Consider the following 54,826-nt stretch of genomic DNA (forward strand, 5'->3'; position numbering starts at 1 on the left):
GGCCAGAGGCCAGCAGGTCCAGCGAGGCGATCAGGCGCGCCCGCTGGCGCCAGGCCCTGAAACAGAGGCCGACCTCGGCGGTGAAGCGCCGGGTAAAGCTGCGCTCCGACATCGCCGCCGCCGCGGCCAGCGCGTGCAGGGGCAACTGCCATTGGTGGTGCGTTAGCAGCGGTGCCAATGCGGTTCGCAAAGCCTCGCTGGCCGGCATGGGCAGGTGGGTGGGCAGGCAGGGCGTGTTCTGCAGGGTGCGCAGCAGCAAGCTCACCATCAGGTGCCGCGTCGTGTGGTCAAAGTGCTGCTCGAACAAGCCCAGCACCAGTTGCCGGATCAGCGGCGACGCCACCACCGCATGCACCTCGTCCCGCCGCGTGAACGACTCGCACTCAGCGATCAGAACCGGCTGGCAATACACCGTGCGCATGTCGGCGGTGGACAGCACTTCGATGGCGTGCGGGTGCTGCGGTGGCACCCACAGTGCGCGCTGCGGGGGCACGGTCCAGCGCGCCTGCGGCGTCTCCACCAGCATCACCCCGCGCGTGGCAAACACCAGCTGGCCGCGCTGGTGCTGGTGGCGTGGCAGCACCGTGCCAGCCTGGTGGGTCTTGGCGAGCGTGGCCCACAGGCCGGCATCCTGGCGGCTCGGCGATGGAGATTGGCGTTCTGGGTCTGACATGCCAACCTATTATGAATTCCGACCCACCACCGCCCCTCGCCCCATGCAGATCCACACCTTTCTCGCCCACTCCGGCCGACACACCGCCCGTGCCGCCCAGGCCATCAACCCGCCCCTGGTGCGCGCCTCGACCGTGGTGTTCGACACCCTGGCCGACTACAAACATGCGCACCACCAGACGGTGTTCGACGCCCCGCGCTACGGCCGCTCGGGCACCCCGACCACGTTCGAGCTGCAGCGCTGCATGGCCGCGTTCGCGGGGGCCGAGACCTGCCTGGCCACCGCCAGCGGGCTGGCGGCCATCGTGGCCGTGCTCAGCGCCCACGCCGGCCCCGGCCGCCACCTGCTGCTGAACCAGGGCGTGTACGGGCCCACGCGCATCTTTTGCGACCAGGAGCTGGCGCCGCTGGGCACCACCGTCGAATATTTTCCGGAAGACGCCGACATCACGCCCTATCTGCGGGACAACACCAGCCTGGTCTACATCGAGACCCCTGCCTCGCTCACGATGGACATGCTGGATGCCCGTGCGGTGTGCGCCGCAGCACGCCAGCGCGGCATCCCCGTGGCGGCCGACGCGACCTGGGGCACGCCCGTGTTCTTTGACGCCCATGCGATCGGAATCGACATCGCCATCCATTCGGCCACCAAGTACATCAACGGCCATTCCGACCTGATGCTCGGGCTCATCACTGGGTCGCACGCGGCCCTGGCCAGCACACGCCGCTATTGCGACCGCAGCGGAGCACACGCCGCGCCCGATGTCTGTTGGCTCGCGTTGCGCGGCCTGCGCACGCTGGCCGTGCGCCTGGCGCGCCATGAGCAGACCGCCATGGCGCTGGCGTTGTGGCTGCAGCATCGGCCCGAGGTGGTGCGGGTGATGTTTCCGGCACTGCCGGGCGACCCGGGCCATGCGCTGTGGCGCGCGCAGTTCTCAGGCGCGGCCGGGCCCTTCACCTTCGAGCTCGCGCCCTGCAGCGAGACCGCGTTCGCGGCGTTCATCGACGCGCTCCGACTCTTCAGCCTGGGCACCAGCTGGGGAGGATACGAAAGCCTGGTGCTGCCGGCCGTGCCGTACGACCTGCGCCATCTGGCCACGCTGCCGGATGCAGGCCGCCTGGTCCGCCTGCACGTCGGGCTGGAGGACGCCGAAGACCTGTGCAGCGACTTGGACCAAGCGCTGGCCCACGTCCGTTGACTTGCCCGCGGCCCCTTGCCGCCACGTGGCGCCACACGGCGCCTGCACCGGTTGCCGTGCGCCCGGGGGCACGTCAGGGCATTGGGTCGCCCGGCCTGCGCGCCAGGGGCGGGGCAGGCGGCTGCCCTGCGTCAGGCTTGCGCGCACGCGGCCACCAGCTCTCGATGCGCTCTGCCGCCCAGTCCTTGCCGCCCAGGCCAAACGCCAGCGCTGCGGCAAACACCACGCCGCCCAGGAGGATGAGGAAACTCTGGCGCACGATGTCGCCGCCCACCTTGAGGTGGTCCAGCGCAATCAGCACCACAAACACCACGATGGCGTACTGCGCGACCTTGCCCAGCAGCGCGGCGTCCTGCAGCTTCTTGCGGTGCCCATACCCCGCCAGCGTGTTGCCCACAAACCGCGCAAAGTAGGCGCCGAACGCCAGGATGAGCAGCGCGATGAAGAGGTTGGGAACAAACCACACCAGGCGGCTGAGCAGGGCCGTGACGTAGCTCAGCCCCAGTCCGTTGAACGCCACCAGTAGCGCTGCCAGGATCACCAGCCAATACACCAGCAGGCCGAAGATGTCGGTGGTGTCGCCCGCCATGCCGCCCTGGCGCAAAAACGAGTCGAGCCCGGCGCGTTCGGTGAGCACCCTGAAGTTGATGGCCCTGAGGCCGCGGGTGACGGCAAACCGTGCTGCCTTGGCCAGCAGCCACCCGCCGAACACGATCAGGATGGCGATGAGGATGCGCGGAAGATATGCGCCCACCTGGTAGAGCATGGCCCGCGCAGGTTCCAGGTGGATACCGAAGTTTTCCATGAAATTTCTCTCGTTCTGTGTGAGGCCGCGCGCGGCTGTGGCGCGTTAGGCCAGAGGGGCCTGGCGGGGTTCGAATTCAGGCGTTGCGCCGATCAGGGCCAAGATGCCCTGCAGCGGAACCTGCACCCAGTCCACGCGGTTGCCAAGTTCGTAGCGCAGTTCGTACAGCGCCTTTTCCATCTCGAACAGCGCCAGCAGGCTGGCCGTGGTCTGCCGCTCCTGCTCGCTGCCGGCCATGTGGCCCATGTACGCGCCCAGGAAGGCGCTGCGCGTGGCTTCCTCCCACTGCAGCACGGCCGCGTCCATGCGCACCACCTCCTCGGTGCTCTGCATGGTGTGCTTGAGTGCGGCCCAGCGGGCGTAGTTGAACGACCGCAGCATGCCCGCCACGTCGCGCAGCGGCGAGCCCTTGGCGCGCCGCTCTTCAAAGCTGCGGCCTGGTTCGCCCTCGAAGTCGATGATGACGAAGTCGTTGCCCGTCACCAGCACCTGGCCCAGGTGGTAGTCGCCGTGGTAGCGCGTCTTGATTCCTGCCGGTGCCGTCAGCGGGGCACTGCCTGCGGCGATGTGGTCGATGACGGTGGTGCGCCGTGCCAGCACGGCCTGGGCGTCGGACTGCACCGGCGCGGGGAGCTCGGCCAGGCGGCGCTCGAGCAGCGCCAGCGTGTCTTGGGCTTCGGCGGTGGCGCGTTGGCGGTAGGCCGCCACGTCCTGCGCCGTCAGCGGTTCGGGGTCGAACGAGGGGTAGCCGGTGCGCAGCGCCAGCGCCCGGTGCAGCTGCGCGGTCCGCAAGCCCAGCGTGGACGCTAGCGCCAGGTAGCCGCCGTGCACATCGGCCGGTGCCTGTGCCTGCGCCGGCGCAACGCGCAGGTCTTCCAGAAAACGCTCCAGGTAGCCCTGCGTGTAGTCCCAGCCATCGCCCTGGTTGGACACGTACGACTGCACCAACGCCAGCGTCATCTGCGTGCCGTCGTTGGCCGTGTATTCCAGCGCGCCGGCCACGGGCACGCAGTGCGGGTAGCGGGCCACCTCGGTGAGGAACTTGCCGACCTCCAGCTCGGGGTTGAGGCCCGGGCGCAGCCGGCGGTAGCCCTTGAGGAACAGCGTTTCGTCAAAAGTGACGACGGTGTTGCTGCTTTGCGCACCCGGGCGGCTCACCGGCAGCTCATCGAGCCGCGCGGCGATGCCGGCAAACGCCCCCGTGGGCTTGAAGCGCAGCCGGCCGTGGGCCGTCGCCACTTCGCGGTTCGCACCGATGGCGCGCACGACGGCTCGGCAAAACGCCTCGTCGTGGAACGCGTCCCCCAGCACGCCCACCTGGGCCTGCTGGCGCACACGCGCCAGCCCGCCGGGCGAGATGCGCTTCATGCGCTCCTCGTCGGTTTCTTCCCACGCCAGCGCCAGCGGCACAAAGTAGGTCGCAGGCTCCTCGGGCCCTTCAATTGCGAGCAGCGGCAGCATCCATTCATGGCCCTCGTCGCTCCACAGCGCGTGGTCCTCTATGCGTGCGCGCTGGACCGCACTGCCGCCCTTGCCGGCGTACCAGCGCTGCGTTTCGATGAAGCGGGGCAGGGTGTCGGTTTCGAGCTGCGTGTGCATGCGCTCGGCCATGCCAATGCGCCAGGGCATGACCTGGTCGCGGAAAAAGCTCGTCCAGCCGTCGAACAGCACCAGCACAGGGCGCTCCTGCAAATCGAGCCCGTCCTGGTGCCAGGAGGGAATCTCGGCTTCGGTGGAGAGCCGGAACCAGTAGAAGCCGTACGACGGCAGCGTGAGCAGGTACGGCAGGTCGCCGATGGGGGGAAAGGTCACGCGCCCCAGCATCTCCACTGGCGCGCGGCCCTTGTAGGCCGACAGGTCCAGCTCCACCGGCTGCGCCGCGCGCGAGAGGTTGAAGACCGTCAGGATCACGTCGTCCTCGTGCACGCTCAAGTACGCCAGGATCTTGCGGTTGCCGGGCTTGAGAAAAATGCGCTTGCCGCGGCCGAAAGCGTGGCTCGTCTTGCGCACCGCCAGCATGCGGCGCGTCCAGTTGAGCAGCGAGCTCTGGTCGCGCGCCTGCGTCTCCACGTTGAGCGCTTCGTAGCCGTACATCGGGTCCATGATGGGCTGCAGGTACAGCCGCTGCGGGTCGGCGCGCGAGAAGCCGGCGTTGCGGTCGGGGCTCCACTGCATGGGCGTGCGCACGCCATTGCGGTCGCCCACGAACACGTTGTCGCCCATGCCGATCTCGTCGCCGTAGTACATGACCGGGGAGCCCGGCATCGACAGCAGCATGCCCTTCATGAGCTTGACGCGGTCGAGGTCGTTTTCCATCAGCGGCGCCAGGCGCCGGCGAATGCCGAGGTTGATGCGCGCGCGCTTGTCGGAGGCGTACATGTTGTACATGTAGTCGCGCTCCTTGCTCGTCACCATCTCCAGCGTGAGCTCGTCGTGGTTGCGCAAGAAGATGGCCCACTGGCAGCCGTCGGGAATCTCGGGCGTCTGCTGAAGGATCTCGACAATGGGGTGGCGGTCTTCCTGTGCGATGGCCATGTACATGCGCGGCATCAGCGGGAAGTGATAGGCCATGTGGCACTCGTCGCCATCGCCAAAATATTCGCGCACGTCCTCGGGCCACATGTTGGCCTCAGCCAGCAGAAAGCGGTTCTTGTATTCGGCGTCGATCACGGCGCGGATCTTCTTGATGACCGCGTGCGTCTCGGGCAGGTTCTCGTTGCTGGTGCCGTCACGCTCGACCAGGTAGGGAATAGCGTCCAGCCGGAAGCCGTCCACGCCCATGTCCAGCCAGAAGCGCATGGTCTTGAGCACCGCCTCCATCACCGCCGGGTTGTCGAAGTTCAGGTCAGGCTGGTGGCTGAAGAACCGGTGCCAGTAGTAGGCCTTGGCCACCGGGTCCCAGCTCCAGTTGGAGGTCTCGGTGTCGGTGAAGATGATCCGCGTGCCTTGGTAGATCTGGTCGGTGTCGCTCCACACGTAGAAGTCGCGCTCGGGCGAGCCAGGGGGCGCATGGCGCGCGGCCTGGAACCACGGGTGGTCGGCAGAGGTGTGGTTGATCACCAGCTCGGTGATCACACGCAGGCCGCGTTCATGCGCTGCGTTCAGCATTTCGCGGAAATCGTCGAGCGTGCCGTACTGCGGGTGCACGTCTTCGTATTCCGAGATGTCGTAGCCGTCGTCGCGCAGCGGCGAGGGATAAAACGGCATCAGCCAGATGGTGTTGACTCCCAGCTCCTTCACATAGTCGAGCTTGGCGGTCACGCCCTTGAAGTCGCCCACGCCATCGCCGTTGGTGTCAAAAAACGCCTTCACGTTGAGCTGGTAGATCACCGCATCGCGGTACCACAGCGGGTCATCGCTGGTGTCGATCTCGGGGTTCTCGGGCGTGATGCCGGGCAAAGGGTCCGGCAGGTCACCCGGGGGTGACGGCTGCAGCACGGGGGCGGGAATGGCGCTCATGGTTTTTCGCTCGTTTTTTATTCGAAGAAATCGAAGTCATGCTCGCGGCGCACATGCCGCCGCACCAGGAAAACATGCGCAGGCACGCGGTGGGGGTCCAGCTGCACGAAGTGCCAGTCGCCCTGCCACACAAACCGCTGATTGCTCAGCAGGTCGTGCATCTGCCAGCGCTCGGCCGGCGCGGGGGCCAATGCCGCACTCTCCTCCTCTGCGGCTTCGGCACCGGCCACCCAGGCGGCACTCAGGTTGACCCAGCCCGACTGCGCGTTGTGCGGGTCGAGGTTGACCACGGTGACCACGGTGTTGCGGCCGTCGGGCGAACGCTTGGCGTAGGCGATCAGGGCGTTGTTGTCGATCGACAAAAAGCGCAGCGAGTTGTCCGAATGCAAGGCGGGGTTCTCGCGTCGGATGTGGTTCACCCGGGTGATGAAGTCGCGCAGGTTGTCGGGCCGGTCGTGGTCCCAGTGGCGCAGCTGGTACTTCTCGGAGTGCAGGTATTCCTCGCTCCCAGGCTCGCGCGGATCGTGCTCGAGCAGCTCGTACGCCGGGCCGTAGATGCCGTAGCTGGCGGCCAGCGTGGCGGCCAGCACCAGGCGCGACATGAACACCGCAGGCTCGCCGCCGTGCAGGTGCTCGTTCAGGATGTCGGGCGTGTTGGGCCACACGTTGGGGCGGAAGTAGTCCTTGCCCGGGCCACTCGACAACTCGATGAAATACGCCGTCAGCTCCTCTTTGGTGTTGCGCCAGGTGTAGTACGTGTACGACTGCGAAAACCCCCGCTTGGCCAGCCCGTGCATGACCTTGGGCCGGGTAAAGGCCTCAGCCAAAAAGAGCACGTCGGGGTGGTTGCGCTTGATCTCGGTGATCACCCATTCCCAGAACGGGAAGGCCTTGGTGTGCGGGTTGTCGACGCGAAAGATGTGCACACCCTCGCCGATCCAGTGCTCGAACACGCTCTTGAGTTCCGTCCACAGGCCCTGCCAGTCGTCGCATTCGAAATTGAACGGGTAGATGTCCTGGTACTTCTTGGGCGGGTTTTCCGCGTATTGCACGGTGCCGTCGGGCCGCCAGCGGAACCAGTCCGGGTGCTGCTCGACGTAGGGGTGGTCGGGCGCGCACTGGAAGGCAATGTCCAGCGCGATCTCCAACCCGTGGCGGCGTGCCTCGCCCACCAGGCGGCGGAAGTCCTCGGCCGTGCCCAGCTCGGGCAGGATGGCCTTGTGGCCACCCTCTGCCGCGCCAATCGCCCAGGGGCTTCCCACATCGCCCGGCTGCGCCGTCAGCGCGTTGTTTTTGCCCTTGCGCTGCACGCGGCCGATGGGATGGATGGGCGGGAAGTACAACACGTCGAAACCCATGGCGGCGATGGCCGGCAAGCGGTTTTCCACATCGCGCAGCGTGCCGTGGGCGCCGGGCACGGGCGAGGTCGAACGGGGAAAAAGCTCGTACCAGGTGCTGTAGCGGGCGCGTTCGCGGTCCGCCACCAGCGGGAATTCTGTGGGGTAGCGGAACTCGTGGCGGCGGTCCGGGTAGCGCGCGATGAGTTCGGCGCGGTCGGAATCGAGCGCCAGGGCCTTGAGTGCCGTCGCCTTGGTGGCGCGCTCGGCGCTCTGCACTGCGCCCGCGGCCAGGGCCTCGTCCTCCAGCGCCTGCGCCCATTCCACCAGCGCGGCCTGGTCCTCGCCCTCTGCGCGGTGCGCCGCGGCGGCGATCTCGATGGCGCCGACGCGGGCGGCAATGCAAATGTCTTCCGGATCCACCCGGCGCACCAGCTCACGGCGCCACGAATCGAAGGAATCCACCCAGGCGGTGACCGTGTAGTAGTAGCGCCCGGACGCAGGCGGCAAAAAGCTGGCCCGCCATTCATCGTTGCCCGTGGCGACCATGGGCACCTCCACCGGTGCGGTGGCATCGTCTGCACGCCAGCACAGCATCACGCGCAACACATCGTGCCCGTCGGTAAAGCAGTGTGCTGTGACGACAAAGGGTTCGCCCGCCACGCACTTGACCGCAAAGCGGCCGGCATCGACGGCGGGCAGAACGGCCTCGACCACGGCCCGGACACGGCCGTCGTGCGCCATGCGTTCAGGCGCAATCGTGCTGGCGTGGGTGCGGGGGCTGGCGTTGGGCTGCAGCAAGATGGGGGTGGGGCTAGGCGTTGTCATGGGCGGCGGCCGGTGACGGCGTGAGGTAGATGGCGGACAAGGGCGGCAAGGTCAGGCACAGGGACTGCGTGAAGCGGCGCGAGCGCACGGGCGTGGATTCGACCCCGCCCAGGTTGCCCCAGCCCGAGCCCCCGAAGTCGCGGGCGTCGGTGTTCAGGATCTCGCCCCAGAAGCCGGCTGTGGGCACGCCGACGATGTAGTTCTCGCGCGGCACCGGTGTCATGTTGCAGACCACGAGCACCGGCGCGGCCGTGGGCCCGCCAGCGCGCGGCTTGCGCAAAAAGGCGATCACGCTTTGGGCAGCGTCGTCGGCCTCCAGCCACTCAAAGCCTTCGGCCGAGAAGTCGACCTGGTGCAGCGCGGGCTCGTTGCGGTACACGCGGTTGAGCGCGCCCACCAGCCGCTGCACGCCGCTGTGCCGTTCCCAGCCGGACATCTCCCAGTCCAGCTCGCCCTCGTGTGCCCATTCGCGCCGCTGGCCAAATTCGCCGCCCATGAAGAGCAGCTTCTTGCCGGGGTGGGCCCACATCAGCCCGAACAGCGCCCGCAGGTTCGCAAACTGCTGCCACTCGTCGCCGGGCATCTTGTTGATGAGCGACCCCTTGCCGTACACCACCTCATCGTGCGAGAGCGGCAGCACGAAGTTCTCGTTGAACGCGTACACCATCGAGAACGTGAGCTTGTGGTGGTGGTAGCGCCGGTTGACCGGGTCCTCCTTCATGTACGACAGGCTGTCATGCATCCAGCCCATGTTCCATTTCATGCCAAAGCCCAAGCCATTCATCTCGATGGGTCGCGACACCATCGGCCAGGCGGTGGACTCCTCGGCAATGCATACCGTGTCGGGGTGGTCGCGGTACAGCGCGCGGTTGAGGTGGCGCATGAACTCGATGGCTTCGAGGTTCTCGCGCCCGCCGTGGCGGTTGGGAATCCATTCGCCGTGTTTGCGTGCGTAGTCTAGGTACAGCATGGACGCAACCGCGTCCACGCGCAGGCCATCCAGGTGGTACTTGTCCAGCCAGAACAGCCCCGACGACACCAGGAAGCTGCGCACCTCGTGGCGCCCGTAGTTGAAGATGCTGGAGTTCCACTCGGGGTGAAAGCCCTGCCGCGGGTCGGAATGCTCGAACAGGTGCGTGCCGTCAAAACGGTCCAGGCCATGCGCGTCGGCGGGGAAGTGCGACGGGACCCAGTCGAGCAGCACGCCGATGCCCTGCTGGTGCAGATGGTCCACGAAGTACATGAAATCCTGCGGCGTGCCATAGCGGGCCGTCGGCGCGAAGTACCCGGTGGTCTGGTAGCCCCAGGAGCCATAAAACGGGTGCTCGGTGATAGGCATCAGCTCCACATGGGTGAAGCCGGTGTGCAGCACGTATTCGGCCAGCGCATGGGCCAGCTCGCGGTAGCCCATGAAGGCGCCGTCCTTGCGCCGCCACGACCCCAGATGCACCTCGTAGATCGACATCGGCGCGTCCAGCGCGTTGTGCGCGCCGCGGCTTTCCATCCAGGCGCTATCGTTCCATTCGTAGTCGAGCGACCAGGCGCGCGACGCGGTGGCGGGGGGCAGCTCGGCGTACATCGCAAAGGGATCGGCTTTTTCCAGCACATCACCGCTCTGCGCAACGATGCGAAATTTGTAGGCATGTCCTTGCTCGACGCCCGGCACATGGCCCTCCCACACACCGCTGTCATCGGTGCGGTGGCGCAACGGGTTGGCGTCGGAGTTCCAGCCGTTCCATTCGCCGATCACCGAAACATGGGCGGCATTGGGGGCCCACACCGCCAGATCTGCCCCATCGCCGTCCGCGCGCAGGTGGCAGCCCAGCGCCTGGTACAGCCGTGCATGGGTTCCCTCGCGAAAAAGATAAGCGTCATGCGCAGTGAGCGCGGTCTGGAGCGGGGATGCCTGCACGGATGGGTTCCTCATGGCGGTCGGGAGCGCGGAATGCCGCGCCGGTACCGGTGGGACGGTGAGCCCCGATGGCGACAGGGGCGCGACAGATGCCATTGGTGCATGGCCGAGCTGCCGGCACCGCGCGGCACGGACGCAAGGGCTTGCAGGACAACACCTTGCCCGGCTGTAGGAGGTGTCTTGCACCCGCCGCGCCCACAGTGCGGTGTCGGTAAAGGGGCTATTCCTACGTGGCGTGTCCTGCGGACCGGGCTAGAGTGTGTTGATCGACGTACGAAAGGACCCGAACATGCGCGTGGACATCTACCGCCAGGCCGAAGCCGATGGCAAGTTTTCCCACCTGGCCGTGCCCGAGGGCCAGCCGATACCGCAAGAGGCGATCGACACCGCCTGGGAAGACGAGGCCCGCGGCTTAGAGCTGGACGATTCTCTGGAGCGCTGGGACCAGTACGGCATCGAACGGCCGAGCGAGCAGATGGGTCAAAAGGGCTACGCGATCACCAGCCTGGCGAAGATGACCGATTGAAGTAGGGGCAGGCCGCTGCAGGACGCAGGCCTGCGTTCACAAGCGCTCGCTGGTGACCGCGACCGCGGTTTATGGCGCGGGGCCGTCCACAAAATCCACCATAGCTGCCAGCACGTCCGCATGCTGCAGGATCTTGCGGTGGCCCAGGCCGTCGGTGGCCAGCAGCTTGGCGTGCGGGATGTGGTCGCGGTAGGCCTCGCCGTCCGCAAAGCGGTTGATGCGGTCGCCGCGGTCGTGCACCACCAGCGTGGGCAGCGCGATGCGCGGGCCCACGGCGGGCGGCTCGAACTGGCGCATGAGGACGCCTTCGCGCGCCTCGATCAGACGCTGCATGGCGGCGCGCGTGCGCTCCGAGAGGCCGAACACCTGCGCGAACAGGCGCGTGTACTCGTGCGGCGAGGCCGGCGGCGCAATCATCACCAGCCGCCCTGTGGCCAGGCCGCGGCTGGCGGCGTGGGCCGCCGCGTTGGCCGTCAGTGAATGGGCCACCACGGCGTGGGGAGCCGAATCCTGCGCGTGCAGCCGGGCGGTGGCGTATTCGATAGCGCGCGAAAACTGGGGCAGGTTGCTCACCCGGCCGCGGCTGCCGCCATGGGCGGGCAGGTCCATCAGCACCGGCCGCAAACCCCGTGCGGCCAGCGCTTCGGCCAGCGGCAGCATCTGGCGCGCGTGCCCGCCCCAGCCGTGCAGCAGCAGTACCGCCGGGCCATGGGGTTGTGCCAGGGGCGTGTAGACCGTGATTTCCGCATCTTCAAAAGGCCAGCGCTCCGTGCGCCATGCGCTGCCCGGCGAGGTGGGGCTGCCGGGTTTGCGCAGCGGCAGCGGCGTGCCGAACAGGCGGTAGGCCGCACGCACGGCCAGCGCGGGCCAGAGCCGCTCGGTGGTCCCGAGCGCTGCGCGCAGCAGCCGCATGGCCGCGTGCGCGCTGTAGAAGTTGGAGGTGGCTTGCAGGGCGGTGGTGTGGCTCATGGCGGGCTCCGAAAAGAGAGAGAAGGGTGGCGCGGCGGGCGCGTGGCGCAACGCAGGCGCTGGCCGAGACCGCAGGCGCCAGCCCATCAAAAAGGGCGCGGCGTGCGTGGCTCAGCGCTCAATAAAAAATCCAGTCGCGGTTGCTGCGTGGCAACCGGGCGAGGGTGTCGCGCAGCCCGCGGAGGGCGCCCAGCGCGGCTGCAATGGCCGCAATACCCAAGAGGATCAGCATGGTGGTTCCTTTCTTCGCACGGTTGTGCGAAATTGGGGCAAATGAAGGCAAGAGGTTTCCATTGCACGACCAGCGGTCAGGCGGTTGGTTGGTAGCTCTTGACGAGGCGCGCCCACGACGCCTCGGTGCGTGGCACCGCCTGCGGATCACGCAGGAAGCGCACATCGTGCAGTAAGCCCATGATCATGGAATAGATCTCGCCCACCAGCTGGTCGGGCGCGGTGTCAGGGGGGAGGTGGCCGGCCTCGATGGCCTGCAGCACCGTGCGCCGCAGCGCCGCGCGCCAGCGGGTGATTTCGGTGTGCAGCAGGTCGCGCAACTCGCCTTCGCGATCGTCCAGCTCAAACGCGCCCGCGGTGTAGATGCAGCCGGTAAAGGCCTCCACATCGCGCGTGCGGGCTATCCAGCGGCGCACGATCTCGTTGAGGCGCGGCAGGCCCTTGGGCTGCTGCATGGCGGGCACGAACACGTCGGCCAGGAAGCGGCGGCCAAACTCTTCAATCACCGCCTTTTGCAGCGCCTCACGCGAGCCGGCCCGCGAGAACACGCCGCTCTTGGACAACCCCACGCGGTCGGCCACGGCCTGCAGCGTGATCGACTCCAGGCCCTCGGCCGCGGCCAGGTCCAGCGCCGCGCCCACGATCGCTGCGCGGGTGAGTTCTGCTTTTTGGGTCTTGGCGTCCATGGCGCGAATTTAGCACAACCGTGCGAAATATCAAATCCACGGCGAGATGAGGGGTTTTGCCCGCGCTGCGGGTGCGCCGCCACTGCGCAGCCCGCAGTCCTGAAGAGCGGTACTGCTGTCAATCACGGGACCCCACCGACTGGCCCGCAGCCCGCCCCGCTGGTACGCTGCGTCGCCATGGAGACAAGCAAAACCCCCCCGCAAAGTTCGGCACCCACCACCGCGGCGCCCGCGCGATCTGCGCCCCCGTTTGTGCCGCAGATCCGCCTGTACCAGAACTGGCTGCGCGACCAGCGTGGGCTGGCGTTCGACAGCTACGACGCGCTGTGGCGCTGGTCCACCACCGAACTCGACGCGTTCTGGCAAAGCGTGTGGGATTACTTCGGCATCCAGTCGCCCACGCCGCATACCGCGGTGCTGGCCCACAACACGATGCCTGGGGCCCAGTGGTTCCCCGGCGCACAGGTGAACTACGCGCGCCAGGCGCTGCGCCATGTCGATGCCGCCCACGCCGCAGGCCTGCCGGCCATCATCAGCCGCAATGAAAAAGGCCAGCACCGTGAACTCTCCTGGCCCGAGTTGCGCCGCCAGGTCGCGTCTCTGGCGCTGCACCTCAAGGCCCAGGGCGTGTTGCCCGGCGACCGCGTGGCCGCCTACCTGCCCAACGTGCCCGAGGCCATGGTGGCCTTTCTGGCCACGGTGAGCATTGGCGGCGTGTGGAGCATCTGCGCGCCCGACATGGGCACGCATGCGGTGCTCGACCGCTTCCGGCAGATCGAGCCCAAGGTACTCATCGGCGTGGACGGCGTGACCTATGGCGGGCGCGATCACGACCGCACCGCCGTGCTGGCCGAGCTGCGCGGCGCGCTCCCGAGCGTGCAGCACGCGGTGCTGCTGGGCAATCTGGATGCTTCTGTTTTGATAGCTGAATGGGCAAGCTGGACTGGCGCTACGGCCCGAAATGATGCTGAAACTGCGGCGTTCGAGCCGATGTGGCTGCCGTTCGACCACCCGCTGTGGATCGTCTACTCCAGCGGCACCACGGGCCTGCCCAAGCCCATCGTGCACGGCCACGGCGGCTCGCTGCTGGTGGCGCTGCAGCTCAAGGTGCTGCACAACGATATCGGCTGCAGCTACGACGCCAACAGCTTTGGCGAGCGCTACCACTGGTACAGCTCCACCGGCTGGGTGATGTGGAACGCGCAGATGAGCGGCCTGCTGTCGGGCACGACCTGCGTGATCTACGACGGCAACCCTGGCGGCAGCAAAGACCACCCCGACTGGGGCGTGCTCTGGCGTTTTGCGGCCGAGACGGGCGTGACCTTTTTCGGCGCGGGCGCGGCGTTTTTTGCCAACTGCATGAAGGCGGGCATCACGCTGGCGGACTATGGCGACCTGACGCGCATCCGCGCTTTGGGCACGACGGGCTCGCCGCTGTCGCCCGAAGTGCAGCAGTGGGGCACGGCGCAGTTCGAGGCACTGGGGACACGCGACATCTGGTGGAACAACATCTCTGGGGGTACCGACTTTTGCGGCGCTTTCATCGGCGGCAACCGCGAAATGCCCCAGGTGCCTGGTGAGATGCAGTGCCGCATGCTGGGTGCAGCCGTGGAAGCGTGGAACACGGAGGGCTTGCCGGTGATGGGCGAGGTGGGCGAGCTGGTGTGCGCGCAGCCGATTCCGTCGATGCCGCTCTACCTGTGGGGCGACAAGGATGGGTCACGCTACCTGTCGAGCTACTTTGACATGTACCCCGCAGGGCACGGCCGCCAACCCGGGGGTGGCGATGGCCCCGCCAGCATGGGCGCGGTGTGGCGCCACGGGGACTGGCTCAAGATCGACGGCGCCAGTGGCGGCTGCATCATCTATGGCCGCAGCGACGCCACCATCAACCGCCATGGCCTGCGCATGGGCACGAGCGAGATCTACAGCGCCGTCGAATCCCTGCCCGAAGTGCTCGACAGCCTGGTGGTCGACCTGGAGTACCTGGGCCGCGAGAGCTACATGCCGCTGTTTGTGGCGCTGCGCCCCGGCAGCGTGCTCGACGACGCTTTGCGTGCGCGCATCAACGGTGCAGTGCGCACGGCGCTGAGCCCGCGGTTTGTGCCCGACGACATCTTTGCTGTGGCGGAGGTGCCGCGCACGCTCAGTGGGAAGAAGCAGGAGCTGCCGATCAAGAAATTGCTGCTGGGCCAGCCGATCGAGAAGGTGGTCAACAAGGATGCGATGGCCAATCCGGGGTGCCTGGACTGGTATGTGGCGTTTGCAAAGGAACGGTCCAGCACGCTATCAAATACATAGCTACCAGCGCCTGATGGATAAGCGCCAGGGCCATTTTCGACCTGAAATTCAGCTTTCCGCGATGTGCTGAGCTGCATGGTTCCGGCCTCGCGGCTGGCACCGGCTGCAAGCCCGGGCCGGAACGGTCAACCAGGGCACGGCGCCAAGCCAGGGCCGCCGCGCAAGAGCCGCCCCGCCGCGCTGGCGGCGTCCCCCTGAGGGGGAAGCGGCGCAGCCGCTCAGGGGGTTAGTCGAGTTTCGCGCCGGACGCCTTGATCAGCCGCTCCCACACCGGCCGCTCCTTCGCAATCGCCGCCGCAAACAGCGCGGGCGAGCTGTTCTGCACGTCGAACCCCATCGCCACGATCCGCTGCGCCACGTCGGGCTGCTGCGTGGCCTTGCGCACTTCGGCCGCGATGCGCTCCAGGATGGGCGCGGGCGTACCGGCCGGCGCGCCAAAGGCCAGCCAGCCCGCCACGCGGTAGGCCTCGTCGTTCAGGCCCTGCTCGGCCAACGTGGGCACGTTGGGCAGGGTGCCCATGCGGTGCTCGCCGCTCACGCCGATCGCCTTGAGCTTGCCCGCGTCGATGTGCGCCTTGGCCTGCAGCGCGCTCGCAAACGCGATCTGGATCTGGCCGCCCAGCAGGTCCTGCACCATGGGCGCCTCGCCCCGGTAGGCCACGTGGCTCATGTCGGCGTTCTGCGTGAGGCTCATGTACGCGCCGGCCAGGTGCGGATACGCGCCCGTGCCATACGAGCCATAGGCGACCTTGCCCTTGTTGGCCACCACGTACTTGAGCAACTCGGGCCCCGTGGCTGCGGGCACGCTGGGGTGTGCCACCAGCACCAGCGGCGCAATGGCGATCTGGTAGATGGGCGCAATGTCGCGCTCGGGGCTGTAGGGCAGCTTGGTGTAGAGGAACTGGTTCGTGAGCATCGAGTTGCTCAGGCCCAGCAGCAGCGTGTAGCCGTCGGGCGCGGCCTTGGCCACGGCGTCGGTGCCGATGATGCCGGCCGCGCCGGGTTTGTTGTCGATGACGATCGGTTGGCCCAGGCCCACGGCCATCTTCTCGGCCAGCACGCGCGCCAGCACGTCGGTGGCACCGCCCGCAGCAAAAGGCACGATCACCTTGATGGGCTTGTTGGGGTAGGCGGGCGCCTGCGCAAAGGCGGCGGTGCCGACACTGGCCGCTGCGGCGGCCAGCGCGGCGCGGCCCAACCAGTGGCGGCGGTTCATCAGCTTGTGGTGGAAGGGCATGCGCTGTCTCCTGTCGAAGTTGTTGTTAGAAAAAAGAAACCGAACCGGCTCCGCTTGCATGGTGGCGCGCCGAAACGGACCTGTCACGCGGGCTTATGCGGGTGCGTGACCAACCTCTGGCGCCGGGTCGCTGGCTACCGTGACGGTGAGCGGCAGAGGCGCGAGCACTTCGCGCAGACGGGCCAGCAGTGCGTCCGTGTCCGCAGTGTCTGCAGCGGCCGCGCTGGCAGGCATGACGGTTACCCGCACGGCGCTGTCGCCCTCGGGCTGCACCAGGGGGCGTGGCGCACCGGGGACCTGCGTGGCGCACACGCCGTCCACCAGCGCCTGCACCGTGTGGCAGGCCGCGCGCAGGCGCAGCTCGGGCTTGAAGATCTTGCCGACGTTGGTCACCGGCATGGCGGCCAGCACCTTCACCCAGCGCGGGCGGGCCACGGCCTCGTCCACGCGCTCGGCGGTGAAGGCCAGCAGCTCGGCCTCGGTGACCCGCGCGCCCGGCACCAGCGTGGCGTAGGCCACGGGCAGCTCGCCCGCGTACGCATCGGGCGCGCCCACGGCGGCACACAGCTGCACTGCGGGGTGGGCGCCCAGTGCGTCCTCGATCACCTTGGGGTCGATGTTGTGGCCGCTGCGGATGATGAGGTCCTTGGAGCGGCCGCTCAGGTTCAGGCGACCCTCTGCATCCACAAAGCCCAGGTCGCCCGTGGCCAGCCAGCCGTCCTCTGTGAATGCCTTGGCCGTGTCGGCCGCATCCAGAAAGCCCGAGAACAGATTGGGCGACTTGAACAGCACCATGCCGGGCTCACCGCGCGGCATGTCCTGGCCGGACGCGTTGCCATGCGCATCCAGCGCCACGATGCGCAGCTGCGTGTACGGCAGCCGCCAGCCCACGCAGCCCGCAGGCGCGTCCACGCCGGGCGGGGTGATGGTGGAGATGCCCGCCATCTCCGTCATGCCTAGGCTCTCGTGCACGTGCAAGCCGAACAGCCGCTCGAAGCGCGCCGCCAGCTCCGGCGCCAGGATGGCCGCGCCCGTACGGCAATACCGCAGCGAGCTGATGTCGGCGCCATCCAGCGGCACGTTGGCCAGCGCCGCCAGCACCGTGGGCACGGCGGAGAGGTAGGTGCAGCGGTAGCGCTCGGCCAGCCGCCAGTAGTTGCCGATGACCTCGCGGTTGCGGAACAGGCCGGTGGTGGGGATGATGGTTTCCACCCCCGCCGACAGCGCCGCCAGCGACCCGGGCAACACGCCCGCCACATGGAACAGCGGGTAGCCGTTGATGCCCACGTCGCCTGGCGTGATGCCCTGCATCTGCACGCTGGCCCAGGCGGTGAACACCTGCGCGCCGTGGCTGTGGCGCGCCAGCTTGGGGGCGCCCGTGGTGCCGCCGGTGTGGAAATACGCCGCGATATCGGTGGCTGCAATGCGCCGCCCGCTCACCAGGCGGTCCACAGGCTGCGCGCTGCGGGCCCCGAAGTCCATCACGCCTTCGGGCAGTGCCCCGGCCGCTCCGGCTGCCTCGTCGTGCGGCGCTACACGCAACACCGTGGTGAGGGTCGGCACCTGGCCGCGCAGGCGCAGGGCCTTGGCCCACAGGCCTGCGTCACCGTCCGTGGGCTCGTCGCCCCAGGCGATCAGCACCTTGGCGCGCGCCACGGTCATCATTGCCACCAGCTTCTCGTCGGTGAGCATGGGGTTGAGCGGCTGTACGATGCCCGCCGCCTCGCCGCCCCATAGGGCCAGGTGGTATTCCAGGCAGCCGGGCAGCAGCACGGCCACCGCGTCCTCGGGCCCCACGCGCAGCGCGTGCAGCAGGTTGGCCGTCTGGTGGATGCCGGCCAAGAGTTCGTTGAACGACCAGCGCAGGGGTGTGTCAGCCGGGTTGGCCGTGGGTAAGAAGGTGAGCGCGGTCTTGTCACCAAACGCATGGGCCGCGTTGCAGAAAATCTCGTAGGTGCTCTGCACCAGCAGCGCCTCGGCCAGGGGCCGTGCCTCCAGGCGTTCGACGTCCGCCAGGCTGCGGACGCTGGTGGTGCGGGCGAACGGCGGGTTCAGCGGCGGATAGGCAAGGGGGGCGGCGGCGTGGGGCGTGGTGGAGGTCATGGGTGCAGCGGAAAGCGGATCGGCCATTGTTGGGCCGCGGGGGCTTCCTGACAATCACATCGGCGTCCCCAAAAATGCGCTGGGTTCCTGCACCTGCGGGGCGCGTGCTCCGATCCAGAGAACCAGAGTGGCGCGCAGGCGCCCCGAGCGCACGACGGCGTGGGGCAAAGCCTTGGGGCCCCGCTGCTTCTGTGGAGGAGTCTCAAGAGCACCCCGTGCCCCCACCTCCGCCCCGTCCGCCTCCCATTTCATCCACCCCCGGGCGGGCGGTGTGCCTACAAAAAGCCCTTGCACCGGCCGCCCATAATGTGGCGTCCTTATCCGCCATCCTGGCGCGACCGGAGCCCCTGACATGAACACTTCCCAACATCCCAAGCGTTTTTCGATGATCCGTGAGTTCCACCTGGCCGACTGGTTCACGCTGGGCAATGCCGTCTGCGGCGTGGGCGCGCTGTTCTCGTCGATGACCTACCTGGAAACCGGCGACGTGGTGCACGTGTACTTTGCCGCCGCCCTGGTGCTGGCCGCGCTGATCTTCGACGTGCTCGACGGCCGCATCGCCCGCTGGCGCCAAAAGAGCTCGGCCATGGGGCGCGAGCTCGACTCGCTGGCCGACGTGATTTCGTTCGGCGTGGCGCCCGCCATCATTGCCTACGGCTGTGGCATGCAGGGGCTGTTCGACCGCATCGTGCTGGCGTACTTCGTGGCCTGCGGCGTGTCGCGCTTGGCGCGCTACAACGTCACGGCCGAGACGCTGTCGGGCGACGACGGCAAGGTCAAGTACTTCGAGGGCACGCCCATCCCCACGTCCATCGTGCTCGTGGCCCTGCTGGCTCTGGCCGCCTTCACGGGCGCCGTGCGCGAAAACCTGTGGTTTGGCAAGGTGCTCATCGGCGGCTTCACGCTGCACCCGCTGGTGCTGATCTTTGCGGTGTCGGGGTCGCTGATGATCAGCCGTATCCGGATTCCGAAGCTCTGAGCGGGTTGGCCGTTGGCGCGGTGCCACGCAGGGCACCCCATTCTTTAAAACATAGTTTTGCTATAAAATATATAGCAACAAGTGTTTGATAATCAAGCGCTAGAGGCTGTTTTGGCTTGAATTTCAGCCCGCAGCGGGCCGGCGGTTGACCAGCACGATGCCCGCCGCCACCAGCACCAGCGCCGCCACCAGGCCCGGGGTGATGGGCTCGCCCAGCCAGACCGCGCCAAACAGCAGCGCGAACACCGGCGTGAGGAACACGAACACCGAAATCTTGGTGGCCGGGTAGTGCGCCAGCATCCACATCCAGGCCAGGTAGCTGGCAAATGCCCCCACCAGTGCTTGCGCCAGCAACGAACCCCAGGCAAAGGTGCTGAACTGCCACACCCAGGCTTCGCCCAGGCCGAGCGAAATCACCGGCAGCACCGCCGTGCTCACGCCCACCTGGTAGAGCAACTGCTTGGCCGGGGCCACGCGGGACAGCGGCGTGGTGCGGATCACCACCGTGGTCAGGGCCCACATCAAGCCCGCGGCCAGGCCCAGCAGGTCGCCCAACCAAGCCTGGGGCAGGGCAGCATTGGCGGGGCCCAGCAGGCCATCGCCCAGCGCCAGCCCCACGCCGACGAACGCCGCCGCCAGGCCGAGCCACTGCCAGCCCTGCAGGCGCTCACCCGGGATAAAACGCGGCAGCAGCAGTGCCACCCAAAACGGTGAGGCATACAAAAACACTGTGAGTCGCGAAGCGCTGGTGTGCTGCAAGCCCAGGTAGATGCACGCAAATTCCCCCGCAAACAGCGCCCCGGCCAGCAGCCCCGCGCGCGCCGCGCCAGCGGGCTCTGCCGCGGCGGACAACCGCACCCCGCGCCACAGGCACCAGGCCACCACCGCTACGGTGGCCAGCGCGAAACGCACGAAGGCCTGGAACACCGGCGCGACCTCGGCCACCGTGGCCTTGACCAGCACCTGCTGAAAGCCCCAGAACATGCAGCAGGCCAGCAGCACGCAGAGGGCGAGGGAGTCGATGTGGGTTTTACGGGGGGAGGGCATCGGGCGATTATGGAAGGGGCTTGCACCGTGGCATGTGCGGGTGGGAGAGGGAGTGCTGGCCATGGTGGGTCGCGCCCGCTGCGTGGGTGTCGGACGCGCTTGCATCATGGTGCTGGCCAAGGGAATAGCCGGACACAGGTCAGGTCTGGCGGCAGTTGACGGGGCTGGTTCCTACACACGCTGCGGCATTGGCGCACGTTGGCACGGGGGTGAGATGGTTAATGTTGGCTCCGTAGCGACGGTGGTCCTCGCCCGCCAAGGAGCCCATGCACCCAACCTCCAACCTCCGAAACCGCTGTGTTGCTGTTCGCAGTGGCCTCCTGCGGCGGTCGCATCGCACTCCGGCGCTCTTATCAAACCACCGAGCCAGGCTGCGTTGAGCGGAGCTGCCCACAAGAACACCATGCCCCACAAGACCGCCTCCCAAGACACTCCCGATGCCACCGGACGCTTTGGCGCGCTGCGCGAGGGCTTGCTTTTGGTGGCTGCGGCGCTGTTGTTGCTGGTTGCGCCGCCCGCGCAGCAACCGTCGGGAACAGTGTCGGACTTTCCGCGCGGCGCCTCCATCGCTGGCCCAGTGGCCGCCTCGCCTGCGCAGCCAAAGCTGGCCCCCTCACCCGCGCCGCGCCTGGCACAGTTCGGCGGCCAGGAGGCTTCTGCGGAGGTGCGGCAGATTGCCAACTGGACTTTCCACTCCGGTGACCACCAGCAACGCGCCGTGGTGGTCGTCGACAAGAAGGATGCCAAGGTCTACGTCTTCGACGCGGGCGGCCGGCTTCAGGGCGCGGCGCCCGCGCTTTTGGGCTCGGCCATTGGCGACCACACGGTGCCGGGCATCGGCGACAAGCCGATTGCCCAGGTGCTCCCTGCAGAGCGCACTACGCCGGCCGGCCGTTTCATCGCCGAACCCGGCGTGAACGCCAATGGCGAGGACGTGGTGTGGGTGGACTACGACGCGGCGGTCTCCATGCACCGCGTGCGTGCCAACGTGAAGGCCGAGCGCCGGCTGGAGCGGCTGGCCTCCAAGACCGCCAAGGACAACCGCATCTCCTTTGGCTGCATCAACCTGCCGGTGTCGTTCTACGAAAAAGTGCTGAGCCCCGCGGTGCGCCGCACGGGCGCGGTGGTGTACGTGCTGCCTGAGACACAGCCGGCCGCCCGGCTGTTTGGTGCTTACGACGTGCCGCACGCGGCCCGCAGCACGCCGCAGTAGACGCTGAGGTTGTACGCGCGGCGGTACTAGCCCCAGCATTTTTGTGGTGCTCGGCATTGCGCTGCTGCGTGCCACATCGCCCATCGCACTTCACAAAGGGGAGATTCGTAGGAGCGCGGCAAGCTCGGTGGCGGTGTGCGCGTTGAATGGGTCAGCCAGGGGCCGCTGCACCCCCAAGCCGCGCCCTCGTCAATGCGGCCTGCGCCCGTGTGGGACACGCGCAGCCGCTGACAGGCCGCTTGTCCGACACGGCTTGCGGTCTGCAGATGACGGCGCGGCCTTAACGAAGCCCTAGTCTGAGTGCAGCTGGCGATGTTGCTGGCGATTTCATTTCCATCTACATCAAGGAGTCTCCCAATGACTGCATCGAACCCACTGAAGAAATTGCTCGCAGGCTTGGCCACCGTCGCCGTTGTTGGCACCGCCATTGCCCAGGGCACGCCACCCACCACAGCGAGCCCCAACGCGGCCACCGGTGCGGGCCAGCAAAGCTCGCAAAACACGCCCATGGGTACCACGGGCACCCAGGGCGGCAACACCGGCAGTGCCACTACCGGCACGGGCAATGCCGCGGGCTCGAGCGCCGGTTCTTCGTCGGGCTCCAGCGCCACCATGGGTTCGGGCAATTCGAACAGCAGCATGTCGGGCAGTGGCGGTACCACCAGCCGTCCTGCGCGTGCTGACCGCAACTAAGCGGCGGCCTTCGGCCACGACAAAAAGCCGGGCTTGCCCGGCTTTTTTGTCGTGTGCAGGGACTACGTCATTGGCTCCGACCTACCGCCCCCGCTGGATAGCGACTTTCTGTCCGCCCTACCGCCAATGGGACGCGCCGGCTGCGCGGGCGGGCGGCCGGCAGCAGGCGGCATCGCTGTCGTTCACTCAGCGCCCAAATACGGCCGCGCCGCAGCATTGGCACGCGCCGATACAACCTGCCTGCAGGGCCCGGCGCAGCCCCACGGTACACTTTGCGCCTTCTGAATCCGGTTCCCGCGCCCCTTTCCACATCCCCATCCATGGCCCTTACGACGGCGGCTCAGGCCCGCACCAGCTTTGATCTCAAGAGCGCCTCGCTGCCGGTGGTGGCTGTGTTGCTCAAGACCACCGATGCCGCGCAGTTCGCGGCGGATCTGGCCGAGCGCGTGGCCGATGCACCAGGCTTTTTTGACAATGACCCGGTTCTGATCGACCTGGCGGCCGTGAAGGACGCCGAGGCACCCATCGATTTCGCGGCCATCACGGCCGAGCTGCGCAGCCACAGCACGCTGCCCGTGGCCGTGCGTGGCGGCAGCCCCGCGCAGATGGACGCCGCACGCGCAGCAGGCCTGGCGGCCGCACCCGATGCGGCGCCGGTGCGCGCGGAGAGCGCGGCACCTGAGGTGCGTGAAGTGATTCGCGAGGTGGAAGTGGTGCGCGAGGTGGAGGTGCCTATCGCCGGCCCCGGCACCATGGTGGTGGACAAGCCCCTGCGCTCGGGCCAGCAGGTGTACGCGCGCGGCGCCGACCTGGTGGTGATGGCCGTGGTGAGTTTTGGTGCCGAGGTAATCGCCGACGGCAACATCCACGTCTATGCCCCGCTGCGCGGCCGGGCGATCGCCGGTGCACGCGGCAACACCGAGGCGCGGGTGTTCAGCACCTGCCTGGAGCCCCAACTGGTGTCGATTGCAGGCATCTACCGCACCACCGAAACCGAGCTTCCCGACAACGTGCGGGGCAAGCCGGCGCAGGTGCGGCTGGACGGCGAAAAACTGATCATCGAGCCGCTCTGATCGGCATGAACCCCCGGCCGATCTGCCCACCGAATTCGTTTCTTTTCAATTCATTCATTCATCGTCCATTTGGACCAACGCAAGGACTTTGCACAACATGGCCAAAATCGTCGTCGTGACCTCCGGCAAGGGTGGGGTAGGCAAGACCACCACCAGCGCCAGTTTTGCCACCGGCCTCGCACTGCGCGGCCACAAGACCGCTGTGATCGACTTTGACGTCGGCCTGCGCAACCTGGACCTCATCATGGGCTGCGAACGCCGCGTGGTGTACGACCTGATCAACGTGATCCACGGCGAGGCGAACCTGAACCAGGCGCTCATCAAGGACAAGCAGTGCGACAACCTGTTTGTGCTGGCCGCCAGCCAGACGCGCGACAAGGATGCGCTCTCGCAAGACGGCGTTGAAAAGGTGCTGAAAGACCTGGCCGCGATGGACTTCGAGTACATCGTCTGCGACTCGCCCGCCGGCATCGAGAGCGGTGCGCTCATGGCGATGCACTTTGCCGACGAGGCGCTGCTCGTGACCAACCCCGAGGTGTCGTCCGTGCGCGATTCGGACCGCATCCTGGGCATGCTGGGCAGCAAGACCAAACGCGCCATCGATGGCGGCGAGCCGATCAAGGAGCACCTGCTCATCACCCGCTACAACCCCAGCCGCGTGGAAGATGGCCAGATGCTGAGCCTGGAGGACATCCAGGACATCCTGCGCATCAAGCTGATCGGCGTGATCCCCGAATCCGAAACGGTGCTGCAGTCGTCCAACCAGGGCACGCCCGCCATCCATGCGCAGGGCACCGATGTGTCCGAGGCGTACAAGGACGTGATCGACCGTTTTCTGGGTGCCACCGACAAGCCGCTGCGCTTCATCGAAGCAGAAAAGCCCAGCTTCTTCAAACGCCTGTTCGGGAGCAAATAAGCCATGGCTTCTTTCCTTTCCTTCCTGCTTGGCGAAAAGAAAAAGACGGCCAGCGTCGCCAAGGAGCGCCTGCAGATCATCCTGGCGCACGAACGCAACGGCCGCAACGCGTCGGAGCCCGACTACCTGCCCGCGCTGCAGCGCGAACTCGTGGCCGTGATCTCCAAGTATGTGAAGATCAACCCCGACGACCTCAAGGTGCACCTGGAGCGCCAGGACAACCTGGAAGTGCTCGAAGTCAAGATCGAGTTGCCCGATACGGTCAGGTAAGCACCTCCTGAGTCGCTTCGCGCCTTCCCCCTCTCTCGACTTGCTGCGCAAGTAGGGAGGGGGACGCCCCCAGCGCGGCGGGCGGCCTTTGCGCGGGGGCGCTGGCGTTGGCCGCGCCGGTTGCATGGATTGCGCGCAAGGCTATCAATGTCGGAAAGGTCCCAACGCATGCTGTCCCATGTGTTCATCGGCGTGAACGATTTCGAGCGCGCCATGGCGTTCTACAGCCTGGTGCTGGAGCGCCTGGGCCTGGCGCTGCGCTTTGCCGAGCCTGAAGGGCCCTGGGCCGGCTGGCAGACGCCCGGTGTGGCGCGGCCGCTGTTTCTCATCGGCCGACCGTTTGACGAACAGGCCGCCCAGCCCGGCAACGGCGCCATGAACGCGCTGCTGGCCGCCGACCGGGCGACGGTGGACGCAGTGCACGCCCTGGCGCTGCGCCACGGCGGCACTTGCGACGGGCCGCCGGGCTTGCGGCCGCACTACCACGCCCACTACTACGGCGCGTACTTTCGGGACCCGGAGGGCAACAAGCTGTGCGTGTGTTGCCATGACCCGGTCTGACCAGGGCTGAGACGGCGGAGCGCCTTCCTAAGCGTTCGGATGCCACGCTGAAAGCCGCCCCGCTGGTGAGAGGGCGCAGTGCCTAGTGCCCCCGCACCGCGCCCCTGCCGGCATCAGCGCGCGTGTTTGGCCCACTTGCCGGCCAGCGCCTGCGCAATGCTGAGGCTGCGCCGCCCGGGCACCAGCGTGGCGGTCTGGCCCTGGCTCAGCGTGCCGGGCTCCTGTACCGCCAGGTAGTAGCCGCAGCGGCCCGTAAGCGCCATCGCACGCCCGGCCTGGGCATACCCCATCACGGCGTTGAACTTGTAGCAGGGCTCGCGCGGGGCCGTGACGCGCAGCACGCAGTCGGGGAAATGCCACTCGTCGCCCACAAACACCTCGTGTTCCAGCGGGCCGTCCACGGTGAGGTTTTCGCCCACGAAGCCTGGGGGCAGCATCTCGTCGAAAAGACTCACGCCCTGCTCGCGGCGCTGCGCTCGCCAGTACGCGTAGTGCGCCGCAGGGTAGGCGTACACGGCCTTTTGCAGCCCACCGTGGATGGACAGGTCCACCTGCTCGTCCCCCTGCAGGCCCAGCGGCCCCACGGCCACGGTGGTGTGCGGCACGGGCGCTTTGCCGATGCCGGTGAGGATGGAGCGCTCGCCCACGCGCAGGCGCTGGGCGGTACCGATGTTGATGCTCTGGATGTGCATGGAAGGCCAGGTGGGCGCAGGATCGCTTGGACAGCGGGCGCTGCAGCGTCTGGTGGGCCGCTACAGCGGGTGCTCGGTGTAGAAGCGTCCGCCGTGGTACAGCAAGGGCGGCACGCCCGCGCGGTGGCTGCAGCGCTCGACCTCGCCCACAAAAATCACATGGTCGCCTTCTTCATAGCGGCTGCGGTTGAAGCATTCGAACGTGGCGGCAGCGCCAGCCAGCACGGGCGCATCGCTGATGCCCGGGCTGTGTTCCACGCCGCTCCAGCGGTCCACACCGCGTGCGGCAAAACGTTCGGCCAGCGCCTTTTGGTCGGCCGCCAGCACGTTGATGGCGTAGTGCGAACCGTTGGCAAATGCGGGCATGGAGGCCGCGGCGCGCGACAGGCTCCAGAGCACGAGCGGCGGGTCCAGCGAGACCGAGTTGAACGAGCTGGCCGTGAGCCCGATCAGCTCGCCCTGGGCGTTGCGCGCGGTGACGATGGTCACGCCCGTGGCAAACATGCCCAGCGCATCGCGGAACTCGCGTGTGGAGAAGCTGGGCGGGCGGGCAAGGGGAGTGCGGGGCGAAGGGCGGGTCACGGAAAGCGGGCCAGGCGGCGGGGCGGGGGGATGGAACTATTATGGAGTGCTGCCCGCCACCGCGTTGTCGCGGGGTTACCGATCCTCCCATGGCCCTCCTCCCTACCTTTTCCACCCTGGGCTCCGGCCCCACCGTGCTTTTGCTGCACGACGCCGATGGCGACCACCTCACCTTCGCGCCCCAGGTCGAAATGCTGGCCAGCGCCGGCTACCGCGCCGTGGCCTGGGACATGCCCGGCTATGGCCACAGCGCCCCGATCGAGCCCTACACCTTCAAGGGCCTGGCAGAAAGCTGCCTGGCGCTGACCGATGCGTTGCAGTGCGGGCCCGTGGTGCTGGTGGGGCATGGTATGGGCGCCATGGTGGCGCTCGAGGTGAGTGTGCGCCGGCCGGCGCTGGTGCGGCGCCTGGTGCTGTGCGCCGGTGGCCCTGCTCTGGACGCGCGGGCCAGCGCCGAATGGGTGGCACCGCGGCTGCAAGCTTTGAAGGACTTGGAGGCAGGCGGGGACATGGAGCAGCTGGCGCAAACCCTGGTGCCCCAGTTCATCGGCACGGGGGCGCTGCCCGAGGGCGTGCGCCTGGCCACACACGCGCTGTCGCAGGTGTTCCCCGGGGCCTACCGGCGGGCGCTGGAGGCCCTGTCCACGTTCGGCCGCGGCGCCGCAGAATTGCGGCAGCTGCACATTCCCACCCTGCTCATCGGCGGCGCCAACGACCGCTGCACACCGCCCGAGGCCCTGCAGGCCCTGGCCCATGTGCTGCCGGACGCCGAGCACCTGCAGCTGCCCCACGTGGGCCACTGGCCGCAGCTGGAAGACCCCGAGGGCTTTGACGGCGCGCTGCTGGATTTTCTGGCGCGCTCGCGCGTGCTGCACTGATATTGCGGAAGGCGCAGCGGGCCACTGCGCCGGCTGCCAGCAGGCATGATCGCGCCCTCTATGTGGTTTGTTCTCAAGAAAATCCTGTCCGCGCTGCTGATGCCGCCCGTGCTCAGCATCCTCCTGGCTTTTGTGGGGCTGTGGATCGCGCGGCGCCACCGCCGCACCGGCCTGCTGATCGCCGTGTTGTCCCTGTTGTCGGTACTGGCGCTGTCCTGGCCCCCCGTGTCGAACGCGCTGGTGCGCAGCCTGGAGCGGCACCCGGCCATCACCCCGGCGGAGCTTGCGCGCGCGCAGGCTATCGTGGTGCTGGGGGGCGGCGCCGACGCCACGGCGCCCGACAACGGCCAGGACGTGCTGAGCCGTGGAGCACGCGAGCGGGTGCGCTACGCCGTCGCGCTGCAGCGCCAGACGGGGCTCCCCATCCTGGCCACGGGTGGCTCGTTCGGTGGCAGCCGGGCCGAGTCGCTGGTCATGAAAGAGGTGGTGGAGCGTGAGCTGCGCGGCCGCGTGCGCTGGACCGAGGTGCATTCGCTTGACACAGCGGGCAACGCCGAAAACTCTGCACCCCTGCTCAAGGCCGCGGGCATCGAGCGCGTGGCGCTGGTGACGCACAGCTGGCACATGGTGCGCTCGGCCGACCTGTTCCGGCGCCAGGGGCTGGAGGTGCTGCCCGCGCCCATGGGCTTCAACTCCCTGTCACCCCACCGCCTGCAGCGCGTGTTGCCGCGTGCATCGGCGCTGGCAGACAGCAGCCTGGCGTTGCACGAATGGCTGGGCATCCTGGCCCAGCGGGGCGGCGCGTGGGTCCGCCGGGTGGTCGGTTCGCGCTAGGGATAGCCTGCATAACTCCCTGCGGTCTGTGATAGCGCGGCGTCGGGCGGTCTACTGCGTTGCTTTTCTTGCCAATAGCCGGGCTATTGGCTGCAAAAAGACGCCTTGTAGCCCATCCCGATCCGCACTCTCACCGCCTCGCGAGGGTTATGCAGGCCATCCCTAGCCGATTGGTGTGGGCGGCAAGCTCCAGCCCCGAGCCAGCAGCTCCTCTTGCAACCCTGCGAGCGCCAGCGCTGCACCAGCATGGGCTTCCAGCTCGATATGGATGCTGTTCTGCGGTTCCTGCGGCTCCCACAAATCGCCGCGCACGCGGCAGGCGGCCCGCCCCAGGGCGGCACCGCAATGCGCCTGCCAATAGAAGTCGTAGCTCTGGTTGGCGCCATGCCGCTCGATGAAGCGCGGTCTGTGCGCGCCCAGGGCATCGAATACACGCTGTGCCGCTGATTGGAGGCCCGTTCCAGGCGGTGGCAACAGCAGCAGCGTACGGGCGGTCACAGCGACTGTGTACGGTCGGAGGCGCCGGTGGCCGGTGTCAGGCCCGTGCCAAAAAAGTCGCTGCGGCGTCCACAGCCTGTGTGTCTGCTTGCACCGCGGCCGGTGGGCCGCCCTTGCCCCAGAGCGCGCCGCCCCAGGTCATCGACAGAAAACGCGCGCACAGCTCCACCGAATCGATCATCGGCTGGGCCTTGGCGCGGTCGCCGCTGGTCGTGATGAGCGCCAGTGTCTTGGCGCCCATCGGCTCCTTGAAGGCCAGGCCGGGCACGCGCATCCACGCGCTCCAGTGGTCCAGGTAGGTCTTGAGCGGCGAAGGGATGCTGTACCAGTAGACCGGCGCGACAAAAACGATGTGCGTGGCCACGAGCGTGGCGTCCAGCAGCGTCTTCATGTCGCCCTCGGCCGGCGCATAGGTGCCCGAGGTATGGCGCTGGTCCACAAAGGCCGGCAGGTCCATGCGTGCCAGGTGGTGCCAGGTTTGCGCGGTGCCGGCGGGCAGCGCGGCAGCCGCCTGGCGTGCGAGCCACTCGGTGTTGCCGATGTGGCCGGGTTCGCGGGTGGAGGTGGTGAGAAAGAGGTAGTGCGGTGCGGCGGGCGTGGTCATGGCGCGATGGTAGCGGTGCCCTGCAGACCCATGCCGGGTGCCAGGTATGCAAGGCACAGCGCCACCAGTGCCTGCTCGAATTCGGGGCTGTCCAGCAGCGGGGACTGTTCCAGCGACGCCGCCCGCACCGCACCCATGAAGGCGCGGGTGAGCACAAACAACTGGGCGGGTGTGGGCGCGGGCAGGTGGTGGTCCTCGGCCATGCGCTGCAGGTGCAAGGCCAGGCGTTCGCTGGTGCCACGCACCGATACCAACATGGAGGTGCGGTAGTCGAGCTGCCAGGACAGGCGTGCCAAAGCGCGCCCTGCCGGCGGCCCGGCGCCAAAAGCCTGGAGGTAGTGCCGCGCATAGCGGCGCACCTGCTGCTCGGGCGTCCAGCCTTCGGCACGGGCCTGGGCCAGCAATGCGTCCAGCTCCAGCATCACGCGGTCGCAATGCTGGTCGAGCATGGCCGCGAGGATTGCCTCCTTGCTGGGGAAGTACTGGTAGAGCGATCCCACCGACACCCCCGCCGTCTCGGCGATGCGGTTGGTGGTGAGGCCCGCTTCGCCCTCTGTTTCCACGATGCGCGCGACGGCCCCAAAGATCGCGTCCACAGTGAACTGAGAGCGCTCTTGTCGGGGCGTACGGCGGGGGGCGGGTGGGGCAGGCGGCATGGGCAAAACGTGAGCGCAAGGCGAGTAGGCGGCAAGGCCGCCGGTGATTATCCTGCCGCCATCAACCCCAGGAGACCCCCAAAGTGCCCGAAGAAAGCCGCCCCCTTGCCTTGAAAGCCACGACGGGCGCTGCAGGCCTGCCGGCGCCTGGCACTGCGGGCGCTGCACCGTACCAGTGCCATGGCGCTGGCGCTGTTTGTGGTGGCGCACCTGCTGGGGCATCTGGCGGGCGTGGCGGGGACGGCGGCGCACCAGTCGGTGCTGGAGGCCTTGCGCCTGGTCTACCGGCAGCCGGTGGTGGAGGCGCTGCTGCTGGGCTGCGTGCTCTTCCAGGCGGGCAGTGGCCTGGTGCTGCTGTGGCGGGGACGCGGCCGGCGCCGGGGTGCCGTGGCCTGGTTGCAGGCGCTGTCGGGGGGCTATCTGGCGCTGTTCCTGGCGATCCACGTGGGCGCAGTGCTGCAAGGCCGCGCGCAGGGGTTGGACACCAATCTGCACTTTGCGGCGGCGGGCATGCAGGTACCGCCCTGGCCGTGGTTCTTTGGCCCGTACTACTTCCTCGCAGTGCTGGCGTTTTGGACCCATGCAGGCTGTGCGCTGCACTGGAACCTGCAGCCCGCGGTGCGGACCAAGGCCCTGGTGGTGGCCATGGTGGCCGGGGTGCTGTGGGGCGCCTGCCTGGTCGCTTTGCTGGCGGGCGGCTTCCATGCGTTGGAGATCCCGGGCCGCTACCTTGCACCCCTGGCCGCGCTGGCGGGCCGGGGTTGAAGAGCGAAGGAGAGCCGGCGTCAGGCCACCTTGGCCGTCATCTGCCGCGTGCCGCGTTCTGCGCCGCAGAAGCCGAAGTCAATGGCGGGCACCGTGCCGCTGATGAGTTCGGCCAGCGCCTTGCCCGAGCCCGCACCGTGCGTCCAGCCGAGCGTGCCGTGGCCTGCGTTCACCCACAGCTTCCCCACGCGGGTCTGGCCGATGAAAGGGATGTTGGTGGGCGTGGCCGGGCGCAGGCCCGTCCAGTACTGCGGGTCGCCGCCTTCTTCGGGCGTGCGGGTGTCGCACACGCCGGGCAGGATGGTCTCGATGCGGCGCGAGAGCATGTGGCAGCGCGCCCGGGCCAGCGTGCTGTCGAGCGACAGGTCATAGCCGCCCAGCTCGATGGTGCCGGCCACACGCAGGTGGTTGCCCAGCCGGCTCATGGCGATCTTCTTGCCGTCGTCGATGGTGGAGACCATCGGCGCGCCCTCCGGCCGCAGCAAGGGGAACGTCGCGCTGTAGCCCTTGCCGGGGTAGATCGGCAGGTCCACACCCACGGTGCGCAGCAGGGGCGCGCTGTACGAGCCGCAGGCCACCACGATGGCGTCGGCCTTCAAAATGAAGTCTTTTTTGCCTCCAGCGCTTGATTGGCGTGGCATGACTGCTACTGAATCAATAGCATTGCCAATTTTGTTCAGCCGCAGCACGTCGTGGCCGTACAGGAACTGCGCGCCCCGTGCCACGCAGCGCCGCGCAAGCTCTTGCGTGAACACGCGCGCATCGCCGCTTTCGTCGGTGCTGGTGTAGGTGCCGCCGGTGATCTTGTCGCCGTAGGCCTTGAACGCAGGCTCGATCTGCAGCAGCTCTTCGCGGCTCACCACGCGGCGCTGCACGCCGTGCTTGCGCATGAGCTCGACCGCATGGCCCGCGGCGTCAAACGATTTCTGGTCGGTGTAGAAGTGGGCGATGCCGCGTTCGAGCCGGTTGTATTCGATGCCGGTGGTCGCCACGAGGTCCTTGAGGGCGGCGTGGCTGTAGGCACCCAGCGCCACGATCTGCTGCACGTTGCGCTCAAAGGCCGCATCGTTGCACTGCGCCAGGAACTGCAGGCCCCAGCGCCATTGCTGCCAGTCCATCTGCGGGCGAAACAGCAGCGGTGCCTCTTTGTCGAACATCCACTTGAGCGCCTTGAGCGGGGCTTCACGGTTGGCCCAGGGTTCGCAGTAGCTCACCGAGATCTGTGCCGCGTTGGCAAAGCTGGTTTCCAGCGCCGCATCGGGCTGGCGGTCGACCACGATAACTTCGTGGCCCCGCTCCAGCAGGTGCCATGCCGTGCTGATGCCGATGATGCCGGCGCCCAAAACGATGGTTTTCATGGACGGCAGTGTCATCCACATTGCATTCCATCAAAAGCAAAATTAAACTCAATCCAAGTGCATCAGTCTGTCTAATGCAGCGGGCCCCCGCATGGCCCCACCTGCGCCCTTCGTCAAAACCTTTGCCATGAGCTCCTACGACCCCGCCGCCCTGGAATGCCTTGCCGCCATTGTTGAAGAGGGCGGCTTCGAACGCGCGGCCCAGCGCCTCAACGTGACCCAGTCCGCCGTGTCGCAGCGCCTGCGCGCGCTGGAGGCGCAGGTGGGCTCGGTGCTCATCGTGCGCAGCCGCCCGCTGCGGCCCACGTCGGCGGGGCAATTGCTGCTCAAGCACACCAAGCAGCTGCGGCTGCTGCGGGCCGACCTGGAGCGCGACCTGCATGACTTGGCACCCAGTGCACCGGGCGGCACGCGCGAGGACGAGCGGATCTCCATGGCCATCAACGCCGACAGCATTGCCACCTGGGCCATGGGGGCGCTGCACGAGCTGGTGCGCCAGCGCCTGCCGCTCGAAATCATCGTGGACGACCAGGATTTCACGCAGGAGTGGCTGCGCTCGGGCCAGGTGCTGGGCTGCGTGACCACGCTCAAGCAAGCTTTGCGGGGCTGCAAGATGGTGCCACTGGGCGCCATGCACTATGTGGCGGTGGCGTCGGCCAGTTACGCAGAGCAGCACCTGCCCCACGGGCTCACGCCGCACAACTTTCGCGACGTGCCGTTCCTGGCGTTCAACCGCAAGGACGACATGGCCGCCGAGTTCGTGGCCCGGGCTTTTGGCCTCAAGCGCGTGGCGCTCAACCACCTGTTCGTGCCCGGCACCGAGGCACAGATGCGTGCCGTGGCAGCCGGCTGGGCCGTGGGGGTGGTGCCCCAGTTGCTGGCCCGCGGCCCAATTGCCGACGGCAGCATGGTGGACCTGGCACCCGGCCGTTCTTTGCCGATCCAGCTGTATTGGCACTGCTGGAACCTGGAATCCGCCGTGCTGGACGCCTTGACGGCCGCGCTCACCACCACCGCGGCCAGCACGCTGGAGCCGCCTGCCGCCTAGGTTGCACAAGGAACCGGAGCGTGTGGGGCACGATTCCCGCTGGGTAAAACGTGAACGATCAAGTTGCATTGCAACTTAGGCATTTATTTTTCTACTGGAATGTATAAAATAGAGCCTATGCAAGCGCAGCCCACCAAACCCTCCTTTAAAGAGCAGATGCACCAAGCACGTGAGGACGCCATCCTGCGCTCCACGTGCCAACTGCTCGGCGAGAAGGCGTTCGACGCCATGACCATGGACGACGTGGCCAACGCCGTCGGTATTGCCAAGGCCAGTCTCTACAAGCACTTTTGCAGCAAGGAAGAGCTGTGCAGTGCCGCAATGGTGCAAATCCTCGGGCGGGTGCAGGCCTACCTCGAAAGCCTGCCGGCCGAAATGCCACCTATCGACAAGCTGCAGGCCCTGGTGCGCTGGTCGCTCGAGCGGCTTTTGACTAATGAGATGCCCCTGCTGCCCAGCCGCAATTCCACCCTGCGTGCGGTGCTGATGGCCAACAAGGATTACCTGAACGGCCTGGTTACTGTGAGCGATCAGATTGGCGAGTGGATCACCCTGGCCCAGTCCCAGGGCCTGATCAACCCCGGCCTGCCGCCAGTGGTGGTTCTGTACACCCTGTTTGCACGGGCCTGCGACCCGGTGGTCAGCTTCCTCAAGGAGAGCGGGCAGTACTCGGACGAGGAAATCGTCAAGCTGGTCGTGCGCACCTGTTTTGACGGGCTGGCAGCGCGCTCGTAGTCTTTCTTGCAGCGTCCGTCGCCCACGAGGCGATGGAGAGACTCACGAAAAAAAGCCCGGCATGCCGGGCTTTTTGCATGGGCTGCCTGAATCGCTACCGCTTATTTGGGCAGCAGCACCTTGTCCAGCGCGTGGATCACGCCGTTGCTGGTGAAAACGTCGGTCGCCGCGATGCCGCTTTGCCGCATGTTCTGGTCCGTGATCACCAGGCTGGAGTTGATGGTGAACGTCTGGCCTTGCACCGTCGTGATGGCGGTGTTGACCGGGACTTCGGCCTTGAGCACGCGGCCGGGCACGACGTGGTACGTGAGCACCGAGGTGAGCAAGGCCTTGTTGGCGAGCAACGCTTCCTTGGTCACCCCCAGCTCGGCCAGAAGGCTTGCAAACGCGGCGTTGGTCGGCGCAAACACGGTGAAGGGGCCGGCCCCCTGCAGGGTGGTGACCAGGCCCGCGGCAGCCACTGCCTCCACGAGGATGCTGAAGTCGGGCAAGGCCGATGCCGTGGCCACGATGTCCTTGTTGGCCGGCAGCAGGACCCGGTCGACCAGATGCACCACGCCATTGCTTGCCGGGATGTCGGTGGCGGTGAGGGTGCTGGTCCGGTTGCGGCCGTCGGTAATCTTCAGGCTGCCAGCCGCCGACTCGATCTTGAAAAAGCCGCCCGAGACCGGCGTGACCGCCTTGCCCAGCGGTACGTCGGCACGCAGTACCTTGCTGCCCAGCACGTGATACGTCAGCACTGCGGTCAACAAAGGCTTGTCGGCCAGCAGGGCTTCCTTGGTCACGCCCAGTTCTGTCAGCAACGCCGCAAAGGCTGCATTGGTCGGGGCGAACACGGTGAGTGTTCCGGTGCTGAGTGTGGGTGCCAAGCCGGCTGCGACGACGGCCTCAACCAGGATGCTCAGGTCCGGATTGGCCTGCGCGACTTCGACGATATTGCGCTCGGGCGCGTCGTTGTCACTGCCGCCGCAGGCCTGCAACAGGGTGGCGCTGCCGGCCAGGGCGGCGGTCAAAAGCACGGTGCGGCGGTTCAATACAAGCGAGTGGTTCATAGGACGGCTCCTCGTTCCTTGTGGGTAGGGATTGGGTGGGGAGGGTGGGTGGATGTGTGGCGGGATGCTGCGCGCCGGCCGCTCACTTGGGCATCAGCACGGTGTCGATTGCGTGGATCACGCCGTTGCTGGCGGCCACGTCCGCGGCCACCACCTTGGACTTGTCGACCATGACGCCGAAACCGGTGGTCACCGTGAGCTCCTGTCCCTGGACCGTCTTGACCATGCCGGGCTTCACGTCCTTGGCCATCACCTTGCCGGGGACCACGTGGTAGGTCAGCACCTTGGTCAGCGCAGCCTTGTCGGCCAGCAAGCCATCAAGCGTCGCCTTGGGAATCTTGGCGAAGGCTTCGTCCGTCGGCGCAAACACCGTGAACGGGCCCGGGCCCTTGAGGGTGTCCACCAGCCCTGCGGCCTGCACCGCTGCCACAAGGGTCTTGAAATTGCCGGCCTTCACCGCCGTGTCAACGATGTCCTGGGCCAAGGCACCAAACGTGGCTCCTGCCGTGAGGGCCAGTCCGATCAATGTCTTCTTCATGGGGCGCTCCTTCAGTATTTCGAGGGAAATGGGTACGCCAAGATGGGCGTGGCCGGAATGTATAACTGAACGGTACTGATGTAAACCGAATAGTCACACAATAACCAATGGGTTTTATCGGGGCAAAAAAATGGCCCTGCGTGAAGGCAGGGCCTGTATCGGAAGGGGGTGAGCGGTTTAGCGCACCAGCAGCACCGGCAACCTGGAGTGCGCCAGCACGTGGGTAGTGACCGAACCCATCACCAGCGTGGCCAGCGCGCCGTGGCCGTGCGAGCCCATCACCAGCAGGTCGAATTTGCCCGCGTCAGCCACCTTGGCGATGTTCTCCCCCACCGAGCCGACCTTGACGATGCGTTTGGCGTCCACGCTGTGGCGCGCGAGGAATTTGCACACGGGGTTGAGAACCTTCTCGGCCTCTTCGGCGTAGTAGCTGTCGACCACCTCTTTGCCCAGCGCCGAGCGCGCACGGGCGGGCAGCGGCGCCTGCACGGTGAGGACGGTGTACTGGTGAGAGCCGCCCAGAAGCTCGTCATGCGTAGCCAGGTAGGCCAGCATCTTTTTGGTGAACGTGCTGCCGTCGACAGCAAGAAGGATGTTCATGTTTTTCTCCTGGAAGGGATGGTCAGACTACCGTGCGCGGGCTTTTGTTGTCTTGACCTGGATCAGGTGTTTTCATCCTGCACGTGCGGCGCAGTGGTGCCCCGCGCGGTCATCATACGGTGAGGCAGCAGCGCGGCTGGAAGGTAGCCTGCTCGCCCTTGCGGGCATAGCCCAGCGGGTTGGCCACCACCCGGCAACGCCATGGCCTGCCGTCGGCATGCACGCCCTCGGCGGTGTAGTCGCTGGGCGCGTGCAGGTGGCCGTGCAGCCACAGCTGCGCATGGGGCAGCAGCGCGTCCAGCCCGTTGCAGAAACCGGCCGTGCCGGGCACGAGGCCGTAGCGTGGATCCGCGCTGCGCAGGCTGGGGGCGAAGTGTGTGACCACCACCGTGGGCCCATCGAATGGGGCGGCGAGCGCGGCGGTGAGCCATGCCTGGCTGACCAGCGCCTCTTCGCGCATGGGCTCTGCCAAAAAAGGTTCGCCGTGGCGCGTGCCACCGGTCTTGCGCAGATAAAAATTGGCGGCCCGAAACGCCTTGTCGCGCAGCTTCAGGCGGCGAGTGAGGTCGGTGGCACCCTCATGGTCAGCGAGCGCATCGAAGTCGCTCCACAACGTGGCTCCGATAAAACGGACCCCGCCGAGTTGCAGTGTTTCGCGTTCCAGCCACTGGATGCCCAAACGCTTGCAGGTGTGGCGCAACCGCTGGTGGGCCTCGTCGAAGTCCTGTGCGTCGTACTCATGGTTGCCGGGCACAAAAAGCACCGGGGTGGGCCAGCCGGCGTACTGTGGCAGGGGTGAAAACCGGGCAAGGCCAAAGTCGTCGTCGGTGAGCCGGGAGCCGGTTTGGTACGAACCCACGTCGCCAGCGAGGACCAGCACGTCGGCGCCGGGCGCGGGTTCTGGTTTGAAGTGGGGGTGGGCTTCCAGGTGCAGATCGGAGAGCAATTGAATCTTCATGCAGCGCGCAGTCTACGGCCTCGCACCCAAGGGCCCGTTGACGATCTCACAGGGGATCGCGCTCAACCCTTCGGGCAGTGGCCTTTGCGTGCGGGCTGCGGCGTTGCGGCGCTTGCCAATAGCCGAGCTGTTGGCTGCACACCGCGCCTAGCATCCCATCCCGCAAAGACCGCTGCGCGACCCCTGGGAGATCGTCAACAGGCTCTTAAGCCTCCGGGAAGGTGCGGCGCGCCGACCGGGCCAACGCCTGGAGCAGCCAGGTCATGGCCGTCTGCTGGGGCCCGCGGCGGCGCCACAGGGCGTCCACGTGCACGGGCGGCACGTCGAGCGGCAAAGCGCGTTGCACCAAGGCGTCTGCAATGCCCGTGACCGGTACAAAGTGGCGCGGCAGCACGCTGAGCAGGTCCGACCCGGACACCACCCGCCCCGCCGTGAAGAACTGGTTGACGGTGATCACCACCTTGCGCTTGCGCCCCAGCGACGCCAGCGCCTCGTCGATGAAGCCGAAAGGGCGTCCGGAAAAGCTCACCAGCATGTGCCTCGCCGCGCAGTAGGCATCCAGCGTCAGAGGCGCCAGGGCCAGCGGGTGACCCTGGCGCATCACGCAGACGTACTCGCCGTCGTACAGGCGCCGGCTCTCAAAGGACACCGCATCGCCCGATTGGGCCCGGGCCGTGAGGTCGGCCAGCACGGCGGGAAAGTAGCCCACGGCCATGTCCGCGGCTTCTTCGTCCAGCAGGCGCCGCGGATCACGCGTGGTCAGCGGCAACACGCGGATCGCAATGCCCGGCGCCTCGCGTTCGATGATCTCCACCAGAGCCGGCACCAGCGTGGCGGCCGTGGCGTCGGCCATGGCCAGCACAAACGTGGATTCGGCTGTGGCGGGGTCGAACTGCCCCGGGGACAGCGACTCCTGCAGGTGGGCCAGCGCCTCTCGCACCGGTGGCCACAGGGCGAGCGCACGGGCGGTGGGCTCCACGCCTTGCCCGCTGCGCACCAGCAAATCATCGCCCACCACCTCGCGCAGGCGGCGCATAGCATTGCTTACCGCCGGTTGGGTGATCGAGAGCTTGTGGGCCGCACGCGTCAGGCTGCGTTCGGCCATCACCTCGTCGAACACGCGCAGCAGGTTGAGATCGAGGGAGCGGAAATTGACGGGCGCCATGGCAAATCATCACCGATGTGAATATCAATGATTCAAAATATAAACTTGAATGTGCAAAGGGTAAACCCTAATATCACCCCATCGCCCGGCAATATCGTCACGAGCGTTAGAAAAGGGAACTGAAATGACTGCCTTCGCACACGTAGAACACCTGACTGAACACCCCGGCGTGGTCCGCGCCGAAAACGCCGCCGCCGCCCTGAAGCGCGCTGCCGCCAACTTCGACGGCGCCCGTGGCGCTGCCACCCTGCTGCTGGCGGCCGTTGTGTCCGCGCTGCTGGTTGTGGCCAACCAGGTGATCGACACCTGGAGCGAAGGCCACCTGCTGGCCGCTTGGATGGTGCTGTGGTTGGTGGCATTTGGCGCCCTGGCCCTGCTGGCTTCGCCCGCACGCCGTGCCGGTGCTGCCCTGCGTGTTGCTGGCCGTGCCTGGACTGAAAGCCGCCGCCGCGCAGCCGAAGACCAACGCACCTGGAACGTTGCCATGAAGGATCCCCGCATCATGGCCGAACTGAACCATGCCATGGGCGTGGCCACGGTGAACGACATCCGCCGGTACTACTGAGCGTGCGCTGCGCAGACCGCGCAGCCAAAAGAATCTTCAAGCCGTGGCGAGCAATCGCCACGGCTTTTTTCATGGCGGGTGAACTGCTGATCGCGGTGGACTGCGCGCAAGCAATGCAGTATCCAATACATGCCATGAAAAAGCCGCCCATTCCGTAGAAGGGGCGGCTTTGAGGGGCAGCTACACCAGAGGTGGTGTGTGCTTAAGCGTTCAAGCGCTTTTCCAGCTGCGCCTTGGTCTGCAGCAGAGCCACTGGCAGGTGGTAGGCCAGTTGCTCGAAGTGGGCGTCGTGCAGCTTGAACTCCTCAGCCCACGCCGCCTTGTCGATGCTCGTGACGGCTTCGAACTTCTGGGCGCTGAAATCCAGTCCTGTCCAGTTGATCTCGGCGTACTGGGGTGCCACGCCGAACATCGTCTCCGTGCCCTGGGCCTGGCCTTCGATGCGGTCGATCATCCACTTGAGCACGCGCATGTTGTCGCCATAACCCGGCCACACGAACTTGCCGGCCTCGTCCTTGCGGAACCAGTTCACGCAGAAGACCTTGGGCAGTGCCTTGCCTGTGGCGGCGATCTTGCCTTCCATGTTCAGCCAGTGCTGGAAGTAGTCGCTCATGTTGTAGCCGCAGAACGGCAGCATGGCGAACGGGTCGCGGCGCACCACGCCCTGGGCGCCGAACGCGGCGGCGGTGGTCTCCGAACCCATGGTCGCGGCCATGTACACACCTTCCGTCCAGGTGCGGGCTTCCGTCACCAGCGGCACGGTGGTCGAGCGGCGGCCACCGAAGATGAACGCATCGATCGCCACGCCATTGGCGTCATCCCACTGCGCATCCAGCGCCGGGTTGTTGGCGGCAGCCACCGTGAAGCGCGAGTTGGGGTGCGCGGCCTTGGCGCCGGTTTCCTTGGCGATCTGGGGCGTCCAGTCCTTGCCTTGCCAGTCGATCAGGTGGTCCGGGAGCTTGCCGGTGTCTTTTTCCATGCCTTCCCACCACACGTCGCCATCGTCCGTCAGGGCGACGTTGGTGAAGATCACATCCTTGCCCAGCGAGAGCATGCAGTTCGGGTTGGTGTGCATGTTGGTGCCGGGGGCCACGCCGAAGTAGCCGGCTTCAGGGTTGATGGCGACCATCTTGCCGTCCGCGTTGGGCTTGATCCAGGCGATGTCGTCACCGATGGTGGTGATCTTCCAGCCGGCAAAACCTGCCTCGGGCGGCACCAGCATCGAGAAATTGGTCTTGCCGCAGGCGCTGGGGAAGGCAGCTGCCACGTGGTACTTCTTGCCAGCGGGGTTGGTCACACCCAGGATGAGCATGTGCTCGGCCAGCCAGCCCTGGTCGCGGCCCATGGTCGATGCGATGCGCAGGGCCAGGCACTTCTTGCCCAGCAGCGCGTTGCCGCCGTAGCCGGAGCCGTAGGACCAGATCTCGCGCGTTTCGGGGTAGTGGACGATGTACTTGACCTTGGGGTTGCAGGGCCAGCTGGTGGTGTCCTTCTCGCCGTCTGCCAGGGGGGCGCCCACGGTGTGCATGCAGGGCACAAACTCGCCTTCCACGCCCAGCACGTCGTACACGGCCTTGCCCATGCGGGTCATCAGGCGCTGGTTCACGGCCACGTAGGCGCTGTCGCTCAGCTCCACACCGATGTGGGCAATGTGGCTGCCCAGCGGGCCCATGCTGAAGGGCACCACATACATGGTGCGGCCCTTCATGCAGCCATCAAACAGCGGCTGCAGCGTGGCGCGCATTTCGGCGGGGGCCATCCAGTTGTTGGTTGGGCCGGCGTCTTCCTTCTGGGCCGAGCAGATGTAGGTCCGGTCTTCAACGCGTGCCACGTCCGATGGGTCGGACCACGCAAGGTAGCTGCCGGGGCGCTTGGCGGGATTGAGCTTCTTGAAAGTGCCGGCATCGACAAGCTGCTGGCACAGGCGGTCGTACTCTTCCTTCGAACCATCGCACCAGTAAATGGTGTCGGGCTTGCACAGCGCGGCCATGTCGGCCACCCAGGCGAGCAGCCTCGCGTTCTTGACGTAAGCGGGGGCGTTGAGATTCAGGCCCTGCATCATGGGTGCGTTCATCGGGAGCTTCCTAAGTTAAAAAACAGTTTTTTCAAAGGAAGCGGACCGGAGGAACGCGGCAAGGCCTGGCGCAGTTGCGATGCTGAGCGCTGCCTTTGAAAAAACGGCTTTCGTGCTCAGTCGGCGGGCGGGTGCGTGGTGCGGCCCCACGGGGGTGGAGGCTAGTGCCACGGATTCCGCGGGTCGGCTGGGATGTCGATTTTATGAATCTGCCATCCCTTTGTCTGTCAGACTGGGGGGAAAACCATGCAAAAGATGCATGGGGTTATGCGGAGCTATCTCGCAGGGCGTGTATTCAGAACTGCCCAGCCAAGCCAGCCTTCCACCGCTCATAACCCGACTGCCGCAACGCGCAGGCCGGGCAGGTGCCGCAGCCATGGCCCCAGGCATGCAGCGTGCCGCGCACCCCGTGGTAGCAGGTGTGCGACTCGGTGATGATCAGCTCCACCAGCGCATCGCCGCCCAGGGTGCGCGCCAGCTCCCAGGTCGATGCCTTGTCGATCCACATGAGCGGCGTCTCGAAGGTGAAGCGCTGCCCCATGCCCAGCGACACCGCCACTTGCAGCGCCTTGAGCGTGTCGTCGCGGCAATCGGGGTAGCCCGAGAAGTCGGTCTCGCACATGCCGCCCACCAGCGTATGCAGGCCGCGCCGGTAGCCCACCGCGGCGGCCAGGTTGAAGAACAGCAGGTTGCGCCCGGGCACGAAGGTGTTGGGCAGCCCGGCTGCGGTCATCCGAATCTCGGCATCGCTGGTCAGCGCCGTGTCACTGATGCGGCCCAGCACCGCCAGGTCCAGCATGTGGTCCTCGCCCAGCCGCTCGCGCCACTGCGGGAAGCGGTCGCGCAGTGCTGCCAGCACGGTCTGGCGCGCCTGCAGCTCCACATGGTGGCGCTGGCCGTAGTCAAAACCGATGGTCTCCACATGGGCAAACTGCGTCAGCGCCCAGGCCAGGCAGGTGGTGGAGTCCTGTCCACCAGAGAAAAGAACGAGGGCGTGTCCGGGTCGCATGGGGGAGGGCTCCTGGGGCGGTGGTGATGGGGACGATAGGCCGGTGCGGGCGAAAAAAAACCCCGCAGCGCGGGGCTTGTCAGCGATGTTCCGCGCTGATCAGGCCATGTACACGGCGATGAAGGCCAGCAGGAACATCATCACGCCACCGACCACGGGCAGCACCACGGGGGCGACGTGGACCACGTTTTCCACAGGGTCGTGGGGATGCGATTCGGAAGCGTGGTGGGTGGTGTTGTGTTCGGACATGGGTGACTCCAGATGCTTAAAACTTGCGCAATTCTATCCGCCGGCGGCCCGGGGCGGCCAAAACGCTCAGATCAGCGCCGCCTCCATGCCCGCCGAGCGCAGCCGCTCCAGCACGTCGTCGATGTGCGATTTGCCCCGGGTCTGCAGGACCAGTTCGATCTCCACGTTCTGCGCGGCCAGCATGGTGAAGGCGCGCTGGTGGTGCACTTCTTCGATATTGGCGCCAGCGTCGGCCACGGTGGCGGTGATGCGCGCCAGCACGCCGGGCACGTCGCGCGCGCTGACCTTGATGCGCGCCAGGCGGCCGGAGCGCACCATGCCGCGCTCAATGATGGCGGCCAGCAGCAGCGGGTCGATATTGCCGCCGCACAGCACCAGCCCCACGCGCTTGCCCTTGAAACGCTCGGGGTAGCGCACCAGTGCGGCCAAGCCCGCAGCGCCTGCGCCTTCGACCAGGGTTTTTTCGATCTCCAGCAACATCAGCACGGCCTGCTCGATATCGCCTTCATCCACCAGCACCAGGTCGTCCACCAGGCGTTTGACGATCTCCTGCGTGATCTTGCCGGGCGTGCCCACGGCGATGCCTTCCGCGATGGTCGAGGTGCCCTGCGGGTGGCTGGTGCCCTTGACCGCGTTCACCATGGCCGGAAAACGGGTGGTCTGCACGCCCACGATTTCGATGCCCGGCTTGATGGCCTTGGCCGCCGTGGCCACGCCCGAGATCAGCCCGCCGCCGCCGACGGCGATGATGAGCGTGTCCAGGTCAGGCACGGCCTGCAGCATCTCCAGGCCCAGCGTGCCCTGGCCTGCCGCGACGCCTTCATCGTCGTAAGGGTGCACAAAAGTCAGCCCCTGGGCGTCGGCCAGCGCATAGGCATGGGCACGGGCTTCTTCCAGCGTGTCGCCATGCAGGACGACCTCGGCGCCAAACCCGCGCGTGCGCTCCACCTTCACGCCGGGCGTAAAACGCGGCATCACGATCACGGCGCGCAGCCCCAGCCGCTGCGCGTGGTACGCCACGCCCTGCGCATGGTTGCCCGCGCTCATGGCCACCACGCCCCGGGCGCGCTCTTCATCGGACAGCAGCGTGAGCCGGTTGCACGCGCCGCGCTCCTTGAAGGACGCCGTGAATTGCAGGTTCTCGAACTTGAGGAACACCTGCGCCCCCACGATCTGCGAGAGCGTCTTGGATTCCACGCAGGGGGTATCGAGCACATGGCCCTGCAGGCGGGTGGCGGCGTCGCGGATGTCTTGGAGGGTGAGCATGGGGGCGATTGTGGCCGAAGGCGGGTGCAGGGACGAGCCGGGCTGACATTGCGTGAAATCTAAATAAAAAACGGCTCCAGCGCTTGTCTACTATTAATAGTTCGCTATCAAAAAGTATCCAAAGCGCCTAACTTCCACCGCGAAGTTATGCCGTTGGCCAGCAACCACTTCATTGCCTACGCAGCTGGCGCAGTGGTTCTAGGGCAAGAGGAGGGAGCGAGGGCGTGCCGGTGTGGATGATAGGAACCGCCGGTCGCCGCTCTCAGGCGGACGTGTGAACGAACGGTCCGGTTACCTCCCACCTCCCCGTTGGTGAGCCAAGCTCAATCCGTGAGTGGGTACCCCGAGCCTTCGCCTCACCCGCTGCACGCCGGCCTTTTTTTCCGCAGGCAAGCGATCATCCGCCCGCGCCCAAAGCTGCTTGATACTCATAGAGCCAATCGTTGGTATCAATCGGTCGGATGAAGAGCGCACGTCGTGCTGAGCCCTGAGGGTAGAGGCGAGCCGGCCGGCCCGCCCCGACGAGCAATTAGTCTGCGAAGCCGTCTGCGGCGACGTTGCCCAAATGAAAGCGCAATGCTGGATGTTCCTGTGCGGGTTGCTGTTCGCCCGCCTTGTAGATCAGGCCCGTCCCTACGTTTTGGGGAGTCGTCAGGCGGCGGATCGACAAAAGCTGCTGGGCACCGGAACCGGACAGCCTCGAAAAGCCTTCGCCTTCGTTCACGCTGTAGAAAAAGACATAGGCCCGCAGGAGTTGGCCCTGCGCGTTGATCTTGACGCAAAGGACATTGCCCACCTGGGCTCCAGAGGTCTGATGTTCACACCCGAAGAGGCCATTGCTGGTGGCGACCAGACCGTTGCCAGTGGAAGTGGCTCCCAGGTTGCTTGTCAATTGCACAGCGTCCGTAATGAGTCCTTCGGAGCCGAGTGAGGTCAATGTCCACAGGCCCATCAAGCTCGAGGCTGCGAAGGGGTAGCCGAAATTGAAACGGGAGATGGCTTTCTCGGGCTCGCCCGGGAGGGTGATGAATCCCGTCGCGCCACTGGTGAATCGAAAGGTCACTGTGCCCGCACTGCCGGCTTCTTTGCCCGAAAGCGCCCCGCTGCCGAGATAGCGGCCACCGGTGTAGCGAACGAGCGGTGCAGCCACCTTGTCATCGGAAATTTTGCCAGTGGCCAGATAAAACGTGGGTTGCCCGCTGTTTTCGTAGGCATACATCTGCATGACGAACGTGTCGTTCTGCACGTCAATGGCCAGCCCCCGGCCGGGCTTTCCGTCCAATTCCGAACTTACCACCCACGTGCCCGCTTGTGGCGCAAAGGCATGCGCAGCCATCGCGCCCATGAAAACTGCGGCAACTGCGATTCTTTTCAAAAACATTGGGAACCCTCCGTCAAACGTGACATTGTTGTGTGCGGAGGAAATGTAGCGGGATTTGTCTTCGCGTAACAGAACAATACGGAGAAATTGAGGAGGCCGCTTTTGCGGGTGGGCGCTCGTCAGCCTTTTTTCACCACCCGCAGCACCTCCACCCCATACGCCTCCAGTTTCTTCGCTCCCATCCCCGAAATGCCCTGCAGGTCTTCCAGCGTCGCGGGGTTGCGGTCCGCAATCGCGGCCAGCGTCGCATCGTGAAAGATCACGTACGCCGGCAGGTTGTGCTCTTTGGCCACCTCGGCGCGCCAGGCCTTGAGGTTGATGAAGCGCACTTGCGCGTCCGGCCCCAGGTTGGCGGCAGCGGCGGGCGGGGAGCTGCTTTTGCGGCTGCGTTTGGCGGGGGCGGACGACACCGATTCGCGCAGTTGCACCGGGACCTCGCCCTTGAGCACGGAGCGCGAGCCCTCGGTGAGGCACAGGGTGTCAAAGCTGTGGCCGCTGTCCAGCATGACCTTCTGCAGGCCCAGCGCGCCCGTGGCGATCAGCTGGCGCAGCACGCCGCGCAACTGGGGTTCGCTCAGGTCCGCGCCGATGCCGAAGGTGGAGATTTTCTCGTGCCCGAACTGCGCGACCTTCTCGGTCTTCTTGCCGCGCAGGATGTCCATGATGTGCCCGGTGCCAAAACTGATGCCGCTGGCCTGGTTCACGCGGTAGATGGTGGAGAGCAGCTTGCGCGCTGCGTCGGTAGCGTCCCAGATGGCGGGCGGCGTCAGGCAGTTGTCGCAGTTCCCGCACGGCGTGGAGGATTCGCCGAAGTAGGCCAGCAGCCGCACGCGGCGGCAGTCGGTGGCCTCGGCCAGCGCCAGCAGCGCGTCGAGCTTGCCGCGCAGCGCCTGCTTGAACTCCTCGCCCGCCGGGCTCTCGTCGATCATGCGGCGCTGGTTGACCACGTCGTTCAGGCCGTAGGCCATCCAGGCATCGGCGTTCAGGCCGTCGCGGCCCGCGCGGCCGGTCTCCTGGTAGTAGCCCTCGATGTTCTTGGGCATGTCCACGTGCGCCACGAAGCGCACGTCGGGCTTGTCGATGCCCATGCCGAACGCGATGGTGGCCACCATCACGATGCCCTCTTCGCGCAAAAAGCGGTCCTGGTTCTTCTGGCGCACCTTGGTGTCGAGCCCCGCGTGGTAAGGCAGGGCGTTGACGCCCGCGTCGCTCAGCGTCGATGCCAGCTCTTCCACGCGTTTTCTGGACTGGCAGTACACCACGCCGGCCTCGCCCGCATGCTCGCGCTCGATGAAGCGCAGCAGCTGCGTGGTGGCGTCCTTTTTTTCCTCGATGCGGTAGCGGATGTTGGGCCGGTCAAAGCTGCTGATGAACAGCCGCGCGTCTTCCAGCTGCAGCCGCTCGATGATGTCGGCGCGCGTGAGGTCGTCGGCCGTGGCGGTGAGCGCAATGCGCGGCACACCGGCATAGCGCTCGTGCAGCACCGTGAGCGCCCGGTACTCGGGGCGAAAGTCGTGGCCCCACTGGCTCACGCAATGCGCTTCGTCGATGGCAAAGAGGCTCAGGCAACCCTGCTGGTACAGGTCATCCAGCAGGCCCAGGAAACGCGGCGTGTTCAGCCGCTCGGGCGCGGCATACAGCAGCGTGATCGCGCCGGTCTGCAGCCGAAATTCCACATCCTGCGCTTCGTCGTAGCTCAGTGTGGAGTTGAGGAACGCTGCGTCCACACCCGCCTCGTGCAGCGCGCCCACCTGGTCGTGCATCAGCGCGATCAGCGGCGAGATCACGATGGTCACCCCGCGCCCCTGCTGCTGGCGCACGATGGCCGGCACCTGGTAGCACAGGCTCTTGCCGCCGCCCGTGGGCATCAGCACCAGTGCGTCGCCGCCGGCAATCACATGCTCGACGATGGCCTGCTGCGGGCCGCGAAACTGCTCGTAGCCAAAAACGTTCTGCAGGACGGTGTGCGCGGGGGACGACGCGGAAGACAGGCGAGAGGACAAACGGATACTCTGAATTTGATAGCTGCAAGCGCTTGTCTATCAAGCGCTAGGGGCCAATTTGATCGTTATTGCGGCAGGCGAGCCTGCGGGCAAAGGGGCTTATTGTGCGCCGGGCGCTGCGCGCCCGCCAAGCGACCTGCGCGGGGACGCCCCACGCCAGGCCCCAACGGCCGGCACGGCTCCGCAGATGTCTCCATGCGAGCTGCGCCCGGACGAAAAAAAACCGGCTCCGAAGAGCCGGTTTTGCACGCGAGGGTGACGAGACGAGGGCTTAGTAGCGACCGCCGCCGTAGCCACCGTTGCCGTAGCCGACGTCCGAGCGCTTCTCGGCGCCGTAGCCAGCGGGGCTGTAGCCGCCGGAGCCGCCACCTTCTTCGCGTGGGCGGGCCAGGTTCACCACAATCGAGCGGCCATCGACGGACATGCCGTGCAGGGCGGTGATGGCGGCCTGGGCGACATCGGCAGACGCCATTTCCACAAAACCGAAGCCCTTGGAACGGCCGGTTTCGCGGTCCATCATCACGCGGGCAGAAGACACGCCGCCGAACTCGGAAAAGTTGCTTTCCAGAACGGCATTGGTCACGGAGTAGGGCAGGTTGCCCACATAAATCTTGGTGCTCATGGGAGAGTCTTTCTAAAAGATGGCGCGCATTGAATGGCGCACCGTTGGGATGCGTGTGCGGATCGGGAGCCCGCAGCCACTGCGAAAAATGAAGTGAAGGTGATCTGCGCGGGGCAGGCCATCAACACGTGGGGGGGTGCGGCATGCACGTTTGCAGCCAGCCCTGGGTGACTGCAAAGAGCCGGGCGGCTTCGCGCGAGGCAAAGGCTTTATCGAAACGGAACACGCGGCAGTAGCTGCCGTTGCCCTCTGAACGATGGACCGAGAAGGAGGCGCGGAAGCGGCCGCAGTCGGTCGGGTGTGTCGTGGGCGAGACGACGAACTGGCCCATGGAGATGGCTGTCTGTGAAATCTGGATCAATCAGGAACGCAGATTCAAATCGACCTGCGCGAGCATCAAGGGACGCGGTGGGCTGCAGCTCTACAGACCCACTGGGCGACAAAAGTCGCAAAACGCAGCCTGCGTGGCAGAGGCTTGGTGCCTCTGGGCAGGCGTTGCGGTGACGAAACTAGTCAGGGGACGTGACTGCAACGAGGTCCAGTATATCTCAATTTGCATTTAAATGTCGATTAATATTATTGGCGGTTTTAAAAGAACTCTGCGGTCACCGCCTGGGTCAGTGGTCCCAAGCCCACCGGCCGGCCCTTCAGCGGCCTCCGAGCACCCCGCCTTCCTACAATAGGAACCTATGCAAGCCCTCCACTACACCCGCGCCGCGCAACTGGCCGACATCCTGGCCCAACGCATCGTCATCCTCGACGGGGCCATGGGCACCATGATCCAGCGCTTCAAGCTGGGTGAGGCGCAGTACCGGGGCGAGGGCTACACCGGCCCGGGCAGTGTGGGCGACCGCTTCAAGGACTTCCCGCGCGACGTGAAGGGCAACAACGAGTTGCTCAGCCTCACCCGGCCCGACGTGATCACCGACATCCATGAGCGGTATCTCGCCGCCGGTGCCGACCTGATCGAGACCAACACCTTCGGCGCGACGACCATCGCGCAGGAGGACTACAAGATGGCCGAGCTGGCGCGCGAGATGAATTTGAAGTCCGCCCAGCTGGCCCGTGCCGCCTGCGACAAATATTCCACGCCCGACAAGCCCCGCTTCGTCGCCGGCGCCCTCGGCCCCACGCCCAAGACCGCCAGCATCAGCCCCGACGTGAACGACCCCGGCGCGCGCAATGTCGACTTCGAGCAGCTGCGCGCCGCGTATTACGAGCAGACCGAAGCGCTGGTCGAGGGCGGCTCCGACGTGCTGCTGGTCGAAACGATTTTTGACACGCTCAACGCCAAGGCCGCGCTGTTTGCCATCGACGAGTACTTCGAGAACAGCGGCCAGCGCCTGCCGCTGATCATCAGCGGCACCGTCACCGACGCGTCGGGCCGCATCCTCAGCGGACAGACCGTGACCGCCTTCTGGAACAGCGTGCGCCATTCCCGCCCGCTGGCCATTGGCCTCAATTGCGCCCTGGGCGCCACGCTGATGCGCCCCTACATCCAGGAGCTGAACCGCGTGGCCGAGGACACCTTCATCAGCTGCTACCCCAACGCGGGCCTGCCCAATCCCATGAGCGACACCGGGTTTGACGAAACGCCCGAGATCACCAGCCGCCTGGTGCACGAGTTCGCGGCCGAGGGGCTGGTCAACATCCTAGGCGGCTGCTGCGGCACGACGCCCGACCACATTGGCGCCATCGCCAAGGCGGTTGCCAACGTGCCCACGCGCAAGATGTTTTATCCCGCTGAAGCCTGAATATTGAGTGAAATTAGCCGCTAGCGCTTATCCAATAAACGCTGGTAGCTATTTAAAACATAGCAATCACGCCGCCCGGCTCTGCGACGGAGCATTGCCGGGCGCGTGACTCTGCGGCACCCTCACGCCTTCCGTTGCCATCTGGTCCGCACTCTTTGCCAGCCCCACGCCTGCTTCCCATGTCCGTTACCGCCACCTTGCCCGACACCCCTGTTGCTGAGGCTGCCGACAAAGCCGCCGCCCACGCCGCGCTCAAGCTCGAAAAGCGCCTGGTGCGCCAGGTCGCCCAGGCCATCACCGACTTTGGCCTGATCGAAGACGGCGACAAGGTCATGGTGTGCGTGTCGGGCGGCAAGGACAGCTACGCGATGCTCGACGTGCTGCGTTTGCTGCAGCAGCGCAACGGCCACAAGTTCGAGTTGATCGCTGTGAACCTCGACCAGAAGCAGCCCGGCTTTCCGGCCCACGTGCTGCCGGAGTATTTGACGCAAGTCGGCGTGCCGTTCCACATCGAAACGCAGGACACGTACAGCGTCGTCAAGGACCACATCCCCGAAGGCAAGACCATGTGCAGCCTGTGCAGCCGCCTGCGCCGGGGCATCCTGTACCGCGTGGCGGACGAGCTGGGATGCACAAAAATAGCGCTCGGCCACCACCGCGACGACATGCTGCAGACCTTCTTCCTCAACATGTTCTTTGGCGGCAAGCTCAAGGGCATGCCGCCCAAGGTGCAGAGCGACCGGGGCGACCACCTCATCATCCGCCCGCTGGCCTATGTGGCCGAAGACGACCTCACCCGCTGGGCCGACATCCGCGCCTTTCCCATCATCCCGTGCACGCTGTGCGGCAGCCAGGAGAACCTGCAGCGCAAGCAGATCGGCCAGATGCTGCGCGACTGGCAGCAGCTGTACCCCGGCCGCATCGAGAACATGGCCGTGGCCCTGCGCAACCTGGTGCCTTCGCACTTCATGGACCCGCGCCAGTTCGACTTCAAGGGTTTGGCGCCCAATGGCGTGCAGGACGCCGATGGCGACAAGGCGTTCGACCCGCAAGAGTTTCCGGCGCAGGCTGTGGGCACCCTGGCAGGCTTGTCGGTGATGCCCCGCTGACAGTCCCCATTCACTTGATCGCCATGGTTTCGTCGACAGCGTTCCCATCCCCCCAAACCGTTCGGGCTGAGCCTGTCGAAGCCGGGTGCCAGCCTTCGACAAGCTCAGGCCGAACGGATATTGGTTGATTTATGTCTCGTTCATTCCCGATCCAGAGGCACCCCATGACCATCCTCAAAGCCCCCGAACTCCTGCTGCCCGCCGGCTCGCTCGACAAGATGCGCGCCGCCTACGACTTTGGTGCCGACGCCGTGTACGCCGGCCAGCCGCGCTACTCCCTGCGCGCGCGCAACAACGAGTTCAAGCTCGAGCAGATCCGCCAAGGCATCAGCGAGGCCCACGCGCGCGGCAAGAAGTTCTTTGTCACCAGCAACCTGATCGCACACAACGACAAGATCCGCACGTATCTGCGCGACATCGAGCCCGTGATTGACTGCAAGCCCGACGCGCTGATCATGGCCGACGCGGGCCTGATCATGATGGTCAAGGAAAAGTGGCCCGAGCAGGTGATCCACCTCTCGGTGCAGGCCAACACCACCAACTGGGCGGCCGTGAAGTTCTGGCAGAAGATGGGCGTGGAGCGTGTGATCCTGTCGCGCGAACTCAGCCTGGACGAGATTGAAAAGATCCGCCAGGAATGCCCCGACATGGAGCTTGAAGTCTTCGTGCACGGCGCGCTGTGCATTGCGTACTCAGGCCGCTGCTTGCTCAGCGGCTACTTCAACCACCGCGACCCCAACCAGGGCACCTGCACCAACGCCTGCCGCTGGAACTACGCCACGCACGACGCCGACATCGACCCCACCACCGGCGAAGCCATTGCGCAAAAGATGGAAGGCGACTTCAACTTCGAAGCCGCGCAGCAAAAGGCCGAACAAGCCTTTGCATCGACCACCGGCAACGGCGAGCGCCACCCCAAGGCCGACAAGGTCTACCTCATCGAAGAAGCCGGCCGCCCCGGGCAGATGATGCCCATCATGGAAGACGAGCACGGCACCTACATCATGAACAGCAAGGACCTGCGCGCGGTCGAGCACGTGGCGCGCCTGGCGCAGATCGGCGTCGACTCGCTCAAGATCGAAGGCCGCACCAAGAGCCTGTACTACGTGGCCCGCACTGCCCAGGTCTACCGCCGCGCCATCGACGACGCCGTGGCTGGCCGGCCGTTCAACCCCGAGCTGCTGATCGAACTCGAAGGCCTGTCCAACCGCGGCTACACCGGCGGCCTGCTGGAGCGCCGCCCGAGCAACGACTACCAGAACTACATCAACGGCCACTCGGCCACGCAGCGCAGCCAGTTTGCGGGCGAGGTGCTGGGCGCCGAGGGGCAGGCCGAAGTGGGGCTGCAGGGCGACTGGGTGTTGGTCGAAACCAAGAACCATTTTGCCGTGGGCGACCTGATCGAAGTGGTGCACCCCAGCGGCAACATCACCGTGCGGCTGGAACAGATGCGCAATGTGGAAGGCCAACCGGTGGCGGTGGCGCAAGGCAACCCGGTGCGCGTGTGGATTCCGCTGCCAGCGCGCTACCAGGGCGCGCTGCTGGCGCGGGTAGTGGAGGCACCGGCGGCCGAACCCGCTGTCGTGGCCTGAGCGGGGCGCACCACCATGCCGACACACCATCGCAGCCGAGCGCCGGTTTTGGCACTGTCGGTTGTGGCCGCGCTCGCCAGCGCCAGCACCTTGGCGCAGGGCCCGGCTGCAGGCGCGCCGCAGTTGGCGCCCGCCAAGGTGCGGTACGTACAGGGCTCCTGGGTCAACCTGCGCGAGTCGGCCCAGGCCCAAGCCAGCGTGCTGGCCCAGGTGCCGGCCAACACCGCGCTGGAGCAGCTCACTGAGCGCGACGGCTGGTGCGCCGTGCTCTACCGGGGCGATGCGCGCCTGGGCCCCGCATTGGCGGCACCGTTGCAAGCCCATGTTTCCTGCAATCTGCTGTCTGACCAGCCCCTTACCTTGGCCCAGGCGGGCAAGGACGCAGCCCGCGCCTTCTGGGTGGCACCATCTCCCAACCGGCTGCGTGCCTATGGCAACGCCTTGCCCCGGCCGGCATCGCTGCAGATCAGCGGCCTGGCCAAGACCCATGCGAACGATGTCCCGGTGGCGTACCCGCCGCGCCCAGAATTCGAAGCCGCCAAGAAACTGCTGGGCGCAGGAGTGCTGCTCAAACCCGAGCAGGAGATCGACCGGGGCCAGGCCGTGGAGCCGCTGGCTGAGCTGAAGCTGGCCACGCGTGCCATGGACCATATCCCCGCGGTTGCGCCCCTGGCCACGCGGCCCGTGCTGCCCGCGATAGCCCCGTCGTACTTCCGCACCCACGCCAGTGTGGCCCTGCTGCACGAGACCGATGCCGACGGCCTGGCAGCGGTCACGGGAAGTCGCATTCGCGTCGTCCCCACCGGCGCACCCGTGGGCCGGTTCAACCGCCACAGCGGGCCCGAGATCGAATACGTCACCGGTTTCTGGGATGTCGGCACCGCCGACCAGGCATTCGCCCCGCCGCTCACCATTTACGCCATCACTCAGCAGGGCCTGGTAGGCGCGCACTCCCTGCGCAAGCGCCCATGGGACATCAGCAACGAAGCCCACTACTGCGGGGGCCACTACCCGGGCCGTGGCTTGCATGACCTGGGCGAGGACGCCCAGCCCGTGCGCGGCTACGCCAAGCTGTCTGACACCGCCGAGGTGCTGGCGCGCCTGGTGCTGCCCGGCAAGCTGCCGCCCGATGCGGTGAAGGTGCGCTCCAAGCGCTATGCCACCAGCTGGATGGTGCCCGCCGACCCGCCCCTGCGTGAGAAGCCCCAGCGCAAGCACACCTCCGTGCTGGTTCACGAGATCGACGTCGACCGCGACGGCGTGACCGACATCCTGCGCGTTGATACGCCCGCACCGGGCGGCATGAGCTTTGAGCCCGTGTTTGATTCCGCTGGTACCTGAACATCAACGGCCAGTGGTTTCGGGCCGGGCACTGGATGGACCAGGAGTGCACTTGAGTGGGCGGGGTGGGGCAGCCCCTCTCGTGGCACCGCCGCTTCGCCCACCCTGCATCAATCCTGAACGGGGCCTGCGATCTCCGCGCCGCGCGCGACGCGCACCAGCCAGTTTTCCACCGCCGCAACCGCCTCCGGAACCGGATGCCTTGACGATTTGAGGACGTAGTAGGCCAGGCCCGCGAGCTTGGGCTCGGCCACGGTATGAAGAAGTCCGAGGCGCAGTTCTTCTTCGACCAGCAGCAAGCTCAGCAAGGCCACCCCTTGGCCTGCGACGGCCGCCTGAATGGCATGGCTTTCTTCCGAGTAGCGAATGCCGGCGCCCAGGTCCTGCGGCGGGCGCCCCGTCTTGACCGCCCACGCACCCCAGGTCAGGTCCACCGGCAACGGTCGGTGCCAGTCAAAGTGAATCAGCGGCCATCGGGACGCGTCCTTGGGGATCGTTGCCGACAGGGCCGGGCTGGCGACCGGCGCGAAGTGGTCCTCCAGCAATAAACGGGAAGTGATGCCCTGGCCGGGCACCTGGCCTTGCCCATACCGTACTGCCAGATCCGCCGTCCCCGCGTTCAGATCGACAGGCAGGTTGGACGCATGGATGTGAAGGTCGATCCCGGGGTGGGCGGCTTGAAACGCCGCCACCCTGGGCACCAGCCACTTGGCCGCAAAGGCCGGCGTGGCCGACAGGGTGACCGATGCGCGGCGGGGCTTGCGCACCTGTTCGATGGCGATGGCGATCGTCTGAAAACCGCTGCTGACCGCCATCCACAACGTTTGCCCGTCGGCGGTGAGTTCGACGGCGCGCACCTTGCGCACGAACAGCGGGCGCTCCAGGTACTCCTCCAGCACCCGAATGCGGTGGCTGATTGCTGTCGGCGTGACGGACAGCTCCTCGGCCGCCGTCTTGAAACTGCGCAGCCGCGCGGCCGCTTCGAAGGCGCGCAAAGCGCTGAGAGGAGGAAGCCGGAGCACCATGGACGGATGATCTCATGTCATGCATCGCGCAAATATTGATAGTTTGTGCAAGGGTGGTCGTCCGAAGAGACTTCGCTGGTGTTTCAGCCCCCTACCACCGACCAAGACCAGCAAACATGACCACACTTTTGCACATCGATGCCAGCGCCCGCGCGGGCGATTCCCACACCACGCCGCATGGATCGCACACCCGCCGGCTCACGGCCCGCTTCGTGCGGCAATGGACGGCCCTGCACCCGGAGACAAAGGTCATCTACCGCGACGTTGGCCAGAACCCGCCGCCGCCGGTGACCGGACGGTGGATCCATGCGGCGTTCACCCCCGAGCCGGTGCGGGAGCCCTGGATGCGCGAAGAACTGCGAATCAGCGACTTGCTGGTGGACGAACTGCTCCAGGCCGACCTGATCGTCGCCGGCGTGCCGATGTACAACTTCGGCCCGCCCGCGCAGTTCAAGGCCTATATCGACAACATCGTGCGTGTCGGGCGCACCTTTGGGTTTGACCGCGGCCGCAGCGGTGAGCCCTACTGGCCCTTGCTGGCCGGTGCCGGCAAGCGTCTGGTGATCCTGTCGTCACGCGGCGACTATGGGTATGGCCCCGGTGGGCGCCTGGCCGACCGCAACCATGTGGAACCCTCGGTGCGCACGGCCTTCGCGTACATCGGCATCGTCGAAACGCAGGGCCTCGCCATCGAGTACGACGAATTTGCCGATCAGCGGCTGGCCGATTCGATCAAGGAGGGCGAGGACGCTGTGGATGGATTGGTGTCTCGGCTCGCACGCGGCGGGACGTTGCGACGAGAAACTGTGAACGCTAGGGCCTGAATCCGCCAGTGTTTAGGTCAGCGGCAAGCCCC

At 66.5% G+C, this 54,826-nt stretch carries 51 protein-coding genes (1 of these 51 only partly in view); 21 read left to right on the forward strand and 30 right to left on the reverse strand.

The annotated features are described in order from the left end of the window. Window positions 1-673, reverse strand: partial view of an AraC family transcriptional regulator gene (locus ACSQ3Q_RS00805; RefSeq protein ID WP_436132542.1) — the 5' portion only. 140 nt of this gene lie to the left of the window's left edge; the window shows 673 of its 813 coding nt (coding positions 1-673); its start codon is at window positions 671-673; the stop codon falls past the left edge of the window. 43 nt (window positions 674-716) lie between these two features. Between ACSQ3Q_RS00805 and ACSQ3Q_RS00810 the strand changes: the two genes are divergently transcribed. After that, window positions 717-1,871: a trans-sulfuration enzyme family protein gene (locus ACSQ3Q_RS00810; protein WP_436132543.1), complete on the forward strand. Its 1,155-nt coding sequence runs from the start codon at window positions 717-719 to the stop codon at window positions 1,869-1,871. Between the two features lie 73 nt (window positions 1,872-1,944). On the opposite strand, the gene ACSQ3Q_RS00815 is transcribed toward ACSQ3Q_RS00810, so the two are convergent. Genes ACSQ3Q_RS00815 through glgB form a run of 4 tightly spaced genes read right to left on the reverse strand, consistent with a single transcriptional unit; the run spans window position 1,945 to window position 10,227 of the window. Next, a complete protein-coding gene (locus ACSQ3Q_RS00815; protein ID WP_436132544.1) occupies window positions 1,945-2,676 on the reverse strand; it encodes a mechanosensitive ion channel family protein in 732 nt (243 codons plus the stop codon). Window positions 2,677-2,721: 45 nt separating this feature from the next. Next, a complete protein-coding gene (gene treS, locus ACSQ3Q_RS00820; protein WP_436132545.1) occupies window positions 2,722-6,135 on the reverse strand; it encodes a maltose alpha-D-glucosyltransferase in 3,414 nt (1,137 codons plus the stop codon). A gap of 17 nt (window positions 6,136-6,152) precedes the next feature. Next, window positions 6,153-8,300, reverse strand: coding sequence for a maltotransferase domain-containing protein (locus ACSQ3Q_RS00825; protein WP_436132546.1), 2,148 nt, complete (start codon window positions 8,298-8,300; stop codon window positions 6,153-6,155). Continuing rightward, on the reverse strand, window positions 8,287-10,227 hold the full coding sequence (glgB, locus tag ACSQ3Q_RS00830) for a 1,4-alpha-glucan branching protein GlgB (RefSeq protein ID WP_436132547.1): 1,941 nt from the start codon (window positions 10,225-10,227) through the stop codon (window positions 8,287-8,289). Before glgB ends, ACSQ3Q_RS00825 begins: the two co-directional genes overlap by 14 nt. A 274-nt stretch (window positions 10,228-10,501) precedes the next feature. Here glgB and ACSQ3Q_RS00835 point away from each other — a divergent pair, with 274 nt between their 5' ends. After that, entirely contained in the window at window positions 10,502-10,738 is a 237-nt protein-coding gene (locus tag ACSQ3Q_RS00835) for a DUF6139 family protein (RefSeq protein ID WP_436132548.1), read from the forward strand. Window positions 10,739-10,807: 69 nt separating this feature from the next. Here ACSQ3Q_RS00835 and ACSQ3Q_RS00840 read toward each other — a convergent pair whose 3' ends face one another. Then, window positions 10,808-11,707: an alpha/beta fold hydrolase gene (locus tag ACSQ3Q_RS00840; protein WP_436132549.1), complete on the reverse strand. Its 900-nt coding sequence runs from the start codon at window positions 11,705-11,707 to the stop codon at window positions 10,808-10,810. A gap of 308 nt (window positions 11,708-12,015) precedes the next feature. Next, window positions 12,016-12,624, reverse strand: coding sequence for a TetR/AcrR family transcriptional regulator (locus ACSQ3Q_RS00845; RefSeq protein WP_436132550.1), 609 nt, complete (start codon window positions 12,622-12,624; stop codon window positions 12,016-12,018). 177 nt (window positions 12,625-12,801) lie between these two features. On the opposite strand from ACSQ3Q_RS00845, the gene ACSQ3Q_RS00850 reads away from it, so the two are divergent. Further along, entirely contained in the window at window positions 12,802-14,925 is a 2,124-nt protein-coding gene (locus ACSQ3Q_RS00850) for an acetoacetate--CoA ligase (protein ID WP_436132551.1), read from the forward strand. Between the two features lie 226 nt (window positions 14,926-15,151). On the opposite strand, the gene ACSQ3Q_RS00855 is transcribed toward ACSQ3Q_RS00850, so the two are convergent. Together ACSQ3Q_RS00855 and ACSQ3Q_RS00860 are read right to left on the reverse strand one after the other, a co-directional pair. Further along, window positions 15,152-16,162 (reverse strand): Bug family tripartite tricarboxylate transporter substrate binding protein, encoded by a 1,011-nt coding sequence (locus ACSQ3Q_RS00855; RefSeq protein WP_436132552.1) that lies wholly within the window; start codon window positions 16,160-16,162, stop codon window positions 15,152-15,154. Between the two features lie 93 nt (window positions 16,163-16,255). Further along, window positions 16,256-18,265 carry an acyl-CoA synthetase gene (locus ACSQ3Q_RS00860; RefSeq protein ID WP_436132553.1) on the reverse strand — a complete coding sequence of 670 codons (2,010 nt, stop codon included), beginning with the start codon at window positions 18,263-18,265 and terminating at the stop codon, window positions 16,256-16,258. A gap of 352 nt (window positions 18,266-18,617) precedes the next feature. On the opposite strand from ACSQ3Q_RS00860, the gene pssA reads away from it, so the two are divergent. Beyond that, the gene (pssA, locus tag ACSQ3Q_RS00865; RefSeq protein ID WP_436132554.1) at window positions 18,618-19,244 is read left to right on the forward strand and encodes a CDP-diacylglycerol--serine O-phosphatidyltransferase; all 627 of its coding nucleotides are present in this window, start codon (window positions 18,618-18,620) and stop codon (window positions 19,242-19,244) included. A 123-nt stretch (window positions 19,245-19,367) separates the two neighbouring features. Here the strand turns inward: pssA and ACSQ3Q_RS00870 are convergent, their stop codons facing one another. Continuing rightward, entirely contained in the window at window positions 19,368-20,291 is a 924-nt protein-coding gene (locus ACSQ3Q_RS00870) for a DMT family transporter (RefSeq protein WP_436132555.1), read from the reverse strand. Window positions 20,292-20,694: 403 nt separating this feature from the next. Between ACSQ3Q_RS00870 and ACSQ3Q_RS00875 the strand changes: the two genes are divergently transcribed. The 6 genes from ACSQ3Q_RS00875 (at window position 20,695) to ACSQ3Q_RS00900 (ending at window position 25,017) form a co-directional block, all read left to right on the forward strand. After that, a complete protein-coding gene (locus ACSQ3Q_RS00875) occupies window positions 20,695-21,504 on the forward strand; it encodes a hypothetical protein (protein ID WP_436132556.1) in 810 nt (269 codons plus the stop codon). A 357-nt stretch (window positions 21,505-21,861) separates the two neighbouring features. Further along, window positions 21,862-22,197 (forward strand): proteophosphoglycan ppg4, encoded by a 336-nt coding sequence (locus ACSQ3Q_RS00880; RefSeq protein WP_436132557.1) that lies wholly within the window; start codon window positions 21,862-21,864, stop codon window positions 22,195-22,197. A gap of 320 nt (window positions 22,198-22,517) precedes the next feature. Next, the gene (gene minC, locus ACSQ3Q_RS00885; protein WP_436132558.1) at window positions 22,518-23,270 is read left to right on the forward strand and encodes a septum site-determining protein MinC; all 753 of its coding nucleotides are present in this window, start codon (window positions 22,518-22,520) and stop codon (window positions 23,268-23,270) included. A gap of 97 nt (window positions 23,271-23,367) precedes the next feature. After that, the gene (gene minD, locus ACSQ3Q_RS00890) at window positions 23,368-24,186 is read left to right on the forward strand and encodes a septum site-determining protein MinD (RefSeq protein ID WP_436132559.1); all 819 of its coding nucleotides are present in this window, start codon (window positions 23,368-23,370) and stop codon (window positions 24,184-24,186) included. Window positions 24,187-24,189: 3 nt separating this feature from the next. Then, window positions 24,190-24,456 (forward strand): cell division topological specificity factor MinE, encoded by a 267-nt coding sequence (gene minE / locus ACSQ3Q_RS00895; RefSeq protein ID WP_015011987.1) that lies wholly within the window; start codon window positions 24,190-24,192, stop codon window positions 24,454-24,456. A gap of 168 nt (window positions 24,457-24,624) precedes the next feature. Further along, entirely contained in the window at window positions 24,625-25,017 is a 393-nt protein-coding gene (locus ACSQ3Q_RS00900; protein ID WP_436132560.1) for a VOC family protein, read from the forward strand. Window positions 25,018-25,130: 113 nt separating this feature from the next. Here the strand turns inward: ACSQ3Q_RS00900 and ACSQ3Q_RS00905 are convergent, their stop codons facing one another. Both ACSQ3Q_RS00905 and ACSQ3Q_RS00910 read right to left on the reverse strand, forming a co-directional pair. Next, entirely contained in the window at window positions 25,131-25,709 is a 579-nt protein-coding gene (locus ACSQ3Q_RS00905; protein WP_436132561.1) for an MOSC domain-containing protein, read from the reverse strand. Between the two features lie 60 nt (window positions 25,710-25,769). After that, window positions 25,770-26,291, reverse strand: a complete 522-nt coding sequence (locus ACSQ3Q_RS00910; RefSeq protein WP_436132562.1) for a flavin reductase family protein — start codon at window positions 26,289-26,291, stop codon at window positions 25,770-25,772. Between the two features lie 89 nt (window positions 26,292-26,380). Here ACSQ3Q_RS00910 and ACSQ3Q_RS00915 point away from each other — a divergent pair, with 89 nt between their 5' ends. Together ACSQ3Q_RS00915 and ACSQ3Q_RS00920 are read left to right on the forward strand one after the other, a co-directional pair. Beyond that, window positions 26,381-27,169 carry an alpha/beta fold hydrolase gene (locus ACSQ3Q_RS00915; protein ID WP_436132563.1) on the forward strand — a complete coding sequence of 263 codons (789 nt, stop codon included), beginning with the start codon at window positions 26,381-26,383 and terminating at the stop codon, window positions 27,167-27,169. Window positions 27,170-27,214: 45 nt separating this feature from the next. Next, window positions 27,215-28,003 (forward strand): YdcF family protein, encoded by a 789-nt coding sequence (locus ACSQ3Q_RS00920; RefSeq protein ID WP_436132564.1) that lies wholly within the window; start codon window positions 27,215-27,217, stop codon window positions 28,001-28,003. A gap of 162 nt (window positions 28,004-28,165) precedes the next feature. Here the strand turns inward: ACSQ3Q_RS00920 and ACSQ3Q_RS00925 are convergent, their stop codons facing one another. The 3 genes from ACSQ3Q_RS00925 to ACSQ3Q_RS00935 are packed head-to-tail and all read right to left on the reverse strand — an operon-like array spanning window position 28,166 to window position 29,761. After that, on the reverse strand, window positions 28,166-28,501 hold the full coding sequence (locus ACSQ3Q_RS00925; RefSeq protein WP_436132565.1) for a hypothetical protein: 336 nt from the start codon (window positions 28,499-28,501) through the stop codon (window positions 28,166-28,168). A gap of 37 nt (window positions 28,502-28,538) precedes the next feature. Beyond that, window positions 28,539-29,105 carry an NAD(P)H-dependent oxidoreductase gene (locus ACSQ3Q_RS00930; RefSeq protein WP_436132566.1) on the reverse strand — a complete coding sequence of 189 codons (567 nt, stop codon included), beginning with the start codon at window positions 29,103-29,105 and terminating at the stop codon, window positions 28,539-28,541. Continuing rightward, window positions 29,102-29,761 (reverse strand): TetR/AcrR family transcriptional regulator, encoded by a 660-nt coding sequence (locus ACSQ3Q_RS00935; RefSeq protein ID WP_436132567.1) that lies wholly within the window; start codon window positions 29,759-29,761, stop codon window positions 29,102-29,104. The genes ACSQ3Q_RS00930 and ACSQ3Q_RS00935 overlap by 4 nt, the downstream gene beginning before the upstream one ends. Window positions 29,762-29,941: 180 nt before the next feature. On the opposite strand from ACSQ3Q_RS00935, the gene ACSQ3Q_RS00940 reads away from it, so the two are divergent. Beyond that, window positions 29,942-30,526, forward strand: coding sequence for a hypothetical protein (locus ACSQ3Q_RS00940; protein WP_436132568.1), 585 nt, complete (start codon window positions 29,942-29,944; stop codon window positions 30,524-30,526). 20 nt (window positions 30,527-30,546) lie between these two features. On the opposite strand, the gene ACSQ3Q_RS00945 is transcribed toward ACSQ3Q_RS00940, so the two are convergent. Continuing rightward, complete coding sequence (locus ACSQ3Q_RS00945; RefSeq protein WP_436132569.1) at window positions 30,547-31,884, reverse strand: D-amino acid dehydrogenase; 1,338 nt, start codon at window positions 31,882-31,884, stop codon at window positions 30,547-30,549. 127 nt (window positions 31,885-32,011) lie between these two features. Between ACSQ3Q_RS00945 and ACSQ3Q_RS00950 the strand changes: the two genes are divergently transcribed. Together ACSQ3Q_RS00950 and ACSQ3Q_RS00955 are read left to right on the forward strand one after the other, a co-directional pair. Then, on the forward strand, window positions 32,012-32,932 hold the full coding sequence (locus ACSQ3Q_RS00950; RefSeq protein WP_436132570.1) for a LysR family transcriptional regulator ArgP: 921 nt from the start codon (window positions 32,012-32,014) through the stop codon (window positions 32,930-32,932). A 156-nt stretch (window positions 32,933-33,088) separates the two neighbouring features. Then, window positions 33,089-33,667, forward strand: coding sequence for a TetR/AcrR family transcriptional regulator (locus tag ACSQ3Q_RS00955; protein WP_436132571.1), 579 nt, complete (start codon window positions 33,089-33,091; stop codon window positions 33,665-33,667). Between the two features lie 101 nt (window positions 33,668-33,768). Here the strand turns inward: ACSQ3Q_RS00955 and ACSQ3Q_RS00960 are convergent, their stop codons facing one another. The 5 genes from ACSQ3Q_RS00960 to ACSQ3Q_RS00980 all read right to left on the reverse strand — a co-directional run bounded on the left by ACSQ3Q_RS00960 (window position 33,769) and on the right by ACSQ3Q_RS00980 (window position 37,980). Next, the gene (locus ACSQ3Q_RS00960) at window positions 33,769-34,719 is read right to left on the reverse strand and encodes a fasciclin domain-containing protein (protein ID WP_436132572.1); all 951 of its coding nucleotides are present in this window, start codon (window positions 34,717-34,719) and stop codon (window positions 33,769-33,771) included. Between the two features lie 82 nt (window positions 34,720-34,801). Beyond that, the gene (locus ACSQ3Q_RS00965; RefSeq protein ID WP_436132573.1) at window positions 34,802-35,257 is read right to left on the reverse strand and encodes a fasciclin domain-containing protein; all 456 of its coding nucleotides are present in this window, start codon (window positions 35,255-35,257) and stop codon (window positions 34,802-34,804) included. Window positions 35,258-35,434: 177 nt separating this feature from the next. Continuing rightward, on the reverse strand, window positions 35,435-35,857 hold the full coding sequence (locus tag ACSQ3Q_RS00970; protein ID WP_436132574.1) for a universal stress protein: 423 nt from the start codon (window positions 35,855-35,857) through the stop codon (window positions 35,435-35,437). Window positions 35,858-35,969: 112 nt separating this feature from the next. Next, a complete protein-coding gene (locus ACSQ3Q_RS00975) occupies window positions 35,970-36,815 on the reverse strand; it encodes a metallophosphoesterase (RefSeq protein ID WP_436132575.1) in 846 nt (281 codons plus the stop codon). A 205-nt stretch (window positions 36,816-37,020) separates the two neighbouring features. Continuing rightward, entirely contained in the window at window positions 37,021-37,980 is a 960-nt protein-coding gene (locus tag ACSQ3Q_RS00980) for a LysR family transcriptional regulator (protein ID WP_436132576.1), read from the reverse strand. A 124-nt stretch (window positions 37,981-38,104) separates the two neighbouring features. Here ACSQ3Q_RS00980 and ACSQ3Q_RS00985 point away from each other — a divergent pair, with 124 nt between their 5' ends. Then, window positions 38,105-38,545, forward strand: coding sequence for a hypothetical protein (locus ACSQ3Q_RS00985; protein ID WP_436132577.1), 441 nt, complete (start codon window positions 38,105-38,107; stop codon window positions 38,543-38,545). Between the two features lie 202 nt (window positions 38,546-38,747). On the opposite strand, the gene ACSQ3Q_RS00990 is transcribed toward ACSQ3Q_RS00985, so the two are convergent. From ACSQ3Q_RS00990 to ACSQ3Q_RS01025, 8 genes are all read right to left on the reverse strand, one after another. Continuing rightward, window positions 38,748-40,619, reverse strand: a complete 1,872-nt coding sequence (locus ACSQ3Q_RS00990) for a phosphoenolpyruvate carboxykinase (GTP) (protein ID WP_436132578.1) — start codon at window positions 40,617-40,619, stop codon at window positions 38,748-38,750. A gap of 295 nt (window positions 40,620-40,914) precedes the next feature. Next, window positions 40,915-41,628, reverse strand: a complete 714-nt coding sequence (queC, locus tag ACSQ3Q_RS00995; RefSeq protein WP_436132579.1) for a 7-cyano-7-deazaguanine synthase QueC — start codon at window positions 41,626-41,628, stop codon at window positions 40,915-40,917. 99 nt (window positions 41,629-41,727) lie between these two features. Beyond that, the gene (locus tag ACSQ3Q_RS01000) at window positions 41,728-41,877 is read right to left on the reverse strand and encodes a hypothetical protein (RefSeq protein WP_436132580.1); all 150 of its coding nucleotides are present in this window, start codon (window positions 41,875-41,877) and stop codon (window positions 41,728-41,730) included. A 66-nt stretch (window positions 41,878-41,943) separates the two neighbouring features. Next, window positions 41,944-43,143, reverse strand: a complete 1,200-nt coding sequence (locus ACSQ3Q_RS01005; protein WP_436132581.1) for a threonine ammonia-lyase — start codon at window positions 43,141-43,143, stop codon at window positions 41,944-41,946. Between the two features lie 529 nt (window positions 43,144-43,672). Further along, window positions 43,673-44,524, reverse strand: coding sequence for a hypothetical protein (locus ACSQ3Q_RS01010; protein ID WP_436132582.1), 852 nt, complete (start codon window positions 44,522-44,524; stop codon window positions 43,673-43,675). A gap of 119 nt (window positions 44,525-44,643) precedes the next feature. Beyond that, window positions 44,644-46,527 carry a DNA helicase RecQ gene (recQ, locus tag ACSQ3Q_RS01015; RefSeq protein ID WP_436132583.1) on the reverse strand — a complete coding sequence of 628 codons (1,884 nt, stop codon included), beginning with the start codon at window positions 46,525-46,527 and terminating at the stop codon, window positions 44,644-44,646. A 271-nt stretch (window positions 46,528-46,798) separates the two neighbouring features. Beyond that, window positions 46,799-47,149 (reverse strand): RNA recognition motif domain-containing protein, encoded by a 351-nt coding sequence (locus tag ACSQ3Q_RS01020; protein ID WP_436132584.1) that lies wholly within the window; start codon window positions 47,147-47,149, stop codon window positions 46,799-46,801. Window positions 47,150-47,270: 121 nt separating this feature from the next. Next, window positions 47,271-47,480, reverse strand: coding sequence for a hypothetical protein (locus ACSQ3Q_RS01025; protein ID WP_436132585.1), 210 nt, complete (start codon window positions 47,478-47,480; stop codon window positions 47,271-47,273). 358 nt (window positions 47,481-47,838) lie between these two features. Between ACSQ3Q_RS01025 and ACSQ3Q_RS01030 the strand changes: the two genes are divergently transcribed. The 4 genes from ACSQ3Q_RS01030 to ACSQ3Q_RS01045 all read left to right on the forward strand — a co-directional run bounded on the left by ACSQ3Q_RS01030 (window position 47,839) and on the right by ACSQ3Q_RS01045 (window position 52,945). After that, the gene (locus ACSQ3Q_RS01030; protein ID WP_436132586.1) at window positions 47,839-48,903 is read left to right on the forward strand and encodes a homocysteine S-methyltransferase family protein; all 1,065 of its coding nucleotides are present in this window, start codon (window positions 47,839-47,841) and stop codon (window positions 48,901-48,903) included. Window positions 48,904-49,082: 179 nt separating this feature from the next. Then, the gene (ttcA, locus tag ACSQ3Q_RS01035) at window positions 49,083-50,012 is read left to right on the forward strand and encodes a tRNA 2-thiocytidine(32) synthetase TtcA (protein WP_436132587.1); all 930 of its coding nucleotides are present in this window, start codon (window positions 49,083-49,085) and stop codon (window positions 50,010-50,012) included. A gap of 164 nt (window positions 50,013-50,176) precedes the next feature. Continuing rightward, the gene (gene trhP, locus ACSQ3Q_RS01040) at window positions 50,177-51,604 is read left to right on the forward strand and encodes a prephenate-dependent tRNA uridine(34) hydroxylase TrhP (protein ID WP_436132588.1); all 1,428 of its coding nucleotides are present in this window, start codon (window positions 50,177-50,179) and stop codon (window positions 51,602-51,604) included. Window positions 51,605-51,619: 15 nt separating this feature from the next. Continuing rightward, window positions 51,620-52,945: an SH3 domain-containing protein gene (locus tag ACSQ3Q_RS01045; protein ID WP_436132589.1), complete on the forward strand. Its 1,326-nt coding sequence runs from the start codon at window positions 51,620-51,622 to the stop codon at window positions 52,943-52,945. A gap of 110 nt (window positions 52,946-53,055) precedes the next feature. Here the strand turns inward: ACSQ3Q_RS01045 and ACSQ3Q_RS01050 are convergent, their stop codons facing one another. Next, the gene (locus ACSQ3Q_RS01050; protein WP_436132590.1) at window positions 53,056-53,970 is read right to left on the reverse strand and encodes a LysR substrate-binding domain-containing protein; all 915 of its coding nucleotides are present in this window, start codon (window positions 53,968-53,970) and stop codon (window positions 53,056-53,058) included. Window positions 53,971-54,086: 116 nt separating this feature from the next. On the opposite strand from ACSQ3Q_RS01050, the gene ACSQ3Q_RS01055 reads away from it, so the two are divergent. Further along, the gene (locus ACSQ3Q_RS01055) at window positions 54,087-54,794 is read left to right on the forward strand and encodes an FMN-dependent NADH-azoreductase (RefSeq protein ID WP_436132591.1); all 708 of its coding nucleotides are present in this window, start codon (window positions 54,087-54,089) and stop codon (window positions 54,792-54,794) included. Window positions 54,795-54,826 lie beyond the last annotated feature (32 nt).

Source organism: Acidovorax sp. LjRoot129, from assembly GCF_964253765.1.
Taxonomy (GTDB): Bacteria; Pseudomonadota; Gammaproteobacteria; order Burkholderiales; family Burkholderiaceae_C; genus Acidovorax.

What these genes read in the sequence shown, in the direction of transcription:
- ACSQ3Q_RS00950 (WP_436132570.1), top strand. Translation starts at nt 32,012, where the DNA reads ATGAGCTCCTACGACCCCGCCGCCCTGGAATGCCTTGCCGCCATTGTT.
- ACSQ3Q_RS01045 (WP_436132589.1), top strand. Translation starts at nt 51,620, where the DNA reads ATGCCGACACACCATCGCAGCCGAGCGCCGGTTTTGGCACTGTCGGTT.
- ACSQ3Q_RS00955 (WP_436132571.1), top strand. Translation starts at nt 33,089, where the DNA reads ATGCACCAAGCACGTGAGGACGCCATCCTGCGCTCCACGTGCCAACTG.
- ACSQ3Q_RS00980 (WP_436132576.1), bottom strand. Translation starts at nt 37,980, where the DNA reads ATGGCGCCCGTCAATTTCCGCTCCCTCGATCTCAACCTGCTGCGCGTG.
- ACSQ3Q_RS00810 (WP_436132543.1), top strand. Translation starts at nt 717, where the DNA reads ATGCAGATCCACACCTTTCTCGCCCACTCCGGCCGACACACCGCCCGT.
- ACSQ3Q_RS01030 (WP_436132586.1), top strand. Translation starts at nt 47,839, where the DNA reads ATGCAAGCCCTCCACTACACCCGCGCCGCGCAACTGGCCGACATCCTG.
- ACSQ3Q_RS00870 (WP_436132555.1), bottom strand. Translation starts at nt 20,291, where the DNA reads ATGCCCTCCCCCCGTAAAACCCACATCGACTCCCTCGCCCTCTGCGTG.
- ACSQ3Q_RS00855 (WP_436132552.1), bottom strand. Translation starts at nt 16,162, where the DNA reads ATGCCCTTCCACCACAAGCTGATGAACCGCCGCCACTGGTTGGGCCGC.
- ACSQ3Q_RS00880 (WP_436132557.1), top strand. Translation starts at nt 21,862, where the DNA reads ATGACTGCATCGAACCCACTGAAGAAATTGCTCGCAGGCTTGGCCACC.
- ACSQ3Q_RS01010 (WP_436132582.1), bottom strand. Translation starts at nt 44,524, where the DNA reads ATGTTTTTGAAAAGAATCGCAGTTGCCGCAGTTTTCATGGGCGCGATG.
- ACSQ3Q_RS00970 (WP_436132574.1), bottom strand. Translation starts at nt 35,857, where the DNA reads ATGAACATCCTTCTTGCTGTCGACGGCAGCACGTTCACCAAAAAGATG.
- minC (WP_436132558.1), top strand. Translation starts at nt 22,518, where the DNA reads ATGGCCCTTACGACGGCGGCTCAGGCCCGCACCAGCTTTGATCTCAAG.
- pssA (WP_436132554.1), top strand. Translation starts at nt 18,618, where the DNA reads ATGAACACTTCCCAACATCCCAAGCGTTTTTCGATGATCCGTGAGTTC.
- minD (WP_436132559.1), top strand. Translation starts at nt 23,368, where the DNA reads ATGGCCAAAATCGTCGTCGTGACCTCCGGCAAGGGTGGGGTAGGCAAG.
- ACSQ3Q_RS01055 (WP_436132591.1), top strand. Translation starts at nt 54,087, where the DNA reads ATGACCACACTTTTGCACATCGATGCCAGCGCCCGCGCGGGCGATTCC.
- ACSQ3Q_RS00875 (WP_436132556.1), top strand. Translation starts at nt 20,695, where the DNA reads ATGCCCCACAAGACCGCCTCCCAAGACACTCCCGATGCCACCGGACGC.
- ACSQ3Q_RS01005 (WP_436132581.1), bottom strand. Translation starts at nt 43,143, where the DNA reads ATGCTCACCCTCCAAGACATCCGCGACGCCGCCACCCGCCTGCAGGGC.
- ACSQ3Q_RS00815 (WP_436132544.1), bottom strand. Translation starts at nt 2,676, where the DNA reads ATGGAAAACTTCGGTATCCACCTGGAACCTGCGCGGGCCATGCTCTAC.
- ACSQ3Q_RS00990 (WP_436132578.1), bottom strand. Translation starts at nt 40,619, where the DNA reads ATGAACGCACCCATGATGCAGGGCCTGAATCTCAACGCCCCCGCTTAC.
- minE (WP_015011987.1), top strand. Translation starts at nt 24,190, where the DNA reads ATGGCTTCTTTCCTTTCCTTCCTGCTTGGCGAAAAGAAAAAGACGGCC.
- trhP (WP_436132588.1), top strand. Translation starts at nt 50,177, where the DNA reads ATGACCATCCTCAAAGCCCCCGAACTCCTGCTGCCCGCCGGCTCGCTC.
- ACSQ3Q_RS01050 (WP_436132590.1), bottom strand. Translation starts at nt 53,970, where the DNA reads ATGGTGCTCCGGCTTCCTCCTCTCAGCGCTTTGCGCGCCTTCGAAGCG.
- ACSQ3Q_RS00850 (WP_436132551.1), top strand. Translation starts at nt 12,802, where the DNA reads ATGGAGACAAGCAAAACCCCCCCGCAAAGTTCGGCACCCACCACCGCG.
- ACSQ3Q_RS00940 (WP_436132568.1), top strand. Translation starts at nt 29,942, where the DNA reads ATGGCGCTGGCGCTGTTTGTGGTGGCGCACCTGCTGGGGCATCTGGCG.
- treS (WP_436132545.1), bottom strand. Translation starts at nt 6,135, where the DNA reads ATGAGCGCCATTCCCGCCCCCGTGCTGCAGCCGTCACCCCCGGGTGAC.
- ACSQ3Q_RS00845 (WP_436132550.1), bottom strand. Translation starts at nt 12,624, where the DNA reads ATGGACGCCAAGACCCAAAAAGCAGAACTCACCCGCGCAGCGATCGTG.
- ACSQ3Q_RS00945 (WP_436132569.1), bottom strand. Translation starts at nt 31,884, where the DNA reads ATGAAAACCATCGTTTTGGGCGCCGGCATCATCGGCATCAGCACGGCA.
- ACSQ3Q_RS00825 (WP_436132546.1), bottom strand. Translation starts at nt 8,300, where the DNA reads ATGACAACGCCTAGCCCCACCCCCATCTTGCTGCAGCCCAACGCCAGC.
- ACSQ3Q_RS01000 (WP_436132580.1), bottom strand. Translation starts at nt 41,877, where the DNA reads ATGTCCGAACACAACACCACCCACCACGCTTCCGAATCGCATCCCCAC.
- ACSQ3Q_RS01025 (WP_436132585.1), bottom strand. Translation starts at nt 47,480, where the DNA reads ATGGGCCAGTTCGTCGTCTCGCCCACGACACACCCGACCGACTGCGGC.
- ACSQ3Q_RS00935 (WP_436132567.1), bottom strand. Translation starts at nt 29,761, where the DNA reads ATGCCGCCTGCCCCACCCGCCCCCCGCCGTACGCCCCGACAAGAGCGC.
- ACSQ3Q_RS00920 (WP_436132564.1), top strand. Translation starts at nt 27,215, where the DNA reads ATGATCGCGCCCTCTATGTGGTTTGTTCTCAAGAAAATCCTGTCCGCG.
- ACSQ3Q_RS00975 (WP_436132575.1), bottom strand. Translation starts at nt 36,815, where the DNA reads ATGAAGATTCAATTGCTCTCCGATCTGCACCTGGAAGCCCACCCCCAC.
- ttcA (WP_436132587.1), top strand. Translation starts at nt 49,083, where the DNA reads ATGTCCGTTACCGCCACCTTGCCCGACACCCCTGTTGCTGAGGCTGCC.
- ACSQ3Q_RS00965 (WP_436132573.1), bottom strand. Translation starts at nt 35,257, where the DNA reads ATGAAGAAGACATTGATCGGACTGGCCCTCACGGCAGGAGCCACGTTT.
- queC (WP_436132579.1), bottom strand. Translation starts at nt 41,628, where the DNA reads ATGCGACCCGGACACGCCCTCGTTCTTTTCTCTGGTGGACAGGACTCC.
- glgB (WP_436132547.1), bottom strand. Translation starts at nt 10,227, where the DNA reads ATGAGGAACCCATCCGTGCAGGCATCCCCGCTCCAGACCGCGCTCACT.
- ACSQ3Q_RS00960 (WP_436132572.1), bottom strand. Translation starts at nt 34,719, where the DNA reads ATGAACCACTCGCTTGTATTGAACCGCCGCACCGTGCTTTTGACCGCC.
- ACSQ3Q_RS00835 (WP_436132548.1), top strand. Translation starts at nt 10,502, where the DNA reads ATGCGCGTGGACATCTACCGCCAGGCCGAAGCCGATGGCAAGTTTTCC.
- ACSQ3Q_RS00915 (WP_436132563.1), top strand. Translation starts at nt 26,381, where the DNA reads ATGGCCCTCCTCCCTACCTTTTCCACCCTGGGCTCCGGCCCCACCGTG.
- ACSQ3Q_RS00900 (WP_436132560.1), top strand. Translation starts at nt 24,625, where the DNA reads ATGCTGTCCCATGTGTTCATCGGCGTGAACGATTTCGAGCGCGCCATG.
- ACSQ3Q_RS00985 (WP_436132577.1), top strand. Translation starts at nt 38,105, where the DNA reads ATGACTGCCTTCGCACACGTAGAACACCTGACTGAACACCCCGGCGTG.
- ACSQ3Q_RS00930 (WP_436132566.1), bottom strand. Translation starts at nt 29,105, where the DNA reads ATGACCACGCCCGCCGCACCGCACTACCTCTTTCTCACCACCTCCACC.
- ACSQ3Q_RS01020 (WP_436132584.1), bottom strand. Translation starts at nt 47,149, where the DNA reads ATGAGCACCAAGATTTATGTGGGCAACCTGCCCTACTCCGTGACCAAT.
- ACSQ3Q_RS00840 (WP_436132549.1), bottom strand. Translation starts at nt 11,707, where the DNA reads ATGAGCCACACCACCGCCCTGCAAGCCACCTCCAACTTCTACAGCGCG.
- ACSQ3Q_RS00905 (WP_436132561.1), bottom strand. Translation starts at nt 25,709, where the DNA reads ATGCACATCCAGAGCATCAACATCGGTACCGCCCAGCGCCTGCGCGTG.
- ACSQ3Q_RS00860 (WP_436132553.1), bottom strand. Translation starts at nt 18,265, where the DNA reads ATGACCTCCACCACGCCCCACGCCGCCGCCCCCCTTGCCTATCCGCCG.